The 56,893-nt window shown below is 40.1% G+C and carries 66 protein-coding genes (2 of these 66 only partly in view); 30 read left to right on the top strand and 36 right to left on the bottom strand.

All coding sequences use genetic code 11. The annotated features are described in order from the left end of the window. The 3 genes in view from AACM45_RS00515 to AACM45_RS00505 are tightly spaced (at most 3 nt apart) and all read left to right on the top strand, a layout consistent with a single transcriptional unit that may run on beyond the window. On the top strand, nt 1-312 hold the 3' portion of the coding sequence (locus tag AACM45_RS00515) for an FMN-binding negative transcriptional regulator (protein WP_339140101.1). 306 nt of this gene lie to the left of the window's left edge; the window shows 312 of its 618 coding nt (coding positions 307-618); the start codon falls outside the window, past its left edge; the stop codon is at nt 310-312. 3 nt (nt 313-315) lie between these two features. After that, entirely contained in the window at nt 316-705 is a 390-nt protein-coding gene (locus AACM45_RS00510) for a hypothetical protein (RefSeq protein WP_339140100.1), read from the top strand. Beyond that, complete coding sequence (locus AACM45_RS00505; RefSeq protein WP_339140099.1) at nt 702-1,163, top strand: GNAT family N-acetyltransferase; 462 nt, start codon at nt 702-704, stop codon at nt 1,161-1,163. Before AACM45_RS00510 ends, AACM45_RS00505 begins: the two co-directional genes overlap by 4 nt. Nucleotides 1,164-1,170: 7 nt before the next feature. Here AACM45_RS00505 and AACM45_RS00500 read toward each other — a convergent pair whose 3' ends face one another. Next, nucleotides 1,171-2,400 (bottom strand): hypothetical protein, encoded by a 1,230-nt coding sequence (locus AACM45_RS00500; protein WP_339140098.1) that lies wholly within the window; start codon nt 2,398-2,400, stop codon nt 1,171-1,173. A gap of 141 nt (nt 2,401-2,541) precedes the next feature. Between AACM45_RS00500 and AACM45_RS00495 the strand changes: the two genes are divergently transcribed. Further along, the gene (locus AACM45_RS00495) at nt 2,542-2,961 is read left to right on the top strand and encodes a DUF2141 domain-containing protein (RefSeq protein ID WP_339140097.1); all 420 of its coding nucleotides are present in this window, start codon (nt 2,542-2,544) and stop codon (nt 2,959-2,961) included. Nucleotides 2,962-3,034: 73 nt separating this feature from the next. Here AACM45_RS00495 and AACM45_RS00490 read toward each other — a convergent pair whose 3' ends face one another. After that, nucleotides 3,035-3,514, bottom strand: coding sequence for a Dps family protein (locus tag AACM45_RS00490; RefSeq protein ID WP_339140096.1), 480 nt, complete (start codon nt 3,512-3,514; stop codon nt 3,035-3,037). Between the two features lie 106 nt (nt 3,515-3,620). Here AACM45_RS00490 and AACM45_RS00485 point away from each other — a divergent pair, with 106 nt between their 5' ends. Beyond that, nucleotides 3,621-4,562, top strand: a complete 942-nt coding sequence (locus AACM45_RS00485; RefSeq protein WP_339140095.1) for a LysR substrate-binding domain-containing protein — start codon at nt 3,621-3,623, stop codon at nt 4,560-4,562. A gap of 25 nt (nt 4,563-4,587) precedes the next feature. On the opposite strand, the gene AACM45_RS00480 is transcribed toward AACM45_RS00485, so the two are convergent. Beyond that, a complete protein-coding gene (locus AACM45_RS00480) occupies nt 4,588-4,785 on the bottom strand; it encodes a hypothetical protein (RefSeq protein ID WP_339140094.1) in 198 nt (65 codons plus the stop codon). Between the two features lie 94 nt (nt 4,786-4,879). Here AACM45_RS00480 and AACM45_RS00475 point away from each other — a divergent pair, with 94 nt between their 5' ends. After that, nucleotides 4,880-6,202 (top strand): D-alanyl-D-alanine carboxypeptidase, encoded by a 1,323-nt coding sequence (locus AACM45_RS00475; protein ID WP_339140093.1) that lies wholly within the window; start codon nt 4,880-4,882, stop codon nt 6,200-6,202. On the opposite strand, the gene AACM45_RS00470 is transcribed toward AACM45_RS00475, so the two are convergent. The 8 genes from AACM45_RS00470 to AACM45_RS00435 form a co-directional block, all read right to left on the bottom strand. Beyond that, nucleotides 6,177-6,698, bottom strand: coding sequence for a peptide-methionine (S)-S-oxide reductase (locus AACM45_RS00470; protein WP_339140092.1), 522 nt, complete (start codon nt 6,696-6,698; stop codon nt 6,177-6,179). The two genes, AACM45_RS00475 and AACM45_RS00470, sit on opposite strands and share 26 nt — an antisense overlap. A gap of 21 nt (nt 6,699-6,719) precedes the next feature. After that, nucleotides 6,720-7,304, bottom strand: coding sequence for an NUDIX domain-containing protein (locus AACM45_RS00465; protein WP_339140091.1), 585 nt, complete (start codon nt 7,302-7,304; stop codon nt 6,720-6,722). A 66-nt stretch (nt 7,305-7,370) separates the two neighbouring features. Then, a complete protein-coding gene (locus AACM45_RS00460) occupies nt 7,371-7,961 on the bottom strand; it encodes a gluconate 2-dehydrogenase subunit 3 family protein (protein ID WP_339140090.1) in 591 nt (196 codons plus the stop codon). A 3-nt stretch (nt 7,962-7,964) separates the two neighbouring features. Then, a complete protein-coding gene (locus AACM45_RS00455; protein WP_339140089.1) occupies nt 7,965-9,665 on the bottom strand; it encodes a GMC family oxidoreductase in 1,701 nt (566 codons plus the stop codon). Between the two features lie 92 nt (nt 9,666-9,757). Continuing rightward, nucleotides 9,758-10,411 carry a DUF2461 domain-containing protein gene (locus tag AACM45_RS00450; RefSeq protein ID WP_339140088.1) on the bottom strand — a complete coding sequence of 218 codons (654 nt, stop codon included), beginning with the start codon at nt 10,409-10,411 and terminating at the stop codon, nt 9,758-9,760. A gap of 152 nt (nt 10,412-10,563) precedes the next feature. After that, nucleotides 10,564-11,361, bottom strand: coding sequence for a TIGR00266 family protein (locus tag AACM45_RS00445; protein WP_339140087.1), 798 nt, complete (start codon nt 11,359-11,361; stop codon nt 10,564-10,566). Nucleotides 11,362-11,427: 66 nt separating this feature from the next. Continuing rightward, a complete protein-coding gene (locus AACM45_RS00440) occupies nt 11,428-12,060 on the bottom strand; it encodes an FKBP-type peptidyl-prolyl cis-trans isomerase (protein ID WP_339140086.1) in 633 nt (210 codons plus the stop codon). Nucleotides 12,061-12,076: 16 nt separating this feature from the next. Further along, complete coding sequence (locus AACM45_RS00435) at nt 12,077-12,529, bottom strand: DUF4442 domain-containing protein (protein WP_339140085.1); 453 nt, start codon at nt 12,527-12,529, stop codon at nt 12,077-12,079. Nucleotides 12,530-12,699: 170 nt separating this feature from the next. Between AACM45_RS00435 and AACM45_RS00430 the strand changes: the two genes are divergently transcribed. The 5 genes from AACM45_RS00430 (at nt 12,700) to AACM45_RS00410 (ending at nt 16,979) form a co-directional block, all read left to right on the top strand. Further along, on the top strand, nt 12,700-13,182 hold the full coding sequence (locus AACM45_RS00430; RefSeq protein WP_339140084.1) for a DUF4870 domain-containing protein: 483 nt from the start codon (nt 12,700-12,702) through the stop codon (nt 13,180-13,182). A 188-nt stretch (nt 13,183-13,370) separates the two neighbouring features. After that, complete coding sequence (locus tag AACM45_RS00425) at nt 13,371-13,700, top strand: PadR family transcriptional regulator (protein ID WP_339140083.1); 330 nt, start codon at nt 13,371-13,373, stop codon at nt 13,698-13,700. Nucleotides 13,701-13,711: 11 nt separating this feature from the next. After that, on the top strand, nt 13,712-15,502 hold the full coding sequence (locus tag AACM45_RS00420; protein WP_339140082.1) for a PspC domain-containing protein: 1,791 nt from the start codon (nt 13,712-13,714) through the stop codon (nt 15,500-15,502). A gap of 132 nt (nt 15,503-15,634) precedes the next feature. Further along, on the top strand, nt 15,635-16,357 hold the full coding sequence (locus AACM45_RS00415) for a head GIN domain-containing protein (RefSeq protein ID WP_339140081.1): 723 nt from the start codon (nt 15,635-15,637) through the stop codon (nt 16,355-16,357). 172 nt (nt 16,358-16,529) lie between these two features. Continuing rightward, nucleotides 16,530-16,979, top strand: a complete 450-nt coding sequence (locus AACM45_RS00410; RefSeq protein WP_339140080.1) for a hypothetical protein — start codon at nt 16,530-16,532, stop codon at nt 16,977-16,979. 87 nt (nt 16,980-17,066) lie between these two features. Here AACM45_RS00410 and trxB read toward each other — a convergent pair whose 3' ends face one another. The 6 genes from trxB to AACM45_RS00380 all read right to left on the bottom strand — a co-directional run bounded on the left by trxB (nt 17,067) and on the right by AACM45_RS00380 (nt 23,290). Further along, on the bottom strand, nt 17,067-18,044 hold the full coding sequence (trxB, locus tag AACM45_RS00405; RefSeq protein WP_339140079.1) for a thioredoxin-disulfide reductase: 978 nt from the start codon (nt 18,042-18,044) through the stop codon (nt 17,067-17,069). Between the two features lie 93 nt (nt 18,045-18,137). Next, the gene (locus tag AACM45_RS00400; protein WP_339140078.1) at nt 18,138-19,193 is read right to left on the bottom strand and encodes an aldose epimerase family protein; all 1,056 of its coding nucleotides are present in this window, start codon (nt 19,191-19,193) and stop codon (nt 18,138-18,140) included. Between the two features lie 582 nt (nt 19,194-19,775). Continuing rightward, nucleotides 19,776-20,228, bottom strand: coding sequence for a PA2169 family four-helix-bundle protein (locus AACM45_RS00395; RefSeq protein WP_339140077.1), 453 nt, complete (start codon nt 20,226-20,228; stop codon nt 19,776-19,778). A 524-nt stretch (nt 20,229-20,752) separates the two neighbouring features. After that, a complete protein-coding gene (locus AACM45_RS00390) occupies nt 20,753-21,184 on the bottom strand; it encodes a PA2169 family four-helix-bundle protein (protein ID WP_339140076.1) in 432 nt (143 codons plus the stop codon). 193 nt (nt 21,185-21,377) lie between these two features. Further along, complete coding sequence (locus AACM45_RS00385; protein WP_339140075.1) at nt 21,378-22,658, bottom strand: DUF2254 domain-containing protein; 1,281 nt, start codon at nt 22,656-22,658, stop codon at nt 21,378-21,380. Nucleotides 22,659-22,843: 185 nt separating this feature from the next. Further along, nucleotides 22,844-23,290, bottom strand: coding sequence for a PepSY-like domain-containing protein (locus AACM45_RS00380; RefSeq protein ID WP_339140074.1), 447 nt, complete (start codon nt 23,288-23,290; stop codon nt 22,844-22,846). Nucleotides 23,291-23,449: 159 nt separating this feature from the next. Here AACM45_RS00380 and AACM45_RS00375 point away from each other — a divergent pair, with 159 nt between their 5' ends. Next, nucleotides 23,450-23,617 (top strand): lmo0937 family membrane protein, encoded by a 168-nt coding sequence (locus AACM45_RS00375; protein ID WP_339140073.1) that lies wholly within the window; start codon nt 23,450-23,452, stop codon nt 23,615-23,617. Nucleotides 23,618-23,668: 51 nt separating this feature from the next. Here AACM45_RS00375 and AACM45_RS00370 read toward each other — a convergent pair whose 3' ends face one another. The 4 genes from AACM45_RS00370 to AACM45_RS00355 form a co-directional block, all read right to left on the bottom strand. Next, nucleotides 23,669-24,214, bottom strand: coding sequence for a lipid-binding SYLF domain-containing protein (locus AACM45_RS00370; protein WP_339140072.1), 546 nt, complete (start codon nt 24,212-24,214; stop codon nt 23,669-23,671). A gap of 123 nt (nt 24,215-24,337) precedes the next feature. Continuing rightward, nucleotides 24,338-25,549: a Pycsar system effector family protein gene (locus AACM45_RS00365; protein WP_339140071.1), complete on the bottom strand. Its 1,212-nt coding sequence runs from the start codon at nt 25,547-25,549 to the stop codon at nt 24,338-24,340. An 84-nt stretch (nt 25,550-25,633) separates the two neighbouring features. Further along, complete coding sequence (locus AACM45_RS00360) at nt 25,634-29,359, bottom strand: ShlB/FhaC/HecB family hemolysin secretion/activation protein (protein ID WP_339140070.1); 3,726 nt, start codon at nt 29,357-29,359, stop codon at nt 25,634-25,636. A gap of 62 nt (nt 29,360-29,421) precedes the next feature. Next, entirely contained in the window at nt 29,422-29,586 is a 165-nt protein-coding gene (locus tag AACM45_RS00355) for a hypothetical protein (RefSeq protein ID WP_339140069.1), read from the bottom strand. Nucleotides 29,587-29,757: 171 nt separating this feature from the next. Here AACM45_RS00355 and AACM45_RS00350 point away from each other — a divergent pair, with 171 nt between their 5' ends. The 3 genes from AACM45_RS00350 to AACM45_RS00340 are packed head-to-tail and all read left to right on the top strand — an operon-like array spanning nt 29,758 to nt 30,642. Beyond that, nucleotides 29,758-30,096 (top strand): YtxH domain-containing protein, encoded by a 339-nt coding sequence (locus AACM45_RS00350; protein ID WP_339140068.1) that lies wholly within the window; start codon nt 29,758-29,760, stop codon nt 30,094-30,096. Next, a complete protein-coding gene (locus AACM45_RS00345) occupies nt 30,093-30,440 on the top strand; it encodes a hypothetical protein (protein ID WP_339140067.1) in 348 nt (115 codons plus the stop codon). Before AACM45_RS00350 ends, AACM45_RS00345 begins: the two co-directional genes overlap by 4 nt. Continuing rightward, on the top strand, nt 30,430-30,642 hold the full coding sequence (locus AACM45_RS00340; protein ID WP_339140066.1) for a DUF6327 family protein: 213 nt from the start codon (nt 30,430-30,432) through the stop codon (nt 30,640-30,642). Before AACM45_RS00345 ends, AACM45_RS00340 begins: the two co-directional genes overlap by 11 nt. A 2-nt stretch (nt 30,643-30,644) precedes the next feature. On the opposite strand, the gene AACM45_RS00335 is transcribed toward AACM45_RS00340, so the two are convergent. The 4 genes from AACM45_RS00335 to AACM45_RS00320 form a co-directional block, all read right to left on the bottom strand. Beyond that, a complete protein-coding gene (locus AACM45_RS00335; RefSeq protein WP_339140065.1) occupies nt 30,645-31,682 on the bottom strand; it encodes a helix-turn-helix domain-containing protein in 1,038 nt (345 codons plus the stop codon). A gap of 134 nt (nt 31,683-31,816) precedes the next feature. After that, nucleotides 31,817-32,287, bottom strand: coding sequence for a hypothetical protein (locus AACM45_RS00330; protein ID WP_339140064.1), 471 nt, complete (start codon nt 32,285-32,287; stop codon nt 31,817-31,819). 318 nt (nt 32,288-32,605) lie between these two features. Then, nucleotides 32,606-33,205, bottom strand: a complete 600-nt coding sequence (locus AACM45_RS00325) for a DUF2652 domain-containing protein (protein WP_339140063.1) — start codon at nt 33,203-33,205, stop codon at nt 32,606-32,608. Continuing rightward, on the bottom strand, nt 33,206-33,913 hold the full coding sequence (locus AACM45_RS00320; RefSeq protein WP_339140062.1) for a flavodoxin family protein: 708 nt from the start codon (nt 33,911-33,913) through the stop codon (nt 33,206-33,208). A gap of 171 nt (nt 33,914-34,084) precedes the next feature. On the opposite strand from AACM45_RS00320, the gene AACM45_RS00315 reads away from it, so the two are divergent. From AACM45_RS00315 to AACM45_RS00305, 3 genes are all read left to right on the top strand, one after another. Beyond that, nucleotides 34,085-34,663 (top strand): hypothetical protein, encoded by a 579-nt coding sequence (locus tag AACM45_RS00315; RefSeq protein ID WP_339140061.1) that lies wholly within the window; start codon nt 34,085-34,087, stop codon nt 34,661-34,663. 96 nt (nt 34,664-34,759) lie between these two features. Beyond that, a complete protein-coding gene (locus AACM45_RS00310; protein ID WP_339140060.1) occupies nt 34,760-35,638 on the top strand; it encodes a mechanosensitive ion channel family protein in 879 nt (292 codons plus the stop codon). A gap of 24 nt (nt 35,639-35,662) precedes the next feature. Beyond that, the gene (locus tag AACM45_RS00305; RefSeq protein ID WP_339140059.1) at nt 35,663-37,033 is read left to right on the top strand and encodes a TrkH family potassium uptake protein; all 1,371 of its coding nucleotides are present in this window, start codon (nt 35,663-35,665) and stop codon (nt 37,031-37,033) included. 13 nt (nt 37,034-37,046) lie between these two features. On the opposite strand, the gene AACM45_RS00300 is transcribed toward AACM45_RS00305, so the two are convergent. Next, on the bottom strand, nt 37,047-37,262 hold the full coding sequence (locus tag AACM45_RS00300; RefSeq protein WP_339140058.1) for a hypervirulence associated TUDOR domain-containing protein: 216 nt from the start codon (nt 37,260-37,262) through the stop codon (nt 37,047-37,049). Between the two features lie 203 nt (nt 37,263-37,465). Here AACM45_RS00300 and AACM45_RS00295 point away from each other — a divergent pair, with 203 nt between their 5' ends. Then, on the top strand, nt 37,466-37,750 hold the full coding sequence (locus tag AACM45_RS00295; protein ID WP_339140057.1) for a hypothetical protein: 285 nt from the start codon (nt 37,466-37,468) through the stop codon (nt 37,748-37,750). 11 nt (nt 37,751-37,761) lie between these two features. On the opposite strand, the gene AACM45_RS00290 is transcribed toward AACM45_RS00295, so the two are convergent. Then, nucleotides 37,762-38,784, bottom strand: coding sequence for a helix-turn-helix transcriptional regulator (locus tag AACM45_RS00290; RefSeq protein WP_339140056.1), 1,023 nt, complete (start codon nt 38,782-38,784; stop codon nt 37,762-37,764). Nucleotides 38,785-39,014: 230 nt separating this feature from the next. On the opposite strand from AACM45_RS00290, the gene AACM45_RS00285 reads away from it, so the two are divergent. Next, nucleotides 39,015-39,731, top strand: a complete 717-nt coding sequence (locus AACM45_RS00285; protein WP_339140055.1) for an SOS response-associated peptidase family protein — start codon at nt 39,015-39,017, stop codon at nt 39,729-39,731. Here the strand turns inward: AACM45_RS00285 and AACM45_RS00280 are convergent. After that, the gene (locus AACM45_RS00280; protein WP_339140054.1) at nt 39,721-40,749 is read right to left on the bottom strand and encodes a helix-turn-helix domain-containing protein; all 1,029 of its coding nucleotides are present in this window, start codon (nt 40,747-40,749) and stop codon (nt 39,721-39,723) included. The two genes, AACM45_RS00285 and AACM45_RS00280, sit on opposite strands and share 11 nt — an antisense overlap. Nucleotides 40,750-40,893: 144 nt before the next feature. Then, nucleotides 40,894-41,937 (bottom strand): helix-turn-helix domain-containing protein, encoded by a 1,044-nt coding sequence (locus AACM45_RS00275; protein ID WP_339140053.1) that lies wholly within the window; start codon nt 41,935-41,937, stop codon nt 40,894-40,896. 159 nt (nt 41,938-42,096) lie between these two features. On the opposite strand from AACM45_RS00275, the gene AACM45_RS00270 reads away from it, so the two are divergent. Together AACM45_RS00270 and AACM45_RS00265 are read left to right on the top strand one after the other, a co-directional pair. Then, entirely contained in the window at nt 42,097-42,258 is a 162-nt protein-coding gene (locus AACM45_RS00270; protein ID WP_339140052.1) for a DUF1328 domain-containing protein, read from the top strand. A gap of 25 nt (nt 42,259-42,283) precedes the next feature. After that, complete coding sequence (locus AACM45_RS00265) at nt 42,284-42,481, top strand: hypothetical protein (RefSeq protein WP_339140051.1); 198 nt, start codon at nt 42,284-42,286, stop codon at nt 42,479-42,481. A gap of 380 nt (nt 42,482-42,861) precedes the next feature. On the opposite strand, the gene AACM45_RS00260 is transcribed toward AACM45_RS00265, so the two are convergent. From AACM45_RS00260 to AACM45_RS00250, 3 genes are read right to left on the bottom strand one after another with little or no spacing between them, the layout of a single operon-like run. Beyond that, entirely contained in the window at nt 42,862-43,947 is a 1,086-nt protein-coding gene (locus tag AACM45_RS00260) for a DUF748 domain-containing protein (protein WP_339140050.1), read from the bottom strand. A gap of 4 nt (nt 43,948-43,951) precedes the next feature. Continuing rightward, nucleotides 43,952-45,469, bottom strand: coding sequence for a DUF748 domain-containing protein (locus AACM45_RS00255; RefSeq protein ID WP_339140049.1), 1,518 nt, complete (start codon nt 45,467-45,469; stop codon nt 43,952-43,954). 1 nt (nt 45,470) lies between these two features. Continuing rightward, nucleotides 45,471-45,878 carry an arsenate reductase family protein gene (locus AACM45_RS00250; protein ID WP_339140048.1) on the bottom strand — a complete coding sequence of 136 codons (408 nt, stop codon included), beginning with the start codon at nt 45,876-45,878 and terminating at the stop codon, nt 45,471-45,473. Between the two features lie 141 nt (nt 45,879-46,019). Here AACM45_RS00250 and cls point away from each other — a divergent pair, with 141 nt between their 5' ends. The 3 genes from cls to AACM45_RS00235 all read left to right on the top strand — a co-directional run bounded on the left by cls (nt 46,020) and on the right by AACM45_RS00235 (nt 48,674). Continuing rightward, nucleotides 46,020-47,438, top strand: coding sequence for a cardiolipin synthase (cls, locus tag AACM45_RS00245; RefSeq protein WP_339140047.1), 1,419 nt, complete (start codon nt 46,020-46,022; stop codon nt 47,436-47,438). A 92-nt stretch (nt 47,439-47,530) separates the two neighbouring features. Next, a complete protein-coding gene (locus AACM45_RS00240) occupies nt 47,531-47,995 on the top strand; it encodes a hypothetical protein (RefSeq protein ID WP_339140046.1) in 465 nt (154 codons plus the stop codon). Between the two features lie 73 nt (nt 47,996-48,068). Continuing rightward, nucleotides 48,069-48,674: a hypothetical protein gene (locus tag AACM45_RS00235; protein ID WP_339140045.1), complete on the top strand. Its 606-nt coding sequence runs from the start codon at nt 48,069-48,071 to the stop codon at nt 48,672-48,674. Here AACM45_RS00235 and AACM45_RS00230 read toward each other — a convergent pair. From AACM45_RS00230 to AACM45_RS00215, 4 genes are all read right to left on the bottom strand, one after another. Next, the gene (locus AACM45_RS00230) at nt 48,671-50,194 is read right to left on the bottom strand and encodes a GH3 family domain-containing protein (RefSeq protein WP_339140044.1); all 1,524 of its coding nucleotides are present in this window, start codon (nt 50,192-50,194) and stop codon (nt 48,671-48,673) included. The two genes, AACM45_RS00235 and AACM45_RS00230, sit on opposite strands and share 4 nt — an antisense overlap. A gap of 65 nt (nt 50,195-50,259) precedes the next feature. Next, nucleotides 50,260-50,823 carry a type 1 glutamine amidotransferase domain-containing protein gene (locus AACM45_RS00225; protein WP_339140043.1) on the bottom strand — a complete coding sequence of 188 codons (564 nt, stop codon included), beginning with the start codon at nt 50,821-50,823 and terminating at the stop codon, nt 50,260-50,262. A 262-nt stretch (nt 50,824-51,085) separates the two neighbouring features. Then, the gene (locus AACM45_RS00220) at nt 51,086-51,907 is read right to left on the bottom strand and encodes a formate/nitrite transporter family protein (protein ID WP_339140041.1); all 822 of its coding nucleotides are present in this window, start codon (nt 51,905-51,907) and stop codon (nt 51,086-51,088) included. Between the two features lie 27 nt (nt 51,908-51,934). Continuing rightward, on the bottom strand, nt 51,935-52,828 hold the full coding sequence (locus AACM45_RS00215; protein ID WP_339140040.1) for a YihY/virulence factor BrkB family protein: 894 nt from the start codon (nt 52,826-52,828) through the stop codon (nt 51,935-51,937). A gap of 176 nt (nt 52,829-53,004) precedes the next feature. On the opposite strand from AACM45_RS00215, the gene AACM45_RS00210 reads away from it, so the two are divergent. From AACM45_RS00210 to AACM45_RS00190, 5 genes are all read left to right on the top strand, one after another. Next, on the top strand, nt 53,005-53,142 hold the full coding sequence (locus tag AACM45_RS00210; RefSeq protein WP_339140039.1) for a hypothetical protein: 138 nt from the start codon (nt 53,005-53,007) through the stop codon (nt 53,140-53,142). Between the two features lie 27 nt (nt 53,143-53,169). Continuing rightward, nucleotides 53,170-54,177 carry an App1 family protein gene (locus AACM45_RS00205; protein WP_339140037.1) on the top strand — a complete coding sequence of 336 codons (1,008 nt, stop codon included), beginning with the start codon at nt 53,170-53,172 and terminating at the stop codon, nt 54,175-54,177. 51 nt (nt 54,178-54,228) lie between these two features. Then, nucleotides 54,229-55,980 (top strand): FAD/NAD(P)-binding protein, encoded by a 1,752-nt coding sequence (locus AACM45_RS00200; protein ID WP_339140035.1) that lies wholly within the window; start codon nt 54,229-54,231, stop codon nt 55,978-55,980. Between the two features lie 185 nt (nt 55,981-56,165). After that, nucleotides 56,166-56,780, top strand: coding sequence for a nitroreductase family protein (locus AACM45_RS00195; protein ID WP_445227716.1), 615 nt, complete (start codon nt 56,166-56,168; stop codon nt 56,778-56,780). Between the two features lie 52 nt (nt 56,781-56,832). Continuing rightward, a protein-coding gene (locus AACM45_RS00190) for a YqaE/Pmp3 family membrane protein (protein ID WP_339140032.1) crosses the window boundary here: on the top strand, nt 56,833-56,893 show its start. 92 nt of this gene lie beyond the right edge of the window; only the first 61 of its 153 coding nucleotides appear in the window; it begins with the start codon at nt 56,833-56,835; the stop codon falls past the right edge of the window.

Raw genomic sequence — 56,893 nt, 5'->3', positions numbered from 1 at the left:
GTTCATGTTTACGGCAAATTGACCATTCTTGATGAGGAAGCCACTCTAAAGGCCATGCATCGATTGGTCAATAATTATGAACAAGACTCAAAAAACCCCATTTCTTTAGGTGAAATGTCAGCAAAAACGCTGAGGCAGGTTAAGGGAGTGGTAGGTTTTAAAATTGAAATTACCGATATACAAGCCGCTTATAAATTATCACAAACAAGACCAGATGACCATGCTTCCATCATTAAAGAATTAAATCAACGCGATGTAACATCCAAGGCAATAGCCATACAAATAGATAAGCAATCAAAACTAAAAAAGTGAATTATGTTACACAATAAATTTTGGCAAGCGTTTTTTGCCCTCGCTCCGCTACTTATTGGGATTCTTTCCATCGGATTTTACATCTTCTTTGTATTCAATTTGGTTTCTGATATTGAGGCTGCGGAAGCCATGGGTTCAGAACCTACGGCAACCATGATTTTAGGAAATATCGCTTGGTTCTTCGGGTTTATTGCACTGATGGTACTTATATCATTGAGCAGCTTGGTATTCTATATCGTACACGCGGTTCAAAATCCAAATCTTCAGGGAAGTAACCTGATCATCGTTTGGATTTTATTGTTCATTTTTATCGGTGGCGTCGGTCAACTGGTCTACTGGATCGTTGAGATTGTTGGAAAGCCGAAGCCGCTTAATCCCAAAGAGTTCAGGTGATTGAAATCGTACCCTTTGAAAACCGTTATGGTAAGGCATTCAAAGAACTCAACCAATGGTGGATTGAAAAGTACTTTGTTATGGAATCACAAGATCATAAGGCCTTAGACCATCCGCAAGAATATATTATTGATAATGGCGGTCATATTCTTGTCGCCTTAAGTGATGATAAACCCGTAGGTGTTTGCGCCCTTATAAAAAGTCAACACGAAGGTTATGATTACGAGCTAGCAAAAATGGGGGTTTCACAAAACTCGCATGGCAAGGGCATTGGTTATCAACTAGGTCTGGCCATAATAGCCAAGGCAAAGGCTTGTGGGGCCAAAAAAATCCATTTAGAAAGTAATACGAAATTAAAACCGGCCATCAATCTATACTATAAGCTTGGTTTTAAAAAAGTTGAGGGACTAACTTCCCCATATTCCCGTTGCAATATTCAAATGGAACTGCTGTTGTAAATACTATCTATTGTTTTAAGGGCACAAAGTGACTCGTTCCGATAATAAAATGTAGGTCATCTTTGGGATATAACCCAAAAAAGAATGATTCTTCTACCCCATTGTTATAGGTAAAGATTATAGTATGCCCATCAATCTTATAAGTGCCTGAGGAACTGCTTTTTGAAAATACGGGCTTCCATGCCGTGTTTCCACCTTTTATGGTCTTCCATGCGAACCTACCTTGTTCATCGAAAACTACCGTACTCGCATTGATTACCGTGGCACCTCCAAAACCGTCAATAGTATTGAATTTGCCAGACAATTTAAATCCTTCGGTACCAAATCTAACTTTGAACCACTTTTTCCAATCATATGTTTTATGCTTTCTGGGATCGTACACATATAAGACGTTATCCTTTTTTTTCCAAGTGCGCCATTTTTTTGGTTTTTCACGTTTTGATTTGGAAATATTGAAACTATAAAGCGGTTTAGATGGGTTGGTAAACAGCTCGCCATTTCTGTACAGCACATGTACTTCATTATCCACATAAACACCATTTAATCCATATTTGGTTGCCGTTCGCAGTATGATATCCGAAACAACGTAGTCGTCGTTTTTCTTATTCGGCATTGTACTTGGCCCGGGGGATACCATTTTTGGTTTTGAACCCGTTGGTTTATCTTTTTCAATATTTGTCTTGTCAATTGCTGCCGCACTTTTGTGGAAACCTTTAAACTCTTCTAACATTGTCTTTGCAGTTTCTTGAATTTCGGGACTATTCTTTTTGGCCAACTCAAAAATGGTACCGACCCAAACCGCTTTGACGATCAAAGGGTCATATTTTTTTTGTAATGCCGCGCTACTTTCATTGACATCTATTTTTTGATTTGTATAATCTGCCCTAACCTGTTGGTAAATGGTTTTAATCTCTGCTTCTGGGTACGACTCCCCTGCTATTACCTCTTCTAAAATAATTAGATAAAACGTAGCGACCGTAGGCAATTCATAAGACTCCCAGCCCCGTTGTCTCGCTGCTTTCTCAAAAAGTTTAAAACACTCATTGGAATTAAAGACCAAACTGGACAAAAAGCGGTGTTTTTTGGGAGTTTTCAATTTTAACCCTTGCCAAAGGTCTTTACGAATCGTATTGCGCAAAGATTCATTTGGGTGGTACATCGTTTGTCCCAAGGCATTGTGCAAAAAGAAAAAGAAAAGAATAGGGGAAACTTTTTTAAGCAATCCAAAAGATTTCATAAACAAAGTTTTTTAAAAGGTAGTAAAAATGGTTCCATATTACAATTCAGTATTTAAAACTTACAATTGGGTATATCCCTTTTTATTTCGCATGGATACCGTCACATCTTTGAAGTATCGTTAACAACAAAAAAAGACAACATGAAAACTTTAGCATTGATCTTAGGAGTACTTTTTATCTCGGTAAACACAACACTGCAAGCACAAGACGGGGTAACCGTAAATGTGACCATTGAAAATGTTTTAAATGACAACGGAAGTGTTTTGGCCTCCCTGCACAGCGATGAAACGTTTTTAAAGGGGGCTGGAGTCATCGACTTGACCGAACAAGCAAAGAAAGGTGTCGTAACCTTTACATTCGAAAACGTAGAACCAGGCACCTATGCCGTGATGGTATTACACGACGAAAACGATAATCAACGTATGGATTTTGAAACCAACGGTATGCCCAAAGAAAGTTATGGCATGACCGGAAATTCAATGGTAATGGGGCCTCCAACATTTGCGGATGCTAAATTTGAAGTTTCCGACAAAGACATGGATTTCACCATTCGCTTCTAAAAACAGTATAGTCAATCAATCCATCAAAAAAAAAGCCCCTTTTCGAGGGGCTTTTTTGATATGCATCCAAAGCTTAAATTTCTTCGGCCAGCCATGCCTTCATCATCCAAACGGTCTTCTCTTGCTCCGTTATAAAATCACTCATCATCGCATTGGTACCTTCATCGTTTGCCTCATCTGAAGCATCGAGGATCTTTCTTTCAATAACCAAGAGTTCGGTCAGTGAATTCACAATTAAGCGAATCGCGTCAACATCTTGGGTGATGTTCTTACCTATCGGTACTTTTGAAAAATTGACAAAATCATCGAAAGTATGGTACGGAACGCCCCCTAGGGTCAATATACGTTCCGCTATTTCATCAACTTTGAGATTGGCATCATTATACAGTTCCTCAAACTTGGTATGAAGATCAAAAAAGCGTTTTCCCTTAATGTTCCAATGAATTCCCCTTAAATTCAAATAATACTGCTGAAAGTTGGCCAATAATTGGTTCAAATCATTCGCCAATGCCGTTGATTTCTCTTGGTTTAATCCTATACTATTTAGTTTCATATCGTATCGTTTTTATAATTCCTTATAAAGATATTAAATCAATCAACCTATTCTAAATAGTTTTTATCGATGGTTTTTATATCTTTATAACTCCAAATGATAGCAAATGACAATCACCCAACTTCAATATGTTTTGGCCGTCGCGGAATATCAAAATTTTACGCTGGCGGCAGAAAAGAGCTTCGTCACGCAACCGACTTTGAGCATGCAGGTACAAAAGCTTGAAGACGAACTCGATGTATTGATCTTTGACCGAAGTAAAAAGCCCATAGCCATTACGGAGGTCGGTAAAAAAATCGTGGCCCAAGCTAAGAACATCGTAGCTGAGGCAGGTCGCATTAAAGACATTGTCGATCAAGATAAGGGATTTATCGGGGGAGATTTTACCCTAGGAATCATTCCCACCATCATGCCCACGTTACTACCTATGTTCTTATCCTCCTTTATCAAAAAATACCCTAAGGTCAATCTTATTATTAAAGAACAAGCCACGAATACCCTTATTAAAAATATTCAAGATGGCCATCTAGATGCGGCTATTGCGGCCACCCCATTAGAGGTGGAGTTTATAAAAGAACGCCCCCTTTATTACGAACCTTTTGTTGGGTACGTGCCCGATAACCACCGCCTGGCGACACTAAAGAAAATTTCGACCAGTGATTTAGACATCTCTGATATCTTGTTATTACAAGACGGGCATTGCTTCAGGGATGGGGTCATCAACCTCTGTAAATCACCAAAGAACAGCGATGATGAACAGTTCAAGATTGAAAGTGGAAGTTTTGAGACCTTGGTGAACTTATCGAACGAAGGATTGGGAATGACCTTGCTACCTTATTTAAATACATTGGAGCTGGATGATTTCAAAAAGAAAAACCTGCGGTATTTTTCAAAACCTTCCCCTGCAAGGGAGATTAGTTTGATTTACCATAAAAGTGAATTGAAAATACAAATAACGGAAGCCTTGAAAGAAGTAATCTCTTCGGTAGTAAGGGGAGCTATTGCGTTTCAAGACGTTCAGATTATAAGTCCCATTGCTAAAAACTAGGGCCAACTAAACGATAGCCTGCCATTCATGTTTTCAAATACAACAAACAGGGCTGTAACTCGGGCTTATCTATGATAAAATAGGTCACCCAAATTTTGAGTTCCTCAATTTCAAGGGGAAGCAGTCTACTCACCGCTTTTTTAACTTCTTTGACGAATAATATAGGGTCAAAACTAACTTTTTTGAGTATCGTTTTAGTATACTCTAACATAGCTCTAGCCATATTCAAAATTATTTAAGGTTAAAAGTTGCTTTCTAAAATTACCCATAAAAGATATATCTTGAGAAACGGTAGGCGTTAAAAATAAGATAATTTGATGTTAAACTTCACAGTACAAAGGGTTCAAGTAACTATAAAACAATCGGTTACACCATTTAAAATTGTTTTTTGCGTTTTAAGCATCTTTTGCGCAAGCTGTATTGCCCCAAAACGCAATCAAACAGAAAAGAACATACGAACGAAACTACAACATGAATCCTATGGCAATCAGTTCACAGGCATTCTGGTAGTGGATAGTGAAACAAATGATACCTTGATCGCCCAAAACAGCGCTAGGTATTTCTTACCGGCCAGCAATGTAAAATTATTTACCCTCTATACCGGTTTAAAACTACTGCCAGAGCAAATACCGACTCTGGGGTATTTTTACGAAAACGATACCCTTCATATTGAGGGTACCGGTGATCCCAGCTGGTTGCATCCCTATTTTAATGATCGCACCGCGGTCTCCTTTATCAAAGGATATGAAAACATTGTCTTGTACTTAACCAATTTTCAAGATGGCAAATTTGGGCCTGGCTGGGCTTGGGAAGATTATGAATACTATTTTTCACCAGAACGAGGTGCATTGCCATTGTATGGAAATGTGGTAAACGCACTTAAAAATGATTCATTGGTAATTTTACCTAAACACTTTAAAGCTGCTTTCAAGATTGCCGAAAATAAAAATCTAAGGCAACAACATACCAATGAATTTGCGCTATCAAGCACTTTTAATGACACTATTGAAATCCCTTTCATAACCGACAATCGTCTCACTCAAATATTATTGCAAAAAGAGACGGGTCGTCAGTTGACAGTGGGGGCGCAATTTCCGAAAGGTAAAAAACAAATCCTCTATGGCTTACCAACCGATTCGATTTACAGAAGGATGCTATACGAAAGTGATAATTTTCTTGCGGAACAATTGATGATCACAGCCTCTTCAATGCTTTCTGATACCTTACGTTTTAATACAGCTCGAGATGCCATGTTGAAAGTCCATCTTTCCAACTTAAGGCAACAACCCAGATGGGTTGATGGCTCCGGACTTTCGCGATACAATCTGTTTACGCCAGAATCAATGGTTCAAGTGCTTTCAAAGCTATTGGCCGAAATACCGGAAAAAAGACTTTATCACCTCTTGCCCACATGGGATGCCGACGGAACTATTAAAGAGGCCGATGAATCCGCAGAAAGTGATTTCATACATGCAAAATCAGGGGGTATGGGCAATACCTATAATCTGAGTGGTTACCTTACCACAAAATCTGGTAAGGTTCTGGTATTCAGTTTTATGAATAATCATTTTAGAATATCCAGTAGCGAGGTCCGCCAGAACATGTACGGTATACTCAAATCGCTCCATGATTCGTATTAGCGCTATCCCTTTCCACTAGATTGGAGAATCGCCTCATCAACATGGCGAGTTTTGGCGAAATATACCTTTTGCAAAATGGTTTTTCAGGATTGGAATAATAATAATTATGAAACTGACCCTCAGAATGTTTGAAAGCTCCAAAGAAGTGTGTCTTGGTCACCAATTCTTGTTCAAAATCATGCTGCAAATCATCTAAGATTACCTTCGCATTCTTAAAAGTGCCTTTATCAAAGGCATAAACGGCAGAACGGTATTTGTTCCTCATAGCATGTTCGGAAGTACTATTATGCGTATACAGATGAATCGCTACTAAATCTTTCAACCTTATCTGTGAAGGGTCAAAATGAACAACTACCGCTTCTGAAAAAGAGTTTTTGTTTGCAGCAGGTGCTATAAAGCCTTGCTCAACTTTGTCAACACCTTTTAAGGATTGAAAAACGGCTTCGGTACACCAATGGCATCCACCACCAAAACCAATTTTACCAGTCGCTTTCATGAGGTGTTGGTCGCAAAAAGATTATCCTACTAACGCATTGATCTGTGCCCATTGCAACAACATAATGGTTTTTGCATCCTTGATTTTTCCGTCAGCCATTAGTTGTAAGGCTTTTTCGAAAGGCATTTCAAGTACTTCGATATTCTCGGTCTCATCGATTGCCCCTCCCCCATCACTTACTTTCATATCTTGACGATACGCCCCTATAAAAAAATAGAGGATTTCAGTGACCGAACCCGGAGACATATACGATTCAAAAATCTTTTCAACCTTATCGATTTTGTAGCCGGTTTCTTCTTCGACCTCCATTTTAATGGTTTCCTCTGCATTGCCTTTCTCCAATATGCCCGCACAGGCCTCTATCATCATTCCACTTTCATTACCGTTAATGTAGGTCGGCATTCGAAACTGTCTTGTTAAGACCACGGTTTGTTTTTCTTTGTTGTACAAAAGAATTACGGCACCATTGCCCCTATCGTAGGCTTCACGATGCTGCGTTTCCCAAGTACCGTCTTCACGTTGGTATTCGTAAGAGAATTTATGCAAGGTGTACCAATTATCGGATAATAGGGTCTTCTCAATTTTTTTGATTTTTCCGTTTTTCAAAGTCTATCTATTTTTTCGTAAAATGATGCTACAAATTCAATCTCGTCAAGAAATACTCAAAAGGGTTCAAAGGCTCCATCGATTTCCAACCTCTGAAACAGGTACGCAACCCTCAAAATTACCGGGAATAGGGTCATAGCTAAGTACCTTTTCACCAATTTCCTCAGCAGTGGTATAGGCCCAGATGGCCATTGATTTCAAAGAACGGTAAAAGCCTATGGGTTCTTGTTCACCAACGGTTTTACCCCAAATACCAGGGTTGATCTTTCCGGAATTTTTTTCAGCAGCTTCAAGGACTTTGGTTTTTTGGGCATCGTTAAGATGGACAAATATATCCCAAAACTTGGATTTACATTCGGTATTGAAATCTGAAATTTCTTTTTGCATATTTTCTTGGCCCTTATCATCATAGGTTCTGGCAATAACTTTATCAATGAACATATCGACTTTAACATCCAATGCACCGGGAGTATCCGTCCGGGGCAACATGATATCAACGATACTACTGATTGTTTTAGCCTCTACTTCCGAAAAAAACTCAGGCTTCCATGTCAATCTGGTTTCCTTTTTGCACGATTGAAGAATGGAAAGTATCGAAGAGGATGCCAAAGCTCCTGCCAATACACCTGTTGTTCTAAGTGCACTTCTTCTATCCATAACCTAGATATTTCGTTTTTTTAATTCAGATACGGCGTGATTCGCAGCCCTAGCAGTGAGTGCCATATAGGTGAGGGAAGGATTTACACAAGACGATGAGGTCATACAGGCACCGTCGGTCACAAAAACGTTTTTAACGGTATGTACCTGATTGAATTTGTTCAAGATTGAGGTTTTTGGGTCATGCCCCATTCGTGCGGTACCCATTTCATGCACACCCCATCCTGGCGAATGTTCGTTATCAAAGCCCATGACATTCTTTAAACCGGCGGTTTTCAACATCTCAACCGCATCTTCTTGTATTTGTTTGTTCGCGGCCCTTTCATTGGCCTTGAACTCAGCATCAATAGATAGTGTTGGTTGTCCCCATTTGTCCAACACCCCATGATTAAGGATCACTTGATTCTCATGATAAGGCAAACACTCGGCGAAACCGGTTATAAAAAATTGCCAAGGCCCGGGTTTTAATAGATTATCCTTGAAATTTGAGCCGAATTCCTCGCTATTGGCGGCATTTCCGCCGCGGTAACCACCACCTTGGTAGCCGAACCCCCTTAAAAATTTATCGTTCTTGGTTGCCTCGTTGATATTCCAATACCTAGGAATATAAATTCCATTAGGTCGTCTTCCCTTGTAATAAGCATCATCAAACCCTTCTACCGTTCCTATTGCGCCAACCCTGTAGGTATGATCCATCAAGTTATGGCCCAATTCACCACTATCATTCCCTAATCCGTTCTCAAACCGATTGGAAGTGGAATTCAAAAGTATTTGGGTAGTACTTAAGGTTGAGGCATTACAGAATATGATGCGTGCGTGATATTCAATATCCGTGTTGGTTTCTGAATCAATAATCCTCACCCCAGTGGCTTTGCCCTTAGCATCGTCATAAATTATCGATTGTACGATCGAATAGGGTCGTATGGTCAAGTTGCCGGTGGCATTGGCAGCGGGTAAGGTTACCGCATTGCTACTGAAATAGGCTCCGTATGGGCATCCCCTACTGCATCGATTGCGGTACTGGCATTTTCCCCGCCCATTTAAGGGCTCGGTAAGATGTGCCACCCTACCAATAATCAGGTTTCTACCGGGATAATTGGTTTCTATTCGCTGCTTCACGTGCTTTTCAACACAATTAAGCTCCATAGGGGGAAGAAAATGACTATCTGGCAATTGCGGTAAGCCAAGGGCCTCGCCACTAATACCCGCAAACTTTTCTACATAAGTGTACCACGGTTCAATATCATTATAGCGTATGGGCCAGTCTACCCCATGGCCATCTTTGGCATTGGCCTCAAAATCGAGGTCACTCCAGCGATAGGTCTGTTTGCCCCAAAGTAATGACCTACCCCCCATTTGATGGCCACGCAACCATAAAAAGGGTTTGGTTTCGGTATAAGGGTTGGCTTCATCGTCGGCCCAAAAGTGTTCGGTATCAGTGCCGATCCAACCAGAACGAATCGCCTTGTAGTGTTTTTTCTTTTGTTCAGGTGTTAAGCTACCCCGTAACTCAGTATCCCAAGGGTCGAGGTTCATCGTCGGATAGTCCACCACATGTTCAACCATACGACCCCGCTCCAACACCAAGGTGTTTAAACCGTTTTCACAAAGTTCCTTGGCCGCCCAACCACCACTGATACCTGAGCCTATTACGATGGCATCATAGGTGTTCGCTTTTTTGGCATCAATGTTAAAATTACCCATAGGTACTGTACTTACCCAAATATAATGATTAAAGCGACAGTTAAGGAAAAGATAAAAGTGTAGCGTGCGACCGATAATCCTTCAAACCCATTCTAAACGGTAACCGCCTTATTCAGATACCGTCTAAATGGTAACATCTCTTGATAGGCTTCAATCAGCCTTTCTTCGAAACCGCCATCTAAAACCACTTTGGAAGAGAAATCGGTGGCCACCGCAAAGGTCTTATGACGAAGTAAATCGATATGCGGATGGTCATTTGGGAATCCTTTTGGGGCATTGGTCAACTTCTCATCTTCATAAAGACCGCCGAACAAGGTTTTGAAAGATTTTTTGTTTAAAATCTTCTTTAATTCCTCGCCATCATAATCTATGGCGTCTCGAATACTCCGCAAACGTTTTGGGTCTGGTCGCCATAACCCACCGGCAAACATCGCGCGTTCAATACCTATTTCAACGTAAAAATCCCCAGTATTGGGCCTCTTGTCAAAACCAGCGCCAAAATGGTCTTTGTAAATGGGTTTATTCGGGTGGAACATCAAATTATTGTTGATCCTATTGATACCCTTTTTACCTGGAGTGTCATAGTACTCCTCATCCATGGCCATCAACTTAGCGTTCACGCGGTCCAGCCATGCGATATAATCATCTCGAACTTCTTTATACCATTTGCGATTGGCATCCATCCATTCTTTGTTGTTGTTCTTTTGAAGCTTTTTTAGAAAGGTAATCAGGTTCTGGAAGTCCATATTGCGAGCTTGATTAACGAAGTTAATCAAAGTGAAGCAATCTGTTGAAACGGACTAAAGACCTTTTGGTTTTAATCATTTTTTGAAATACATTCAACAGATTGTTTCACTTTTTCTGGCGTTCCGCAAGAAACGCTCGCAATTTCGTGTTCCTAGAACCCCCTATCGCCACCAATAACATCCCCTAATGTGCCTAAAATACTGCCTTCACCTTTATCTTTTCCGCCACGTGGTATAGCGGCCAAGACCCGGCCTGCCAGTCTACTGAAGGGTAAGGACTGAATGTAAACCGTACCGGGGCCGCGAAGAGTTGCAAAGAAAAGTCCTTCGCCCCCGAAAACGGTATTCTTGATTCCGCCAACGAACTCAATATTGTAATCTACAGTATGCGAAAAGCCGACAATACAGCCCGTATCTACTTTGAGTACTTCACCTGCGGCCAATTCTTTTTTGGCCATAGTGCCCCCAGCATGTACAAAGGCCATACCATCACCCTCCAATTTTTGCATGATAAAACCTTCTCCGCCAAAAAGGCCCCGACCCAGTCTTTTCGAAAATTCGATACCTACCGATACGCCTTTTGCCGCGCATAAAAAGGCATCTTTTTGACAAATGAATTTTCCACCTTTTTCAGAGAGGTCAATAGGAAGTATCTTACCAGGATAGGGAGATGCAAAGCTAACCTGCTTCTTACCTTGGCCCACATTTAAAAAAGCGGTCATAAATAGGCTCTCACCGGTCAATAGACGTTTTCCAGCGGAGAAAAGTTTGCCCAGAACCCCGGTATCTTGATTGGAGCCGTCTCCAAAAATGGTATCCATCTTAATGTCGGTATCCATCATCATAAAACTGCCGGCTTCGGCCACTACGGCCTCTTGGGGATCGAGTTCAATCTCGACATATTGCATTTCTTCCCCATAAATTTCATAATCGATTTCGTGTGCGTTCATATTCTTTTTTAGTTTTTTGTTGACATTTATTAGTTGGCGGTCATGCCGTTTTGTTACAACGGCAAACTACTTTACCGTTAAATCTAGGTAATAGATCAAAGTAGAATTAGGTGGAATATTGGCATAAGGAATAGCTCCGTAGCCAAGTTCAGGAGGAATCTTGAGGTAACCCTTTTCCCCAATCCTGAACTTTTTCAGTCCTTCATAAAAACTAGATAAAAATCCATCCCCACCTATTTCCAACGCTAATGCCTTACCGGTTAGGTAAGAATTATCAAATTGGCTGCCATCCAAGAAATAACCAATATAATGAAGTTTTACGTTGTCACCATCTTGATAAACTTCACCAGATGAGGCGTGTTCAATAGCATAAAACAATCCGAAAAAATCAGTTTCCCGCCATTGAATATGGTTCAAATCCTTTTTTTGTTGTTTCTTCAAGAGGGGAATTTGACTTTGAAACGTGGTATCCCCTTTTTCATCTAAAGCATAGAAATCATTAAGAGCACCAGAAGAATCATAAAATGCCTCGAACTGTAATCCCCCATTTTTATGATAATATTTGAGTACTGCTAAACTATTACTCGCATCAAATACCGAATCACCTCTTTTGATTCCGTCCTCATAAAAAGTCTTTGTGCTTTGGGACATCAAAAAAAGTGGGGCCAAAAGGATCACAATGAACAAAGGTATATTCATACCACATTTTATACTATTATTTCAACCTAACCGTCCACTCAAAATTAAAGGTACTTACCACTACGCCATCTTTGTTCACCCCAACCGATTTCATCCAAAATTTCTGGCCTTCACCGGTTGCAATCGTTTTTTGGATGGCATCGGTGATCAAGTGTCCATCTTCACAGGTAAAAGTGATCTTACCTGTTGCCTTTTTAGAGAAATTGGCATTGTTGTTTTGTACCAACATCGATATTTTACGACCACTATGGCGTATTTGATCGATGACCATGGCCCCCGTACTTAACTCAGCAGCCATACCCTGAACTGCCCAAAACATACTTTTGAACGGGTTCTGATTGATCCATCGATGGGTAACCGTGGTAACCGCTTTTTTATCGTCCATATATTTTAAGCGCACCCCACACCACCATGCCGACGGTAGTTTAAAAAAGGTGAAGGTGTTGAATTTACTAGTACTAGTAGCCATATATCAAGTTTATTTTTGATAAAAATACCTAAAATAAGTGCGACTTCAATATGTTAATTAAATGTTAATATTAAGTACTATGTGTTGCATAGTACCATCTTTTGGATATATATTTGTATCGTAAGCTAATAGGTAAACTAATTGGTTTAAAGAATCATCAATCAAAAATCATGACAGAATCATTGACCAAACACGAACGAAATTTATCCGCAATAATCCATGCGTCCACATTCTCAAAGTATTTTATTCCCTTTGGTAATTTCATATTTCCATTGATCTTATGGACCGCCAATAAAAAGGAATATGAATTTGTGGATTATAACGGAAAACAGGCATTGAACTTTCAAATCAGCATGTTGCTTTATTCGATTGTCGTAGGTCTAATCAGTATTCCATTTTTTATCGGGTTTTTACCCGACATTTTAGATGGCAACTTTTTCGGTATGCACCGATTAAGCGATTTTAACAATTTAAACATTCATATAAGCAGTGACGACTTCCGGCTTGGTCGTTGGTTATGGCCCGCTGGTATTACCGGTGTGCTACAAGCTGGACTCGTCATTGTGAATGTTGTGTACACCATTTTGGCAACTATAAGAACCAATGAAGGGCAAACCTTCAAATATCCATTCACCATCAAATTCATCAAATAGATAGGGGTTTATTCATCAACCGGTACTGAGCGTAGTCGAAGTATCAAATCAAAAACGAACAAAAAAGACATCAATCAAAATCAATTAAACATCAATCAACCAAAAAGCGTTTCCGTGCCCGCTTCTCATCAAAGCGGGACGGCACGGAAACAAAAAACGAACAGTTAATTAATACGAATCCTATAATTATGAATATAGAAAATACAAAAGCACAAATGCGCAAAGGGGTTCTAGAGTACTGCATACTTTCCATTTTAAAGGACAGTGATAAATATGCATCTGAAATTCTAGGGGCTTTAAAAGACGCTAAGATGCTGGTGGTCGAGGGTACGATCTACCCTCTGTTGACCAGACTGAAAAATGCTGGGTTGCTCAACTATCGTTGGGAAGAATCCACCTCTGGCCCACCACGTAAATACTATGCGCTCACTGAAACGGGGCAATTGTTCTTAAACGAACTCAATGGCACCTGGGACGAGCTTAGAAATGCAGTAAATCTGGTAACCAACAACAAATAAGACATCAAAAAATGAACAAGACAGTAAATATAAATTTGGCAAACTCACTATTTCATATAGATGATACTGCCTACGATAAGCTTAGACGCTATCTAGAGTCGGTCAAGCGGTCATTCTCAGGTACTGCCGGAAGCGATGAGATCATTGCCGATATCGAAGCGAGAATTGCAGAACTCTTTCTGGAGAAGATGGAAAATGAGCGGCAGGTAATCACCCAAAAAGAAGTTGACGAGGTCATCACTATCATGGGCCAGCCCGAAGACTATATGATCGATGAGGACATTTTTGAAGATGAGCCTATTGCCTCAAATAAAAAATCAGGCCCAACTTCAAGGGTTAAAAAACTATACCGCGATATTGAGAACAAATACATCGGGGGGGTCTGTTCTGGATTGGAGCACTACCTAGGTTTTGATGCCCTTTGGATCCGCCTCATATTTATTCTCTTAGGCCTGTTTACTGGTTTCGGTATCGTGGCCTACATCTTACTTTGGATTTTGGTTCCCGAGGCCGTAACAACTTCGCAAAAGTTGGACATGACGGGAAAGCCCATCAACATCAGCAATATAGAACGCAAAGTTAAAGAGGGGTTTGATGATGTTGCCGACAAGGTTAAAAACGTCGACTACGATAAAGTGGGTGACAAGGTCAAAAGCAGCTCCAAGACCTTTTTTGATACCATAGGGGATATCATTATGTTCTTCTTCAAGATATTCGGAAAGTTTATTGGAATAATACTCATCATTACAGGTGCAACGGCACTTATAGCTTTGTTCGTAGGCCTGTTCACTGTAGGCGTCATCGATATGGTCCATTTTCCGGGAGTGGATTTTTATGATATTATCAATACTACGGGAGCTCCTGTCTGGGTAGTGTCATTATTGTGCTTTTTTGCCGTTGGTATTCCCTTTTTCTTCTTGTTGTACTTAGGATTGAAAATTCTGGTCAATAATTTGAAATCCATCGGTAACATCGCTAGATATTCCCTATTAGGGCTTTGGCTGATGTCTATTGGGATTTTAATCGCACTCGGTATACGACAGGCAGCCGCACATGCCTTTACGGGTACTACCACGATAAATGAGGAAATTTATGTGGAAAATGTCACCGATACCTTGAACGTGCGCATGCAATCAACCGAAAGTATCGACTATGATAATCGATTTACTTTTGACGACCTTCAGATGGTCTATGATGATAATGGCAACGCCCTTTTATACTCAGAAGATATTCGCTTCGATATCAAAAAATCCACTGATAGCCTTGTTCGCTTGAAAATACGTAAAGATGCTGATGGAAGTTCGTTTCAAGAAGCTAGGGAAAGGTCTTCTGAAATTACGTACAACTATGCTTATGTAGATGGTGAATTGGTATTGGATGACTATTTGACCACTTCCACTGAAAACAAAATGCGAGACCAAGAAGTTCGCACCACGCTCTACATACCCGAAGGCATGCATATCACATTTGATGAAAATGTCAACGGAAATATTGGAAGAAGCACCAAAAATGATCGTGATTATTACCGCAGTGATATCATTGATTATCTATGGGTCATGGGCGAGGACGGGGAATTGAAGTGTCAAAATTGCCCCGATGATCTTTATAGCGATGATGACGGCAATGGAAAAATCATTATCAACGAAGATGGGATCGATATCAACATCCGTGACAGAAATGAAAACGGAAAAATTATTATCAATGAAGATGGTATCGATATCGATGTCAAAGACAATGGGGAATCCTTTAAAATGAAGGTCGATGAAAATGGGGTCGAGATAAAGGCTGAAGATGATTATTAAAATTACAACCCAGTCCATTGTTTTGACGATTCAGCAAATCAGATTGGTATAAAAGCTTAACGAATAACAACTTTGTACAACAATCAATTACTAATAAACCCCTGAACGTGTTCAGGACAAAAAACGAAAAAAATGACAACTTTAGTACGAATGGCAGTAGCCGCATTATTAGCCCTTTTCATGTCATCATGTGCCTTTGACATCAATTTTGGTGATGGAAAAAGAGGGAATGGACAGGTTGCTGAGGAATCTCGGAGTATTAGCGATGATTTCACCGCAGTTTACGCTTCTGAAGGTATTGACGTATTTGTCACCCAAGGAGACGATTTTAAGATTTTAGTGGAAGCAGATGAGAATATCATTGATCTTATCGGCACCGATATCAAAGACGGCCGTTTAAAAATACATGCCATTGAGAATATCGGCAGGGCCACTAAAAATGTATATGTAACCTTACCAAGGGTAACCGCATTAAAAAGCTCAAGTGGGGCTGATTTAATCGCACAAAATGTAATCAAGGCCGACAAGATTGAACTGGATGCCAGTAGTGGTTCAGATATCGAGGTAGAACTGGTCGCCAATGAAGTAATGGCCGATGCGAGCAGCGGGGCTGATATCAAGGTATCGGGCAAAACGGAGACCTTATATGCAGATGCAAGCAGCGGTTCTGACATTAAAGCGAGGACACTCACGGCAAAACGCTGTAATGCAGACGCCAGTAGTGGTGCTGATATTTCGGTCAATGTTTCTGAGGCATTGACCGCAGATGCCAGTAGTGGGGCCGATATTTCATATACTGGCGAAGCGAGTGTAACGAAAAAGAAGTCCGTTTCGGGCAGTGTGCATAAATACTAGTACGATACCATCAACCAAATGACCTAATACCCCAAAACCTATTTTTGGGGTATTTTTTATTTTTCTATCATAATAGTGACATATTCATATTTTATTGGTTAAATAATTATGTATTTAACATTTTTTCGTACCTTAAATGAAGATTTTTTTCCTCACACAAAAACATTCAACCATGAAAAAATTAGTCACTACCGTTTTGTTGATGGTCGTAGTGCTGGTCGCAGCAATACTCATCTCATCCAAACCAGATAATTACCACTCTATAGAGGGTACTTGGGAACTTGTAAGCTTTCACAATTATGATGATGGTGTCAATATTAGTAGTACGGAACCAAAGGCAAAAGGATACCGTCAGGTAAAAATGTATTACAATGGTAAAGTCATGTGGTCAAGATATGTGCCTAATGAACCCAACGGACGTTTCGGTTACGGTTCGTATTACCTCACTGATCGTGAACTACACGAAACCATTATTTTTGGGGATTCGGAAATGATGAAAGCCTTGGATACGCTTACAGAATTCATTTTCGAGTTGGATTTGAAAAATGACACCTATAGTCAAATCAGTTTGGACGAAGACGGAAACCGTACATTCTCTGAAAATTACAAGCGAATAGATTGATTGGCTATCAACAACCGACCAAAATGAAAACGTCATTCCCTTACTGATTTCAGAGGAATGACGTTTTTTCTTTTAACTACAGGGCTACTAATCCCAACGTGCCGTAGCTTCAACGGCAGAACCAACAGAGGCTAGATACCTTTCGGCATCCAAGGCGGCCATACAACCAGTTCCTGCAGCGGTTATCGCTTGACGGTATTCCTTATCTTGAACATCTCCACTAGCAAATACGCCAGGCTTGCTGGTTTGGGTCGATTTTCCCTCGGTAACGATATAGCCCGTATCGTCCATCGCTAATTGCCCCTTGAAAATATCCGTATTGGGTTTGTGACCAATGGCAATAAACAATCCTGTAATGACTATATCCTCTTTCTCGCCCGTTTTGTTGTTTATCATTCGAAGGCCTTCAACCACTTGCTCGCCCAATACCTCATCCACTTCGGTATTGTAACGCACCTCGATATTGGGCAGACTGTTCACTCGGTGCTGCATGGCTTTTGAAGCCCTCATATGATCTTTACGAACCAACATGGTCACTTTACTACAGATGTTTGCCAAATAAGAAGCTTCTTCGGCCGCAGTGTCCCCTGCCCCGACAATGGCCACTTCTTGACCTTTGTAAAAGAATCCGTCACAAACGGCACATGCCGAAACACCCCCACCACGCAAACGTTGTTCACTTGGTAAATTCAAATATTTCGCAGTGGCCCCTGTTGAGATTATAATACTTTCGGCCTCAATGGTTTTGTCGCCGTCAACGGTGACTTTGTGTATACCCCCGACCTCATCGCTTAAATCCACCGCCGTGACCATTCCGACCCGTACTTCCGTTCCAAATCGTTCTGCTTGCTGTTGCAGCTGCACCATCATGGTAGGCCCATCTATACCTTCTGGATAGCCCGGAAAGTTATCCACCTCAGTAGTGGTGGTCAATTGACCACCAGGCTCCATACCTGTATAAAGTACCGGTTTCAAATCTGCCCTTGAGGCATATATAGCCGCCGTATATCCTGCCGGACCGGAGCCAATAATCAATGTTTTTAGTCGTTCAACTTGTTCTGACATAATTAAACCTCTTCTATATTGTGTAAGTACAAAAGTAGCTTTTTTGACCTAAAACTTACATCTTCATATAAGAGCTTATGAACAAATAACTAACTAAATCGTATTGAATTTATAGACACAGATCGATTCGTATTTTTCGTCTGGTTGTAAAACGGTGCTGGGGAAATTGGACTGGTTCGGAGAATTGGGGAAATGCTGTGTTTCTAGGCAAAAAGCTTCCCCATTACGATATGCTTTCCCGCCTTTCCCTAGAATGGAAGACGATATGGAACTACCACTGTAGAATTGAATGCCCGGTTCATTGGTGAAAACCTCCATGGTCCTTCCACTATCAGGTTCTATTACCTTTGCGGCCACAATCAGCCCATCTTCGCTCTTTACTTGTTGATCCAGCACGAAATTATGGTCATATCCACCGCCGAATTTCAATTGCTCATGGTATTGGCCTAAGTCTTTCCCTATCCGTTTTGGTTCGGTGAAATCGAATGGGGTAGCAACTACACTTTCCAAAATTCCTGTGGGAATCATATTCGCATTAATAGGAGTATAAAAATCGGCATTGATTATGAGAAGATGCTCATTGATACTACCCATTTTAGCCCCCCTTAAATTAAAATAGGAATGGTGGGTAAGATTGATAACGGTTTTCTGATCCGTCTGGGCGGTATATTGAATCCTCAACTCATTGGTATCGGTCAATATATAGTTCACTTGCACTATGACGTTACCCGGATAACCTTCTTCCATGTGGCGCGACATTCTTGAAAAGTTAAGTTCGTTGCTCGAAATTTTGTCAACCTTCCACACCACACTTTCAAAACCCTGTTTTCCCCCATGCATATGGTTACCGCCGTAGTTGGTGGCCAATTCATATTCCCTGTCATCCAACGTGAACCTGCCGCCTGCAATTCTGTTGGCATACCTACCAATTACCGCCCCGTAATATTTTTGATTGGTTTTTAAATAATCTTCTAAAGTTGAATACCCCAGTACGACATCATCAAAAACACCATGCCCATCAGGTACCATTAAAGAGACGAGGCGTTGCCCATAATTGGTAAATTTGGCAGTGAGGCCATGCATGTTCGCAATAGTAAAAAGACCTACCTTTTGGCCTCCAATTGTGGTTTCAAAGTCCTTTTTATACACTTCTGGAGTACTTCTTGGATTTCAAAATTAATCGAAAAAAGAATAGTCTATTAATAAAATCCATTAAAGACCCAATCCTGGTAAGTAGCTTTGATTTTAAGGTCTTTGAAAATTTGGTATTGGTAAACAAGCGTTTTTTAAGAAATCGATGAATTCAAAATTTCATAAACCTATATTCGGGTAAATATCCAACATACGAAAACAAGACAAGTGCCGAAACTAGAAAAAATCAGCAACAATCGATAGGTTCTTTCGAGACTCCCCTTCTTTCATCGTAGGAAAATCATAAAATTGTTGAAATCGCCATGGTTGAAACCGTGGATGAGGTTTAAAGATGGTCATGAAAGCTAAAAGAAAAATCAAGGACCAATAACCTTATAAATCTGGAGTTGACCTTGTCTTTTCGTGGTCGGGGATTCTCTTCATCTTGAATTTAGAAGAAGATGTCAATAAGTGACTGATTTTTATTAAAATATAGGAGTATTGCCAGTCTACGAATCAGTGCATGATTCATTGTATTGGTAATAGAAAACAAAAACCCTTTTTTCAAAGGTTTTTTTTCATCAGGTATGGTATGGGGTTTTACCTGTGGTCTTCCAAAATTTCTGAAGTTTCCATATCATTTTGAATAGCATCTCGTTGTTCCCTTATAATTTCCTTCAATCTGTGGGGAACATGGGTCTCTGCCAACACATCGTTGTATTCATCAATAGCAGATTTGTCGCCCCGAACCGCTTCTTCAAGCATGGCTTCATCGTTGTCTCCTGAGAAAAATGCCTTTACATCCATCCAAGCACGATGCGCGGCTCCAGCCGTACTTCCATCGATTTCCTTATCTCCGAGGTCAAGATCTTGAGCTGCATTTCTCAATGTTTTGAGAAAGATTTTTCGTTCCTCGGCTTTTTTGCTAAAATAACTTTGAATACCTGCAGCATTTGCATTTTCAGCCGCTTTTTCAAAACCTATAACGGCATCTTCATTTTTTGTCACGAGGTCTTTTAACCTATCCTCGATTTTCTTAACATCATTATTCATTTTTATGTGGTTTTACGGTAACTATTGATTTCATGCCTACCGGTTGACATATTAAAACGCTAATTTATCCCAAGGAATAACACTAGCTTAATCGCTAACATGTAAACTTTGACCGTATTGAATTCAGCTTTGCGATTACATATGGCGTAAAGGGTAAAAGTCATGTTCTGTAGAGATATGTAGTGAATAAAACTGATGTTCATCCTTCGCTGCTATTGACTGCACATCGCTCTTCAATGTATCTGAAAAGATTATAGGCATTTCATAAACAATAGCCCAAACATCCAAATAATTATTCCCACGTATCAAGTCCTTCTAAACCTTACTATAATACAAATCGCTGACTTTCACTACAGCCGATTAAAGGTTCGAAATTTTCAGCTAGTTGATTCGTATCACAAGAAGAGGCTGATTCATTAGGTTTTTTACAATTAGTCACTCTGGGTATATGACAACATAACGAGTAAATGACAAAAAGGTGAACTGAGGTATTGGGCAACCTAAAATTACTACAGTTCGTTCACCTATATGTTGAAAGAACTCGAAATTCCCTCAGCTATTTCGTCACGATGCCCCTCTAGAATCGTACGGTTGAAACCCGTTACGGAAGTGTGTTTCAAAACTTCTTCATATTCCTCTAAAACGGTTTGCTCTGCTTTTCTACATTCTTCCAACACTGCTGCCTTGCTGTTCCCCTTAAAAAATAAGAGGGTATCCGACCAAATCTTAGCCGCTTTTTGCGACAGTTGTCCCATTTTAAGTGGTGTTTCGTTCAACCGAACGATAATATCAGTCAATTCGTTGACCATGCTGGCCTTCTCAGCCGCTTTAACTACGAAGAATGATTTTAATGTCGAATCTTCTACATGTTCAATACCCGTCTTGTATGTTTTTTCTGCATGATAGTGTACACCCAATAATTCATTTAATAAATCTGCCACTTGTGAATAACTCATAATCATATATTTAATTAAATAGAAATATCCGAAATTAAACACCCCCATATTGACGCTAAAGCTTGTTTGATTGATGCGGACCGTTTTTAGCTTGGTAAAATTTAAACTTAATCTAATATTGAATGTGGTTTTGTTGAATTAAACCGCATAGCATTGAAATTGACATTAGAACAGCATCTTTGAAACAAGTCCCTTATTCAAATTTTGCCAAGAGTTGATTTCTATCTGAACTGTTGACTATATGATACTCAATATCTTTCCGTAAGCTATTTATTTCCAATTTGACGACCCTACTATTTTCATTACAAAGATTTGGGCACTTAGCAATTAACCGTAAGGCGTCAATCAACTCATACAACACCAAACTATCTTGCTTTGCGTAAAAACGAATGGGCTGTATAATGGTGCGCATCAACTCTTTTGCTGGAATATTGTTTTTAATCAAAACACACTGCCCTTTATCCAATGCCTGCGCGGTTTTTTGGGGAAACCGTAAAAATTTTCGGAGTAGCCCACCTAGTTTTTCGATAGTATCAATTGCCGTACCTGGATCGTTGATACCTGGTGACATAGCTTTAACGGCGATTTCCATAAGTTTGATCATGCCGCCTATTCCGTAATCGTTTTCATAACGATTGGAAGAGATGTCCATACATAACATCAAATTCTTGATTTCTTCTTTAGTAAGGTCTTTTTGAATGCGGAGTATAGGTTTTCCCTTCCAGACATGCATGTTGGGATAGGGAATTATCTCAATTTGATTATTTTGTGCTTTTATGGAATCTTTTATAATTCTGGTGTCAATGCCTCGAACATATCCTGACCTATCACTTCGAAGTACCTTCCATTCAGAAGTTTCCGTATGTCCAGTGCTAATTTGTAAGATATTGGATTGTTTTAACTCCCGTTCCGCAAAATCATTACACTTGCTGAAAATTCTGTCAATGATGTTATGAATTTGTATGGCCCCTGAAATATTATGGATAAAATACACGAACAGTGCGATACAAATCACACTTAAAATAGCTGCAAGCATGGTTGAAAGACCTATGGTATCGGTATCCATACCGAGTGCACCTAGTGAGGTCAAAATTATGATGCAATAAAGCAATGTACCTACATATATACCTAGTATGATTTGATGTTCACTGTTCGAAATCAAACCCGGAAGGAGTCTTGGCGAAAAATTGGATGAAGCTTGTCCTAAAACTACCATGACCATTGAAAAGCTGAAGACCGTTAGCGAGATTACCCCTCCAATCAAGACCGATAATATGGACCGTGCCGTTTCGTAATCTTGTATGAAAAGATAGGGGACATTCTTCTTTATGGAGTGAACTATCTCCCAATTGTCTAGCGAAAGTGCTATAAGGGCAAGTATTCCATAAAATAGGGAAATGAGGACAGGGTAAAAGGCAATGCTTCTAATTACCTGACGATACATTCTAGTGATAAATTTGATAATTTTTTTCATAGTCATTTATGTCGGGTAGTACACGTTTGCAATCCGTCCTTTTTATCGCTGATAAAAAGGAAGGCTTCTAGCACCTTTCCCTATTAAACCATAAATAGGACTACCTACGATTCTTAAAAAAGATGATTTTTTTGATTTACATCCCCTTTTTTGAGTTGTTAGGGCTTGTGCTACATAACCTAACCTTAAAAAGCCTTGATTTTTTTGACGAAAACCTTAAACTCCACATCGAATTTCTTACCATCCCTTTTAAGTTCGACATCATAAAATAATCCTTTTTTGAAATGTCGCACACGTTCTATTTCCACAATTTTACAATCCTTGTAATCTTGTTCTAACCGCTCCCGTATAGTGAAGGGTAACTCTTTTTCTGATATACTGGTCTCCGTTTCAATCCAAGTACCGTCAGGGTTATAGTCTGCTCTATATTTTATCCCATCAATCTTGAAATTTGATTCGTAATTGCCATTTTTATCTATATGCCAATCGGGGTCGTTCTCATTCGGATACATTTTCTCGAAAGTCTCTTTGACTTCTTTTGGTGTCTGTCCATTCAAATTAAACGAAAGTAACAAGCTTAAAAAAATCGGGGCCAAAATAAGGGTTATGTTCATATTCCTATTTGTTTTCATAACGGTATTGATTGAAAATATATTCGTGGGGTGTCATTTACGGAACACCTGGCATTATACCTTGAAACTTTTGATTGGACTAAAAAAAAATCGTTTAAAGCACTGATCCAATCGCACTAAACGATAGTTTGCCCAATGGTAATCAATTAAATTATACGTATGAGAAGTTTACTTTGGCTTGTGGCCGTTATTTGTATCGTTGTATGGCTCTTGGGCCTTTTGGGGATAATTCCTGGACTATCGACCGGAGGGTTGATTCACGTACTGCTTGTAATTGCAGTTATCGTAGTACTTTATAATATCATATCAGGGAAAAAACCTTTATGACCTTTTAGAAAATAAAAAGGGTATGTTACCATACCCTTTTTATTATATGATTTATTTCATATCCGATTCAAATCCGTCATAAGAGAATTTTTGTCCGCCAACGGATGCATTTGCCATTAAACCTGCCTTTGGCAGCGCAAAGACGGCCACGCCATTCTTGTATTTCGCATTTACGGCTACTCCTGATTTTACGGCCACCGCAGAGGCTTCGGCTCCAAAGGAAAAATTTCCTTCCTTAAAATCTTTCAAATCATCCTCAGTCTCGAAAAAGATGACTTCGATAATTGATTGTCCACCCGCCTGCAAGCCTATATTGAGTTTTTTCAATCCCGCTTTACCAATGGCATTGCCATTTTCATATACGATTCCATTACCAGAGGCCCCTCCGATAATCAATCCGCCTTTACCCACGTTCGGAAAGATGACATATCCGGCCGCATTATCGAAAAATGTTTGTAAATCGGAATCAGCTTGAAGCAATTCGCTTTTTGCCTCTTGGGCATCTGCCCTTAATTCATTCAATTTCTCCGTTTGGGCATTCACTGTTGTTCCTGCTATTGCAATCAGCACCATTGCAAGGTTTCTAAGTTTTTTCATGTTCTTTGTTTTATATGTTACTCTGGGCTTATTCCCAACTCTTACACGAAGATACCTGTAAGTATGTGCCAACATTATTTCGAACAAGACAAACTTTGACGCATTCCATAATTCCGTTTATGGTCAAGGACTTATAATCTCTTCAACAGCTAAAGTCCTATCAGGGCCAAAAAATTTAAGGGATACGGAGAACACGATAACGGATACGATCATGCCAATCATAAATACAGTATACGTCCATCGTAACAGCCTATATTTTCGCTCCAATACAATACCCAGATAATAGAGGTCTTTGGTCAACGATTTGTAAATGTAGTCGCGGTCTTTCAGTAATTCGGTCATTGCCCACTCATAACGGTCTAATTTCATCTTATGGAAGTTACCAAAGAACAACAGGTTTACCTTTTTGTCCTGTACATCTTCCTTAGTGAACTCACCACTGGTCACATTAGGTCTGGTGGCCATTATGGACATTATCATCGATACGATACAGAACAGTATGAATATGAATGTGGGATAAATGAGGTAGGTGTTCGACGGATTGTCCAATTTCGGAATCAGGTTCGCCAATGCCAATGAGATGATTATGGCGTTCACAGATAATAATATATTTGCTTTGGTGTCAGCGATATCGCTTAGTTTTATGTGGTTTCTTAAGGTAACGCGGTACAGGGTCTGTACGCCCCTATCCACAATCTTATCCTTGAATTTGGCCTTGATCTTCTCTTTATAAACCGTTTTTTTGTTCTTCTTTTTTGCCTTTACCAATTTCTTAAGGTTCTTTTGTTTTGGTTTGGTCCAATTCGCTATCGCATAATCAGTGTAGTAGCGATGTTTACTTCTGAACAATACCAATTGATTTTTTCGCCATTCCGATAACGGGATATCCTCTCCCTTTAAAAATTGAAATTCTTCACGCCATAGTTCATTAAGCATGGTATAATCCTTATCATGCAGAAAGGCATATTGAAGGTCATATAAATATTCTTCCAAAAGGGAATCAGGCTTTGCGTCATTGGCCGTAAAAACCAACAGCCGTTCCAAGGTTTTAACATCTTTTTCAGGGTATGATTTTGGTTTCAAAAACAATTGCAATTGTTGAATTGAAGAGTATACGTCCAATCCATTTTTCAATAAATGGGTATCCTTAAAAAGGAGTGTCAGATATAATAGTTCTTGTTTCTTTTCGCTCAGGTCAGTATTTTCAAACAGTGTTTTGGCATGACCAAGTAGCCGGTCTTTAAAATTCCAATTTCGAAATACGAGATTATCCTCTTGTGATGCTTCGTATAATTCCCTAATGTGCTCCTTGGCTTCTTTAATTAAATCGTTCATTTTAATATTTTTAAATTCATCGGATATTGTTAACCTAACGATTGGCGGTTCGGGCCTTTCAATTTTTAAGGGAACTTTTCAACCCTAAAATGAGAGGCCAAAACCTACTTGTACCAAATTGTTCTCTACGGAATTGAAATATCCTATATTAAAAGTCAATGCTTGAAGGCTACTTATCCAAAAACCGCCCCCTTGCGAAGTATGCCAAATATTGGATACATCGTTCTCTTGCCAGACCCGACCATAGTCAAAACCACCATATATGCCCACGGTAACCGGTGAGACTGCGGTAATATAGCGTTTTAAACGAAGTTTGAGGTCAGTACTTTGGTAGAACGAGGTACGCCCTGAAAAACGCTCATCCCTAAACCCCCTTAGGCCATTATCCCCGCCAATGGACGGTGCGTGGTAAAAAAATATATCACCTTCGGCAATATTCGTATGCACCTTTGCAGTACTACTAAGAACCAAATGGCCCGAACGTATCAGTTTATGGTCAAAACCCAATCGTAACGAGGCATACCCAAACCTATTTTCACTAAGGTCGGTATTTTGTTTATAACCTGCTTTCAAGCCCATATAAATGGCCTTGGTAGGAAAATCGTTGGCATTCGTTCTATCATAGTCCGCTGATAGCTCTCCCCCAACAAAGGTTTGATTCTCAAAGATCTCGGTATCAAAATTTGAAGGGTTAAAAAGGCGTTGTTCGTTTTCGTTTACCCGAAACGACTCCACCGTTCCCTTAATTCTAAGACTATAATAGGCAAGACCTACGCTGGCCTTAAGCTGTCGTAGGCGGGCCCTGTAAAAATCACGGTCGAGTACATCTTCATTGTTTACGGTTTCATTACCAATGCCAAAGAAATTTTTAGCGTAGCGGTCACTGGTATAATACCCCCTTACTTCTAGGTTCCATTTGGGGAAAATATTGGCAAAGGTCCCTTGGTAATCAAGTTCCAAGGCCTCAAATCCGAAATAATAATTGGCCGATAATTGGTGTTTTTGCCTGAACGGATTACCGTTGAGCCCGTTGACAGTATAGGTATCTTTTAACCCTACGAAGAGGCCATCATCCACTCTAAATCCTAGATTGGGAGCAACTAAGTTGGTGTTGGGTTTAAAATACCTCCAATGGTAGGTATTTGTTTTGTAGCTATCACCCAACCGAAGCTTTGCCTTTTCTCCCTTAAATTGGATGTTCTCATGCTCCCAATCAAATACCCTGATGTTCTTCTTGTTCTCAATATCGAATTCCTCATCACCGTAACCCCCAATGATCTTTAATGGTATTGTCTTTTTGGATGTTCCCGATACCTTGAATTCATCATCATCGCCCAGACCATAAATCCAAATTTCCTTTGTGATACCCTTTTCGAATTCACGCTCGTAAAAGACTTTATTCTTTTTATCGGAGAACAACCTTTTGACAATGACGCGGGTATTCCCATTTTCAAGCCTTTCGATTTCGAATAGGTCATCTTTTTCGGTACCCCTCACAGCGACGATCTTGTTCAGATACTTGGCGTATTCCACTGCATATTGGTCTAATTTTTCAAGTCTGGCGATTAAACTGCCTTTAATGGATTCCGCGGTCTCGTCTTGCACGGCGTCGGGAAGGCGTTCAAAAGCCTTTTCTATGGTCTCCATTGATAAATTCCGTTGGATCTCCCTAGCTTCCTCAAGCCATACCCTACTTCCGAATTGGTTTAGCAAGGCCCTGTCCAACTTATTTCCCGAGCCGTTGAGCCATTTGACATTTTTAATATCGCTACCATACGACTGCCACATTCTTGCGTTGGGAACAAACAGCTTAAGAAACGGAATGGCCATACCGTCAAATCTCGGAAAGACGTTGTCCCTGTCACGCGGAACGGGCATGAACTCCTTATCACCATCGTCAGTCTCGTATTCGATCCAGCGCCATTGGTCAAAATGCCTATCCCAATCCCCAATCAACATGTCAAACAACCTGGCCCTGATAAAGTTATGTTGGTCAATAGTGTAAGACTCATCGCCCTTTATTTTTTCGAGCATATCGGTCGTACTCTCAAAATCGGTAACCTTACCTTCTTCATCGATGGTTCTGCGGTATCCTTTATAATTCAATTGTTCATCTGAGGGTCTGCGTTCCACAAAATAAAGTTCATCACCATAATCCTCATTATATTCTTGAAGTCTTTCTTGTTTCGGTATGTAAAAAAGTTCCGTATCTGAATGGTTTACCCCTATGGCCTTTGCCAATTGATTGACCGTTAGCTGCATGTAGGGATGTGCGGTGGTGAAAAAATCGGATATCACATCCTCTGGCCAAGTATCTTGATAATCTTCTTCATTGAAAGCGATACCTGGAAGCTTGAACTTGAGAAATTTCAGGGCGCTCTTTCTGAGGGAACGCATCGCATATTGCTTTCCATTTTCATCTTCTAGCCGCAATGAAAACGATTGATGCCCACCCCCTGCTTTGACCACTTTCAATCCGCCATATAAGGTATCCAATCGCACCACAGGGGCAGAAACGTATTCACCAAAGTATTTTCGATATCGCTCACCCCAAAGCCATTTATAGAATTTGCCTTTATCAAAGGTTTGCACATTGTTCAAGACCCTATCTTCAACAATACCTTGTTTTATTTCTGCAAAATTGTTTTGAACCTTATTTTTCTCGAATCCTGAAAGGATATCCATGTCGACGGTACCCACGTTTTCTTCCGTAAAGAAGGTAACCCTTGAACTGCCGTCATTAAAATAGTCCAGTTTCACAAAGCCCTTAGCGCCGTGTGAAAACTTGCCTTCGTACGACAACGCACCACCTATTGCCGTAAGTCGTTGTTTTGATAATTTTGTGGCACTTTTTGACCCTAGGGAACCACTTACTATCTGATGTATGCCACCCCCACTTAAATACTGCAAACTCTCTTCATGTCCGGACACCAAGGTTATCCTATCCGATTTTTTGGCCAAAGAACTCACGGCAATTCTAAAGTAGTTATAAATTCTAGAGTTGAGATGATTGGGGTCAAAAGAACCGGCATCCATTACCGTCTGTTTTACAGTACCCAAAATTGGTAATGGACTTAGGTGTTGGCCTAAAGTATTCTTGCCTGAATAGATTCCATTGCTAAAAACCGGATGGTGCATGGCGATGACGATGTTTTTACCTTGGCCATCGTTGATATACCCCTCCAGTTCTTCCATAAATCGCCGTCTGGTGGTAATATCGGTACACTTTTTATTGATATCCTTGATTCTTGACCAGTTAGCGACAAACCATTTAGAATCGATTAAAATCAAATCAAGGTCATCGTTGATGACCTTGTGCGTTATGGGACAAGCGTTTTCTGGAAAGAAAAATACCGTGTTTGATTCCTTATCCTTGATAAAATCCTCTACTTGTTCGACCCCATTGGTATCAAACGACTTCCATTCGTTGTTACCTGGTATGAATATGGTCTGACCCTTGAATTGTTCCGTCAACTCCAAATGCTTGTTCAACAATCTTTGGTCCGCATTCCAATTATTCAAAGTAGGGCTGATGTTATCACCGGTAAACAGTAATGTGGTCTCTTTTGGTGATACGGATAGTTGTTCCTTCAGCCTTGCCAACAATGTTGTTGGTATATCACGTTCAGAGTTGCCCAGGCCACCAGCTATGAAAAAGGTATGTACAATGTCTTTATCTTGGCTATTACCCATAGTACCGACATCCTCTTTTTTTTGTTGTTTGAATGTCGCACAGCTGAAGCAGACGAAGGTGAATGTTAAGATAAAGAGCTTGTAAAAATTGATCTTAGTGAAGTTTTGGTACTTCATGGATATTCAATTAAGGGTTATTCGGTTGTTTTGTTAGAAGTAAGTTGGGTAGTAGATAAATATTAAAATGCGATACCACTGATAATCGTAGCGGCCACCAACATTAACAAAGCAATTAAAACAATATAAAAACCCGTGACCGTTTTTTTATTCTTCTGAAAAATGTATTTACGCGTTTCATTATCCTCATCTTTTACAAACTGTGTATTTTCTTCTCCCTGTTTCATTTTTAGACTTTTTGTTCGTGGCAAGGTAGTGTAGGATGCTTTTCGGGAGTGCTTTGAATGCTATTTTGTTTGACGCATTCCATTATCTGATTGCAGTTAACAATTAAATGGATTGCAACAAGGTATGACCATCGTCGCCATTAATTTAGCTCTGAATTTAAAACGATAATTATGAGTGATAGCAGTAACACAATTTTAGGAATTTTAGCCGGAACCGCCATCGGGGCAGTTGCCGGAATTTTATTTGCCCCAGATAAGGGTACCAATACTCGAAGAAAGCTAGTGGAGCAATCAAATCAACTTATAGATGAAGTAAGTGAAAAGTCGTCAGAAATCAAGCAGCAGGTTACTGGGGTTATGGCCGCGAAACAAGAATCACTTGAGAACCAAGTGGATTCCATGTTGACCAACGCCAGTTACAAGGCCGAGGATGTCATTACGACCTTAGAGGCCAAACTTAAGGACCTGAAGGATAAAAATAGAAAAGCGAGAATCAGCAGAACGGCATGAGTAAAAAATTAAGTACCATAACTTCAGAATCCATTGATAACTCCCAAGAATATTTAAAGAATTCTTGGGAGTATTATAAGTTAAAATTGTTTCTTCATACAGCGGAATTCAGTACCACCATAATCAAATATGGCATATTGTCCATTCTCGGATTGATTGCCTTGCTCTTGTTCTCACTAGCCCTTTCCATTTATTTGGGAAACCTTACTGAAAGTATGTCATTGGGCTTTCTTATAGTAGGTGCCATCTACTTGGTTTTTTTACTATTGGTCTTCGTACTGAAGAACCCCCTTGAGACCAAAATCATAAAATCACTATCTAAAAGTATATTACATGATGAGTAAGCCGAAAGCGTATGCCTCAATCACCGAAATCAAAAAAGACTTGAGGATCTTAAAGCTTAAAAAAGATATTAGTTACGAGTTATTAAGTGGTAATAAAGAAGCTATTCAAGAGACCATGCAACCGCTGAATTTACTTAATAAGGTCGTGAGCCCCTTCAAAAAAGTCATTGTTGCGTATCTAATCAAGAAAGTCTTCAGGTAAGACTAGGCAACCCCGGCCAGATTGAGCTTACTCTTTTTAAATTCACTCGGACTAATATTATATTTTTCCTTGAAAATCTTAGAGAAATAACTTCTACTACTAAAGCCGATGGAGTATACGATTTCTGAAATACTCAGTTCAGTATTGGCAATCATATCACGTGCCACATCTAACCGCACGTTGCGTATATATTCGGTTACGGTCTGGCTGTATAGCAACTTAAACCCTTCTTGCAATTTTGCCTGTGTCAAACCCGTTTCCAATGAGAGTGATTCCAAGGTATATAGGGTAGCATAATTCTTTTCAATCGCTTTCGCGCAATTTCGAACAATTTTAAGCTCCCTTCGCAACAGTGTTGTCGGCAATGGTCGGTTCTGCACCTCACGATTGTGCTGTAACATATGCATTGACAATATCTGGTACACCAAACCTTGTATTTGCATGATACGAATCATCCCTTTACCCTTCACCGCACTTAACGCCGCTATTTGGTCCGCTAATTTTAGGTTGTACGTACCGAAATAAGCGAACACCTTTTCATGGTCCGTATCTAAGAATACGCGATACAATTGTTTATTGAGTTCCTCACCCTGATTAAGTCTTTTTCTAACAAAGGGTTTTCTACTTACTTGGATTACATTGATACGAAGCTTTAAGTCTTTTGGAAAGTAGCCATAATTGAACCCACCCTCACGACTGGTGATGATGACCGACTGGTATTGCTCTAAGATTTTTATTTCATCGTCGCTTTGATATCCGAACTTGTGCCCACAATATCCCTCTAGGCAATACGCAAAATGTATGGGATTAAATTGTGAGGCATCCATGACCAAGGTCACCTCATCGTAAAACGTTAAGTCGTACTCCAATAAAGATACCCCCCAATCAAAAGTGATAAATTTAATGTTCCCCTTCGCTTTTTCATTATCGATACTTAGCGTATACTCTCCCCATCGCTCCATAATCTGTCCCCCGAGTTTTTGCTGTATTTGTCGCACCGTTCCCTCGGTATCCTTAGCGTCTACCTTAATTGTGATCATAGTTATTGCCGTATTTAGTTGAATGGTAAAACAATGCTATAAAAGTAGTAAATTGTTCAATTAAGATATCGACTTTATTAAACAAAAAAAGTCCTCTAAAGCTAGAGGACCTTAATCTTGCTTCCGGACCAGTTTTATTTGGCCATAAATTCTTCAACGATAAAGAAATCTTCGTCTGATGTATCGACCTTATAGGTTCCTTCATTGAATACATAGCGCACCACTTTATCATCAACGGTCACTTCAAAACCCTCCCCTATGGGAGCGACTTTAAAGGTGTCGGTCACCTGCCTGTCGTAACGCAATACTATGAACTGGTCGTTCAGCTTTTCATTGTCACTTTTTAAATGGATTAATTTAGTGACCTTTGCCAAGGCCGAAGTTCTATCTTGATCGACTTTACCTTTATCTTCATTATCCCATTTCATTTCATAATTACGATTTTCATATACCATTACTTCAACGGGATGGCTCGTACCTTCTACCGTTACTTCGGTCATCATCGCGGTAGTGGTACGCATCGCACCATTATTACTCATTTGGGCGACACCTACCATGGTACCCATCATTGCTACCAAAAACGTCAATTGCTTTAATTTTCTCATGTTCTATTTTTAGATTATTGAATTAAAATATCTGTTTATCAAATACTTAACAAAAGTAATTTTTGATATTTCAATTGTTTTGCTCACATCATTTAAAAATTGACTGTTTTAGACGACCAAACTACCATCAGCTAAAGACCGACGGGTTTGGGTTTCGCCTAAAGGCGACTAAAGAATTATTACCTACCGCCGATCGCTTTACGCCTTACATAATTTTCTGAATGCGCATAGTGTATGGCACAGAGCGGAAGGAAAAATTGTAAGGAAACCCCTAAGGTCTTCGCCTAAAGGCAAGGGATTTTCCTCCAGAATAACACATCAAACCAGTGGCGTAAGTGGTGTGTAATGATAGTTGAGCTCACCCAAATGATTGTAGTGCGTGCTCCCTTGCTGCAAACCCGCCCAATCGAATTCCGCGTTCAGGGCCTTGTATTGATATTGCCGTACCAATGCATCACTTATCAACAAATACTCGTCTAATTCAATATCGTTCTTGAGTAGCCTATGGGCCACGATCAGATCTTCACCTAATAATTTAATTCGATTGCCTACCTGGGCCGAAGCGATTTCGTCCCCATAGTGTAGTACGATTTTCAGACCCAACACCTTGGGGATTTGAAAGGCGCTTTTGTGGGAAGCGTATTCTAGCCGAAGTTCTTCCAATCGCTTATAAAATTCAACATAGAACTTTTTGCATTGGTCTATTAAATCCTCGATATTGGGTAGGTTGCCTTGCTTGTAAAATAACACGGCGTCACCTTCTATCTCAGAAACTTTTAGGTTTATGGTGTTCGAATAGATTACCTTGTTCAATAATGAAGGGATGACCTTTGACGATAGCTCAAAATCGACCTTACTCATAAATTCGGTAAATCCGCTTATATCGGGGATACATATTAAAGTGGGTTCTGCTTTCATTTATCTGTATTCTGGATTTTCAAAATTCCATCGCGTTCCATCATCCCAGTCATCCCTGGAATTTCCGTAACGTGGCAAACCATTGTTATTTTTTAGTAGTTTGGCTAGGTGCATTAGATTATAGGTCATAAAGGTCGTGTTTCGATTGGTAAATTCGTTGTTTTTAGCACCCGAAGATTCGTCTAAATAACTTGGCCCGGGCCCTACTTCGCCAATCCATCCACAATCTGCTTGTGGCGGAATGCTAAAACCTAAGTGTTGCAGGGCATATAACAACCCCATGGCGCAGTGTTTGATTCCATCCTCATTACCCGTAATGATACATCCCCCTACTTTGCCGTAGTACACATATTGCCCTTTGGCGTTGGTTTCTGCACTCATGCCGTATAACCTTTCGATCAACCTACTGGCAATTGAAGAACGTTCCCCCAACCAGATAGGGGTACCGATTACTAATATATCGGCTCCCTTGATTTTTTTGTAGAGGTTTGGCCAGTCGTCTTCGTCATAACCTTCTTTTGTCATATCGGGCACAAGGCCAGGTGGCACCTGGTAATCGACCATTCGCAGATAGTCGACGAATACGTTCTCTTTTCTCATGATATCCATTGACAACTCCATTAATCCTTCGGTATGGCTATCCTTAGCACTTTTTTTGAGCGTACAATTGATAAAGAGTGCTTTTAATCCTGAAAATTCAACTTTCACGTTCTCTTTGTTTAATCGTCGAAAATACTTTAAATCGCCGCTACATATTGACTTTAAAGCAGTAATAGCTAACGCATCTACAAATTCTTTTTTGAGACAATGATTGAATGAATCAAGCACCGATAGCGCTCAGATTGCCCATAGTTTTGTGACAACTTAAAATTTAAACATATGAGAAAAGTACTTAGTATAATTTGTGTAATTGGATTATTGATGTCATGTAATATTGAAAAGAAAAAGGATGGTGAACTACCTACTGTTGATGTGGATATTGATGCGGAGGCCGGTGAATTACCTGATTATGAAGTCGCTTGGGCCGATGTCAATGTGGGCACCACGACCAAGACGGTCGAAATTCCGAAATTGGTCATCGTGATGGAAGAAGAAGAGGTCGAAGTGCCCTTTATCGATGTAAATATGCCTGATGACAAATGGGGTGAAAAAGAGGAACAGACCATTATGGTCGAAGCCGAAGTAGCCGATTTCGAGCACGATATCAATATTGAAGAAATTTGGGCAAAAGAGAACAACCTTTATGTGGTAGCCTCTTTAGAAAAATTGGAAACCTCCCTTGAGGATAAAAAAATGAGGATATCGGATCAGGTCACCCTGAACGCCCCTGAACTCAATGTAAAATACTATATCGTAGGGGAACGACCCGAACGTGTCTTCAATACCAAATACAAGTATATGAACAGTATGGAAGAACTTAAGGATAAAGTCGATGACTATACTGTAATCTATCAGTAGTCATTGATTATTTTGGTTGGTTGATTGGTAAATGGCCCCTACTCCTTAGGGGTCATTTTTTTGATGGGAATGATAACGCTATAAATTTTAATTCACATGGAAAATAAATTTGAAAAAGCCTTAAATGGCATGTGGGATAAGCTGGATGGGTGGTTCAATACCTTTGTGGCCAATTTACCCAACATTATCTTGGCAATAGTAGTTTTCATTATTGCTGTTTTTGTATCACGTTATATTAAAAAGTTGACTTACAAGTTGGCAAGCCGAAGTAGCCTACAAGACAGTATGAAGCAACTGTTGGCACAAATAGTTGCAACGGCAACCATACTATTGGGCCTTTTTTTGGTCTTGGGTATATTGAACCTCGGTAAAGCCCTGAACACCATTTTGGCCGGTGCCGGTGTTGCCGGTCTGGCAGTAGGTCTTGCACTGCAAGGGGCGTTGGCAAACACCTATTCGGGAATCATACTTTCTTATGTAAAACAACTGAAATTCGGCGATTGGGTCGAAACCAACAATTTCGAGGGCGAGGTCATCGATATCGATTTGAGGGTCGTGACCATAAAACAGATTGACAACAACCTGGTCTACATTCCCAATAAAATGGTCGTTGAAAACCCTATAAAAAACTATTCAAAGACCGCGCAGTCTAGGGTAATCTTAGAATGTGGGGTAGCTTATGATTCTGATTTGGAAATGGTACGCAACCTCGTTAAAAAGACGATTGTCGAGAATTTTAAGGCTGTTGAGAAAAAGGACGATATTCTTTTTCTGTACCGCGAGTTTGGCGATAGTTCCATTAATTTCGAGACTCGATTTTGGATCAATTCCACTTCGGCATTGGAAGTAGCCAAGGCAAAAACCGAGGCGATGATTCAAATTAAGGCTAAATTTGATGAGCATGGTATTGAGATTCCCTTTCCAATTCGTACGTTGCACATTCCTAAGCCCCTGTCGGTAGCAAAAGAGGTGTAGTTTTCGGTAAAAATAAAATGAACAATGGCCATACGGGTAGTACAATACTTTAAAAGTTTAAGTCGAAGGTATCTAAAATTAAAATTGGGCCTAAGCCCGCAACAGAATCTTTTCTATGGTTTTTTAACCTATATCGTAGCTGGATTTTTATTGCTTTTACTGCCATGGGCACAAGCCCGACCTATATCGGTTATCGACAATCTTTTTATTGCCACATCGGCCGTTTCGACAACTGGCCTCGTCACCGTGGGTATTTCTGAATCGTACACCGGTTTCGGGCAGTTCGTTATCATGTGCCTTTTTCAACTGGGCGGTATCGGTTATCTCACCTTTACGACCTTCATGCTCTTATCGACGACCCGAAGGTTGACCCATTGGCATAAAAAAATATTGACCTCAGAGTTCACTTTGCCGGTAACCATAAAAATTTCAGACTTTTTAAGATCTGTCATCATCTTCACGGTCATTATGGAGGCCATCGGAACCGTACTTTTTTATATTGCATTTAGCAAAGAGGGATACAACACAGGTGACGCCCTTTGGAATGCGCTGTTTCACAGTATCAGCGCTTTTTGTACGGCTGGTTTTAGCCTTCTCCCCAATGGTTTCGAACCGTTTTCAGATAATACCTTGGTGAACAGTATCATCTCTATCTTGGCTATTGCCGGTTCCCTTGGGTTCATTGTGGTCACTGATCTTGCGTTCAAGATCAAATCGAAGAGCCACCGGCTAAGCTTTACGACAAAAATCGTCGGTATCGGTTTTATCCTATTACTCGGTATTGGCTCTGTTTTTTTGTTCCTCACAGAACCCTCAATTCAGTCTTTAAAAGATAAGGAACGGTTTCTGGCCTCTTTTTTCCAGACCATGAGTGCGATGACCACGGTAGGATTCAACACTATGGATTATGGTACGTTTGTATTACCGGTACTACTTATGGTTATTTTCTTGATGTACATAGGGGCATCTCCCTCGGGTACTGCCGGGGGTATGAAAATCACCACTTTAACGGCTATGTTGGCCATAGTGGGCAGCAGATTAAGGGGAAAGAAAAGAATCGCCTTTTTGGGCAAGCGTATTCCGTTTGAACGCCTGTATATTGCCACTTCATCTTTTATTTTTTACACCTCTATCATAGGGCTTGGTACTTTTTTGATGACGCTAAGTGAGCATTTTGAATTTGAGCGTATTCTATTCGAAGTGGCCTCAGCTTTGGGTACGGTTGGCTTAAGTACGGGAATTACAGGGGAATTGTCACTATTCGGAAAAGTGGTGATTACCGTTCTAATGTTCATTGGTCGTCTTGGGGTTCTCACTTTTGGTTTAGCTATTTTAGCGCAAAAACCAAAGAATACCGACCAAGATTTCATCGTTGAAGAAGATTTGGCCGTTTAATAGGGGTAATGGCTTATTCATCTTGACGTTCTACTTCACTTTCGAGTTTTAAAACCTCAGAACCATCTTCTTGAACAATGAACAGTGCTTTATTATCGCTACTGCCATTTCTTACTACCTCGTTGCCCTCGATTTGTTTGGTCACCTTGGTTGTGTACGTTTCATCCACTTTACCAACGGCATGTCCATCACCCCATTTCCATTTGACCCTTGTTCCTTTTCTTATCATGATTTGTTGTTAAAAACCCCCTTAACAACTAGCAGAACCGTAAGGGGGTTGAAATTTGAGGAAACTATTAACCAACTATATTGTTCGCAATATGCAATGATTTTCCCTTTTCAATGTGCTCCATCGAGAAAACTATGTTCTTTATTCCCTATTTACGATTTCGTGATTACGTTAATTTTTTTCTGAAATGAAACAACGAAGGTTTGCATACGGATTTAGATTTGTCAGAAAACAATATGGGGTTATCAGTTTTTATTTTAGGAATTTCAATTGGTTTTGCAAGTGCCATTCTCTATGTAATTTTGACCAAACCCAAGTTCATCGAATTAGACGTTGACGAAAAAGACCTCTTAGAGCGGTCAGATACTTCATTTTCCAATGAATTCATTGATATTCCGGCAACCAAAGTCGTTGCCATAAGAAAATCAAATAATAGCAGAAAAGTGCGAAGAACACCTAAACCTTCAAAGCCCAAGATCTTCCAATAACGTAAAAGGTGTTAGACAATCGAAGTTTGATTGGTTTTAGACTTGAATGATTTGGGATTGCAACCGTATTTCTCCTTAAAGATCTTACAAAAATAACTTCGACTGGTAAGGCCTATGGAGTATACGATCTCAGATATGTTCATGTCGGTTTCCCTCATTAAGACCTGCGCTTTTTCCAACCGAACGTTACGAATAAAGTCTGAGACGGTTCTTTGGTATAAAAACTTAAAACCTTCTTGCAGCTTTGCCGCTGACAGCCCTGATTGTAAAGTTAAGGCTTGAACCGTGATTTGCTTTTCCAAGTTTTCTTGAATGTATTCGGCCGTGTCCATGATTACTTTCAACTCCCGCTTTATAAGCTTTGTCGGATTGATCTTTCCGCTGATTTCACGCTTGTATTGTTCAATATGACTAGCCAATATCAAAATACAGATTCCCTCGAAATACAAGAGTTCTGATAAGGTATCGACATTTTTGACCTTTTCCAGTTTTTTGATGTAATCCGCAATATCGAAATTCAATTTCCCGAGATGTACCAAATTATGGGTATGGTTCAATTCATCTAGAAAGGTTTTAAGGCGTTCGGCGATATACGTCGGATTTTTGGCATGTTTTTCAAAATAGGTCTCAATGTCGACCCGAAGCACATTAAGGGTGATATCAGATTGGCCTTTTAAAACAATGCCTCCGGCAAAATTGTCCGATATTTTCACGATTGCTGTTTGCAGTTCGTTCAACCTCACAAAATGATTGTTCCGTTGTGCCGCATAATAACAATCGCCTTTCATGCAGTATAGAAAATACACCGAATTGTCGTTTTTCGTGACCAACGGAATATACGTATCCTCAGTGACGTTCAACTCAAACTCCAACATAAAGAGACCATCATCAAAGTTGACACATTTTACTTCACCATGTCCACTTGTAGACCCAATATGTAAAGAGAAGGTCTCGTTAGCCTTTACGATTTCCCCTTTTAAGTTAAACGAAAGCCGCTCCAATTCCTCATATGCCCTTCTTCTTCTTGTTTCCATATTGTATTCCTTTAGGCCAACCATTTGGCGGATAACCTTCTTCAATTCAAAATTAGCCGATTCGATACGCTTCCTTTAACGGAATCAGGTAAATGTTTAACGAATTTTTGCGAATAGGTTTGAAAGGGGGCAAAAGACTAAACAAATGATTTTTAATGTGTTACTAAAAATATTTTTTGAGTCAACCAGCAGCTCCAAAAAATGGTTACTTGCATTGAGAATTTAAGCGTATGTTTTTTAGACTTTCAAATGCAGCGGATTTAGAACAGGTAGAAGCAATGTCTGGACTACCCTTTAAACACCCAAACCTTTATCGCCCGAGGATGCTCATCGACGGACTTTTAGAGAGTAGTATTTCCATCATCACCATGAATGACCCAACAGTGATAGATTTTGCGATATGGGGATTAATGCCCAACGGATACAAAGAAGATTGGTTGACGTTTCAAAATTCATTCAACAGCTTAAATTTTTCTTTAGATCAGATAAGGGATAGCATTTGGATACATGACCCCTTGAAAAAACAAAGGTCCTTGATCATTGTATCTGGATTTTTCACCTATTTAATGAAAAAGGGACAACTATATCCCTATTACATATCGCTTCAAAACGAACAACCCTTTTATTTAGGGAGTATTTATAGCACGCTTGAAGACGGTTTTTTAAGTACGGGCCTGCTCACCACGAATACCGATAATTTTATTAAAACCTATAATAATTTAAGCAAATCAAAACCTTTGATCTTACCCGAGAGTTTGGCCCAGACATGGCTTGACCCCGCTAGCGGAATCGAGACCATAAAAAATATAATCCAGAATCCACCGAAGTTAAAACTACGTGCAAACCCCATTGCAAGTGAATTCTTCAAAAAGAATATCCTATATGATTCCCTATTGAATCCGGTCCACTATGAAGGCCTTCCTGAAGGAACCAATTTTACAGACTAGGTTTTCTCTTCAATTTTGAGCGATACTCGGTGGGTAATATGCCATAATGTTCTGAAAATATTTTTGAAAAATAGCTTCTACTACGAATACCTACCTTATAAACGATCTCAGATACCGTTAATTCAGAATTTTTAAGTAAATCCCTTGATATTTCAAGCCTGAGCTTTTTAATGTATTCGTTAACGGTTTTGTTGTAGAGCATTTTAAACCCTACCTGTAGTTTTTTTCCGCTAAGTCCAGATTCCTTTGAAAGTATCGGTATGGTCAAGGCCTCTGAAATATTATCCACAATAAAATCCGCGAGTTTGTGTATCTTTTTGATATCCGCTATCGTTAACGAATCCGGTAACGTGGTATCATTCTGAAACTTATGGTGTTCCAGTATTTGCATCGCCAATATGATGTTCAATTTTCCCTCAATGCCCAAAGTACGTACCATTCCATTTTCCTCGGAGGCATGCATCTCTTTTACCTTATCGGCTATGGCCAAATTATAGTTGCCAAAATGCCTGTAGGGCACATCGTATTCATCTTCTTTGAAGACCGAAAACAAAACCTCGTTAAGGTATTTTAGGTTGTTATGCTTCTTCTTTGCATATTGCCCCTTGACGATTTGGATGAAATTGACTTTGACATTCACCTTTTTAGGAAAAATAAATGTCTTTTTCGACTGTTGTTTCGGCGCGATGATAATATTTCGGTAACGTTCTAAAAATACCTCCTCTGAGTTCACGTCTTGTTGGTACCGCAGCGTTCCGTTTGAAATAAAAATAAACTCCACGGGTATCTCATCACCGGTATGATGGATCAACTTTACGTCTTCCTTAAAATTGACATCGTAATCGAACAACGAAACACCCCAATCAAATGAAATGCTTCTAATGGTACCTTCCCCTAAGTGGTTTGAGAATGTTAATGTCTGTTCACCCCATTTCTCTGTCAAAGTACCTTTTAAATATACATTTAGCTGACTCAGTAAATCTTCTGCGTTTTGGTTTTCTATTCGTATCTCTTGCATATTTCTTATACACTTATAACGGTGCAAAGAAATCGGAAAAGTCATTTTTTGTTTAACAGATTTGAAATTGAAACTAACAAAATCGGGTCATTACCCTAGTTATTTTGTTAATTGAATGCTAAAAGTTAGGTTATGAAAAATGCACTATGCCGAAATATTGGAATTTCGGTGTTTTTGGAGGTAGTGCTTTGGTGAAATACCAAATTGTTCTTTGAACAATTTCGAGAAATAGCTTCTTGAGTTGATACCGACCTGATAGGTAATCTCGGTAATATTCAAATTCGAAGACTCCAATAATTCCTTCGCCCGTTCCATACGAACCTCTTTTATGTATTGGTTCACCGATTTTTTATAAAGTTGCTTAAACCCTTCCTGTAAGGTGTTTTGATTAAGGCCGACCCTTTTTGCCAACGAAATGATACTGCCAAGTTGGTCCATCTCATCCTTAATGATCGTGCTCGCCTCTTCAATACGCTCCACCGTCTGCTGTCTTAATATCTTACGTGCCTTGGGGTCTTTGGCATCATCGACATACTGTATCAAGAAATGGGTGAGTATCTCATAAATCTTGCCCTCGAGAAAGACAAAACGCATAAATTCCGTCAATGAGGTAGTCGTGAACTCTTCAATGAATTTAGCGATATCCAAGCTGTAATACCCTTGGGCATAAAACTGGTTGATACCATTGACATCCCTGAATATATGCTCTAGGGTGGGATGCATGTTGCTCAAAAAATCAGTGATCTTTTCTTCGAATAACTTTCTATTGATGATGATTGCAAAAAAACAGGTGGATTGATTGGGTAACAAAGCAATCTGCTGCCGATTTTTTGCACCCTCAGAACTCATGACACTTTCTAAATGGGCTACTTTATTCTTACCGATTTCATGGCCCGATATGATAATTTCCTCTTCTCGATTGAACAAGATCAACAAAGGTTGTACCACAGCTTTTTCGAACTCAAAATTGATTTGATTTTTTAAGGTACAATCAATTTCATAAACAGCGATACCATGGTCAAAATCATAGGCCTTGAAATAACCGTGGCCAATTTCGTCGGTTAGGTTAACGGAGTACTCCCTATTGTCTTCGGTCAGATTCAAGTTCAAACCTTCTGCCACCACGGTCAAAAACCCAAGGGCATCATAATCGGTGATGTTGACTTTTTGTATCACTTCTGATTGCATATTTGGATTAAAGATAGTGTCATTTCTTAAGTTAAAAGCGATTTTATATGAAAAGCGTTAAGATAACATTCTTTTACGGCAAGAAAGCGGCCATTAAAACATGACATTTGTAATGTACTGATTAAGAGATAATCAGACGTGAACCTAAAAATATATATTATGTTACGTTGGACAGTTACTTTCGTTATATTGGCGTTGATAGCCGCATTGTTCGGATTTGGTGGAATAGCAGCAGGTGCTGCCGGAATCGCTAAAATCTTATTTTTCATATTTATCGTATTGTTCGTAATCTCATTGATTACCGGAAGAAGAAAAGTATAACCCAGAAAACCATAAAAACACAAAAATGAAAAAGTCAATAGTATTATTTACCATTATGATGTTCTCCCTCATGACCTTGGTCAATTGTCGGGAGACCAAAGAAGAAAAAGCTGAAGATGTCATAGAGGAAGTTGAGGATGGCTTGGAAGAGGCAGGTGATGAAGTAGAAGATGCCGCCGACGATGTGAAGGATGAAGTTGAAGACGCGACAGACGATAACTAAACTTCAAAAAATCATAAAAAAACTCTGGTCTTAGCCAGAGTTTTTTTTATTAAATCGTTCCACTTTTTGAATTGAAGCGGACCTGCTTCACCGGCAGACAGCGATTAGCTATCAGTTACCTATTCAAAGCCTTTTTTGAGTTGCGCGCGCCTGCCGGAAGGGCAAGTAGCAGCACTACGGAATGGAAAAAGACGAGAGGTGCGCGAAAAAGGGTAATTTTTTAGCCAATTGAAAAAGTTTAAATGAGTTTTATAATAACAGAAGAAAGAAACATAAAAGTGAAACTTAAAAAAGGGGTTCGGTTCGGTCAATTCTTATTCTTCCTTTTGTTAACGATGTTCGTTATCGTTCTCATAGGTCTTTACCGTTCTTACTTTTAGCTATTGATTTTCTTTACTATCAATGGCATCCTCAAAATCAATATTTTCATCCAATTTACTATCAAAGGCCTTTACCCATCCGTTTTTAATGGTATTGAAAATCGTAGGCCAAACCTTTCCCTGAACATTGTTCAAATCCCCTTCTAAGGGTACGTTCGTCGCCAATGTATTATTGCCCTTATTTTTAAGGATAAATTTGAAAAAGCCCACAAAACCTTCCCACAATACACTTAAAAAACCATCACCTTCACCTATTAATTTGGCATCTTTTAAAAGCGGTTTCACGTAGCCGGTAAGATACCCATCGGCAATGGCGACCTCACTATAGAGATTAAAGTCTCCACTATCGAAATCTACCTTCGCATAATGTTTGGTAAAATCATTCAAGGCGACTGCCGACGCATCTTCTAGGGAAAAACTAATATCCATATCGGGAATCTTCTTTACAAGGTCCATTTTTCCGTTCAATTTGACCTTGCCTTGTCCTATAGATGTCGCCGTGGCGTCGATATCTGATGGTAGTTTGAGTTCTTTCTGTACTACATTGCGAAGGTTGGTCGCATTCAGGTGTAAATCATTAAAATGTAAATCTATATTGGGATCTGCATTCAGTTGTACAAAAGCTGCTTTACCATCTGTGATTACGAGTTTATTGATGGCAATGGGGACGATATCGGTCAAGGCCTTGGTCCAATCGTCGAATTCTGGATCGGTACCCGCTTTTTGTTGGTCTTCAAAAACATAAATGAACTCTGGCGAGGTCAAGAATAGTTCACTCACTATCTTTCCTTTAAAAAGTGATTTCCATTCGATGGATATATCCGCTTTCGGAATGGATAAAAACGGTACTTCACTCAGGGCCTCTACCCTATTCAATGTCAATGAATCTATAACATAAGCCCCTCGAATGAGGGCTATATCAATATCTTTGATACTCCCATGATACCCAGGTATATCGGCCAATACCCCATTGATATAGTTTTTCGCCAATAAGGGCAAAAACAATCTGAACATTACCAATAGTGCAATCAGTGTAAGGGGTATGATATATCTTTTCCGTCTATAAACTTTCTTTTTCAACCTCATAGCATTATTCTTTTTTTCCGTTACCGGTTACCGTGTTAAGCATTCCATCCATCAAGCAAGACCAGAGATAATTTATGAAAGATTTTGTGCCGTCAGGTTCAACCTCAATAGTACCATAGCGGTACCCATCAGTGTTTTTAGAGCCATCATTGAGAATGAGGTTGCCTAAAAAGGAAAGCACCTTATTGATCTTCAAAAAATCTTTTTTTAATATTTGAATCTTAAAATTTTTGTATTTCATCTTTACGTCACCACGTGCACGGGTTGAATTTCCATCAACGGTAAAATACATTCGGTCTACATAACCTTGTGCCATGGTGCCCGTGCTTGTCCTTAAAAACGGATTGACCGATGCCGCATTCAAGCTAGTCACACTTCCTTCCAACAAAAATGTTTCGCGAACATTCAAGGGGTGAAGTTGAAAAGTGATATCAAGGGCGGCTTCTCCCATTATTTGTGTTGAAAGTTCCACATCGGTTTGGCTATCCTTAAAATTATGCAGGTTATTGAATTTGCCCGATATATTTTGAAACACTAGGTTTTCAGGTTTTATGCCCATTTTAACCTTTTCCGCATAATTCAGCCTTCCGTTTCTTACTACTACCGTAGTGACATCAAGCCTGAAGGGCAGGTCGCGTAATGATGCGCCATAATACCGTTTTCTTCGGGTATCGTCAGGCAATAGCTTGTCCCTGTAAATGGCCAAATCAAAATCGGAAAGTAATACGCGACGCGACGATAGGGATGTCAATCCGTCGGCAATTTGAAAGTCGATATGTTCCATTTCAAGAACATCCAGTTTGAAATCAGTATGGTCTCTTTCGGTCTTGAGAATCTTTGACAATCGCGCCTTATCAAATTCCGTGGACAAACTCAGGTCCAGGGCCGATATACCATTGTTCTTAAATGACAAGCGACGTATTCGCAACACATCGAATTCATTGACTTTAGCGTGAAGATGTGTGAATTCTGCCCTATCGATCAAACTACTATGAAAATAAAAGGGTGTACTTCGGTCTGTGGTAATCGCGTTTAACCGAACTTGGGAAATCGCACTGCCAAAAAGGGTATCTTTTTTTTGCTCGTCGAAAAGAGTTATTGCCCCTCCTTCTAACTCAATATCACCTATCTCAATGCTAGTTTTCTGCAATTTGTTCCGTACCCTAACCGTATCCGTTTTTGTTATCTTTACATTTGGTTTCACACACTTTATGGAACCAACAGCAATGGAATTTTGGTATACAATACGGTACCAATCAACATCATGGAGTATCGCTTTTTCCATTTCAAGGGTCACCTCGCTTGCACCGGAATTGGAAACCAAATCGATTTCCCTTAAAATCCAGTCACTTCCAAAGAATGAGATGTCGACACCACCGATTTTTCCCTCAATATGGCTTAGTTCAGCGATTTCGGTGTTGAGATATCTCTTTATTCGATGGGGCACGTAAAATTGAAAGAAAAGAAAAACGGTCACGAGCAGGCTTGCCCCGATACCCATAAATATATATTTCTTCTGCAAACTATTCCCTGTTGGTATTTGAGCTATCTGCGGTATCGGCCAAGTATTCAATCACCGACTTAGGGCTTTCGAACAGTTGGTATTCGTCACCCTTAGAAAGAATAACGCCCCTAATTATTTCTGGGTTATGCTTCAAGATCTTAAGCCAATCGTTGGCCGAAAAATCCGCATCGGCTGGTTTGGTATCCAACTTATTCAATTCATTATCATCAATCAGCTGTTCAGGCCTTTTGTTCAAACCATCTAAAATGGTCTCCCATTGAAGTTCGCTCAGGCGCTCTACTGCCGTGTCGATGGCCAACATATCAGCGTTGGAAGATGTTAAATAGGTCAATGCTTCCCTATCGTTCAATGACTTGGAATTATAGTAAAGTTTTATCAAATTTTTATCCGTCGCTATTACGCCCATACTATTTTTTCCATAAAACTAATCGTAAAATGCTCTTCACCTTGACTCATAAGCGATTAATGGTATCGGTAATGCTGTAACTCCATATTTTTAGCCGTTTTACTTGATTAAGTTGCCTATTTTTGAATTATAGCTGTTATTTTGAATACCACTTTATACATTTTATACATCGTATTGACCTTTTGGGCCATAATAGTAATTATCTATTATGGCCGCAGACCTACCAAGTCGATAAGTTGGGTATTTGCCGTAATCACCTTGCCTTTCGCGGGTCCATTATTATATTACTTATTTGGGGTCAATCGAAGAAAGTTCAAATTTTTTTCGTCAAAACAATTGGCCAAGCGAAAAAAGTTCAAAGAACTATTCTCAAAGGGAAATAGTGCGTACATCACGGCTTTTGACCACACCGGTAAAGAAGGTAAAATCGCAAAGCTCATTCAGAACAATTCGGGTTTTAGTCCGTATTCAGAAAATGACATTGCACCCCTTCATGATGGCAAACAAACATTTGACACCCTGTTTCACGAGCTAGGGAAAGCTGAAAAATTCATTCACGTTCAATATTATTTATTTGAACAAGGGGAGATCTTGCAACGCATGCTACAGCTGTTTGAGCAGAAAATCAAGCAGGGTGTTAAGGTTAGGATCATTTATGATTCTTTCGGTAGCTATGCCATTAGAGGAGGAATAAAGAAAAAATTCCAAAAGATAGGTGCATCGATATATCCGATAATGCCCATACGATTCGGCAACCTTCTCTTTTCATTGAATTTCAGAAACCATCGAAAAATAGTGGTCATCGACGGTAAGGTAGCCTTTACCGGAGGTTTGAATATCACCGATAAATATGTGAAGGACACCGGGGCATTGGGCCAATGGAAAGATGTTCACCTGAAACTTCAGGGACCCATAGTTCAGAGCCTGCATCGTGTATTCTTAAAAGACTATTCATTTGCAAGTCAGGATGAATTGGACATTTCTGAATTTGAAATCGAATCAACACCTAAAGGTTCAGTCAGTGCCCAAGTGGTGTCTGGGGGGCCAGATTCTGAGCAGCCCATCATCATGCAACAATATATTGCCATGATGAACAATGCGCAAAAAAGCGTTTGTATCACGAATCCGTACTTTTTACCAGGTGAGGCATTTTTGCAATCCCTCAAGATAGTAGCGTTACAGGGTATAGCAGTCACCCTTCTTCTACCCGAGGAGTCCGACTCCAAAGCAGCCATGTATGCCATGTTCTCTCAATTCGAAGAACTTTTGGATGTTGGCGTACATATCTTCTTGAGGCCTGATTTTTCGCATGGTAAGGTTTTACTTATCGATGAGGACATCGTCTCAATCGGTTCCGGTAATTTCGATAACCGAAGTTTTGAACACAATTATGAGACTAATGTCATAATTTATGATAAATCGATTGCCAAAGGTATTGGCGACGAATTTTACCGTATTTGCAGAAACTCCCGCAAATTGGATTTAACGCATTTTAAAAAAAGACCGCGATGGAAAAAATTTATGGAAAGGGTCTTTAAATTCTTCAAGCCCCTGTTATAATCCACATAAAAATTGTGTTTGTGGTAAATACTGAATGGAATGGGCTAAGGCAGTGTTTCGGGATAGTTAGCTTTGCCTAAAATTTAAATATCATGAAAAATACGGTTTTTTATTTCTTGTTGTTTATTACCGCATCGTTAAGTGCGCAAAGTATTTCAAAAAATGCCTTGGGTATTAGAATCGGTGATAATGATGGTTTCGGTGGTGAAATATCTTATCAGCGGTATTTGAAGGAAAACAATAGATTGGAGTTTGATCTGGGATTTAGGGATTCAGACAATGTTGAGGCTTTCAAATTAGTCGGTCTTTATCAATGGGTAATGCCCATAGACGGCGGATTCCATTGGTATGTAGGTGCCGGTGGAGGTTTGGGCTCGTTCGATGCCGGTGAAAATGATGGGACATTCGCCCTAGTCGCAGGAGACGTCGGTATCGAATATAATTTCGACATTCCGTTACTTATATCCTTGGATATTCGTCCTGAACTTGGGTTTAACGATGATTTTTCAGATGACCTAGATTTAGACATAGCCCTCGGGTTGAGATATCAATTCTAAGACCAATACAAAAAGGGCAAAACGTATTTTGCCCTTTTTTATGAAGACAAGTAATTTGAAAAAGAAACTGTTTATGATTATTACCACGATTTTGCTTATTGGTTTGGCGTATTTCATTTTCAACAAACCCAAGACCGTGGTGCCAAAAATCATAGAAAAGCAAGTGGAAACGGCTTTGGCTTTCTACCCCGAACTTCATTCAACCCCAATAGAATTCAAATTCAAAAAAAACATCAATAAATCGGTAATGTTGGCACAACCCACATTGGGTAGTATTTTTAGGAAAAAAGAAAAACGGGGCTATAAGATATTGATCAGCGAAAAATTCAAGATTACGGGAAAAGAATTTAAAACCACCGAAGTACCCGACGATATTATGATAGGTTGGCTTGGCCATGAACTGGGGCACGTGATGGACTACCAAGAACGGAGCGGATTAAATCTGATTAATTTTGGCATCCGTTATGTACTGTTGAAAGAACACGTTAAAAATGCAGAACGGGCTGCAGATTCTTTCGCGGTGAGAATGGGTATGGCAGAGTACATCATTAAAACAAAGCGCTTTATATTGGACCATGCCGATATCGATGAAGCCTATAAAAACAGGATCAGGGAATTTTATCTTTCCCCTGAGGAAATTATGGAAATGGTCAAAAAAAGGAATTCTATGAACGATTAATTCGTGTTTTGCCCCGCAACGAAGGCTTCCCATTCCTCGAATTTTTCCTCACCCATAACCCGCTCCATTTTAACCTGTCCTCCTTTTTTCTTATTGGCCCCGTTCCATTCTGAAAATACATTAGGGTGTACAAAATGCACCTTTACACCTTCCAAAGCCTTGCTACGGGCAACTTTATAATTCTTATTGGCATCCTTCAAATGGGCATCCAACGCTTCTGCCGCCTTTTCAGGATCGGCATCACCCTCAGCACCTAAATACCAGGTATGGTAAAAACCATCGTCGTACCGCTTGGCACATAAGGTGTATTCCGGTATTTTGAGTCCCAATGATTGCTCTAAGTTCTTTACTGCATCATTCATCTTGTTTACTGATAGTTGTGAACCTACCGTGTTCAAAAAGAATTTGGTACGCCCGGTTATTTTTATCTCGGCCTTTGACACATCGGTGAACTCAATGGTATCACCGATCAAATAACGCCATGCGCCTGAGACGGTAGAAATTATAAGCACGTAATCCACGTCGGTCTCCACTTCGCCCAAGGTCAGTGAAGGCGCATCTTGACTTAACGATCCGTCCGGTTTGATATATTCTGGCTCAAAAGGCACAAATTCAAAATAAATACCATTATCGGTCACTAATTTCATTGCGGTGGTCCCTGGCCTACTCTGAAAGGCAATAAAGCCTTCAGAAGCGAGATAGGTATCTATGATTTGCACCGGTTTGCCCAAAAGTGCCTTAAAGCTTTTCTCGTAGGGATCGAAGGCAACCCCGCCAGAAGTATAAACACGTAGGTTTGGCCATATTTCGTGTATATGATCGACACCGTGGTAATCAATAACTTCTTTAAGCATTAGTTCCATCCAAGACGGAATGCCGCTTAAAGCACCGATATCCCAGTTTTTGGCATTTTTGGCAATATGTCGCACACGTTCATCCCAATCATCGATCTTGGCAATTTCCTCACCAGGTTTATAATAGCCTTTGAACCAGAATGGAATATTACTGGCACTGATACCACTGATTTCGCCTTCTTGATGGCCGTCCCTAACATCTAAATCCGTTGAACTACCCAACATCATAATCTCTTTCTCAAAAAAATCGGGTGGAAGGTCAAAATTACTCAAAGCCATAACCTGTTGTATGCCTGCGTTTCGTATGGAGGAAATCATGGCATCGGTCACTGGAATCCGTTTGCTTTTTTTGCCCGTGGTCCCCGAACTCAATGCAAAATAATCTGGATTTCCTGGCCAGGTAATATCGCGCTCCCCATCGACTACCTTGTGCCACCATTCATTGGCAATGGTATTGTAATCGTAGTAAGGCACGGCATCAGAAAATGCCTGCTGAACATTTTCTTCTTTCAATATCGTTTCGAATCCAAATTTTTTACCGAATGCAGTTGATGACGCATGGGCGAGCAAATCTTTTAAAACTTCTTTCTGCTCTTCTACCGGGTTGCTATCGGTTGATAATTTGTCCGTGATATCGATGAACCCTTTAATAATATTACCGATCATTGCCGTAGTTATACTTTTTTAAAAAGATGGGTGTTGTACACACCCATCTTTTGTTCGCAATCCATTTATGCATTTACGACTTGTGCGTCATGTTTTCCTTCACATAGTTCTTCGATGACCTTATCGATAAACTGCGGTAAATCTTCGGGTTTTCTGCTTGTCGTCAGACCGTTATCCACCACAACGGGCTTATCGAACCAATTGGCGCCTGCGTTGATGACGTCATCTTTAATGCTGTGGTACGACGTCACATCCCTGTTCGCTATGACCCCGGCACTGATCAGCAACCAAGGAGCGTGGCAAATTGCCGCTACGGGTTTACTTTGCTTGAAAAAATCCCTTATAAAGTCTAAGGCAGGTTCATGGCTTCGTAATAAATCAGGGTTGGCAACACCACCTGGTAGTATCAAGGTATGGTAATCATCGGCTTTCACGTCTTCCAATGTTCGATCTACGGTAATTGATTTTCCCCAATTGTCACCATCCCAACTTTTTATTTCCCCTTCTTTACTAGAAATAATATGCACTGTGGCCCCTTCGGCTTTTAGTGCTTTTAAAGGTTCAAATAATTCTGATTTCTCAAATCCGTCGGTAGCCAGAATAGCTACATTTTTGTCTTGTAGTTTCATAGTCATATTTTTAATTCAGCTGTAAAATTAACTGGGGAAGACAAACCCCCTTTACTCGAATCAACTGATCTTTGACTTAAATGACAAAAGACCCCAAAGAGGGGCCTTTTTACTTGTATGATAGTATTGGGGTAGACAAGCCTTTAGGGTATGCCGTCTTGCCAAACCGGAAACGTGGTCGGTCATTCCCAATGATGAACGGAGTAAAATTAAAATTAGCCCCATTTTTACAATTGCTCAATTAGAAAAAATAAGTGCTCTATCAGTTCTCATTCGCCTTGTACGTTCGATACTTGAGGAACGCCACGAAAAACACCCCTCCAAAAGTATTGCCCAATAACATTGCAATCAACGTAATCAAATAGTCCATAAAATTGATGGAACCGGTCAACATTCCGGTAAAAATTTCAATATTTCCGACGATACTATGGTGAAATCCCCCAAGGCCTATAATCAAGGTGATGATATAGACCACCATTATTTGCCCGACTGCATGCTTGATCGAAGAGAGGGACCAAGACAATAGGCCCATCAACCACCCTGCAAGTATTGCACTGCCGAAAATAGTAAGTATAGGATAACCTGCCACATGGGTAGCAATGGCCTCAATACCCCCTAAGGTAATGACATGTAAAGACTGCCCTATGGCCAACAGCATTATACCGATGATAAAACCACCCAAAATATTTCCGGCAATAACGATGGCCCAAAGTTTCATCAACTCTTGAAAAGAACGCCGGCCCCCGATTACGGGCAAGGCCAACAATGAGGTCTGCTCGGTGAATAGAATCGATTTTCCGACAATGACCAGAATAAAACCTAAAGGATACACGAAAGCAGCGGTATAAGGAATCCAATCTTCATCAATAACCCCCTTGAATTGGCTGTAACAAATGGCCACTAACAAAAAACTGAACCCAATCTCCATACCTGCACTAAGTGCACTTAGAAAAGTGGCCATGGACTGTTTCTGATAAACTTCCAACCCTTCGCACAGTTGGTCGATCAAAATTTCATCATGACCGCCCATATCACCTTCTAGATTCGATTTTTTATCCGATTCGTCCTTTTCTTTTTTATCCATGATATACTTTTTTTATAAATAAGATTTTCATTTAGGGCTTAGGCTGTTTGAGCGGTTTCCATTAGACCCATATTTCTTGGCATACACATTGGTAAACTGTGCACCAAAGAACAAAATGAGACAGGCGTAAGAGACCCAAAGTAGAATAAGTACGATAGTTCCTGCGGCACCATAGGTGGAACCTGGTTCTACTTTGCCAAAATAGAATCCGATCATCGTTTTACCGATTAAAAACAAAATCCCCGTGATAATGGCACCCAGACGAACGGTTTTCCATGGTACTTTGATATCGGGCATGTACTTGAACATTAGGGCGAACAAAACGGTCACGATTCCAAAAGAAACCACGGTATCCATAAATAGGGTGATATAGACCACCAAATCGGGTAAAATCTGCCGTAAGTAGTCGCGCAATGCTGATACTGCCGCAGTGATAAAAAAACTTATCAATAACAGAAACCCTATGGCGAGTATAAACGCAAAACTTTTGGCCCTATCTATGACCAGTTTAAGAATGTTGGACTTTTGATTTTGCTGAAGGTTCCATATTTCATTTATGGACAATTGTAAATGGTAAAATACCCCAGTAGCACCATATATGAGGGTAGCAATCCCTAAAACCGTCGCAATACCACTCTTATTGCTGTCCCTAGTCTCGGCAATGATGTTCTGGATCGATTGCGCCGTATCACTACCTAAGGCATTCGCAATCTCTTCGGTCAACGCCCCTTGAACTATGTCAGCCCCCCATATCAAGCCTACAAGATTTACAATGATCACCAGAAGGCCCGGTAGGGACAAAACGGCGTAATAGGCCACGACGGCACTTAATCGAAAAGGCTCTTTACTAATCCAAGATTGGTAGGTAGTCACTAATAGCCCCCATAAATGGCCCCATCTAAAGTGTTCTTGTTTTTGCATACCATCAAAACTCGATAAAATCCCGAACTACTATTCGAAACCCTTAATTTAAGTACTAAATGTTAGCAAAGGGAACAAAAAGGCCTTAAAAAAGTGAATACGTTAAGAATTAATTGTTGTGCGCACATTAACCGTTTATCGTAGTGCTAATTTCGATATCCAGATACCGATTAAAAATGAAGAATTTAATAAGGGCGGTCTTAGCAGGTTGGGGTGCAAAAAAACTCGGTGGTGGTAAATGTGGATGTATTGGAACCCTATTCGTATTTCTATTGTTATACTGGCTACTCGGTTTTGTATTCAACGTCATCTAAACCGATAGCCCCTGAAATAAAATAATAATGATTACCTATTTATCAAAATTACTTGATAACGAAGACCCTGTAATTATAATGCCATTTAAAGGATATGCCAATGCTGAAAGACTTTATGGCCAAGCTAGGGTTCTTGAAGACGAGGGCATTGCGAACGTAGAGGCCGAAGGTGTCATCGGTAATCTGCACCGATCTTTCAAACGGTTTGAAACCGATGAGATTCACGGGGCAAAAGTACATGTATCCTGGCCAGGAGGGGAAACCACATTAATATCCGATAAGGAAGGATATGTATATTTGGACGTGGCCTACGATCCCTCTTTATGTGATGCATCAGCTGCGTCAATTCCCCTAACCTATTCCCTGATTGAAAGAGGTGAAATATCATTCACCATAACCTCATCAGCCATACGACCGTTGGCATCAGCCCAATTTGGGGTCATTAGTGATATGGATGAAACGGTATTGCACACTGGGCTAGACTCTTTTCTTAGATGGAAGGTCATCGTAAGTACCATGTTCTCCGATAGCACTGCAAGAATGCCATTGGAAGGGGTACGGGATTTTTACGTGAAGCTCGCCAAAGGCTTTTCAGGAAAAGGGCAAAACCCTTTTTTTTATTTATCAAACAGCCCATGGAACCTGTACGACTATCTACAGGCCTTTTTAGAAGGTAAAAACTTTCCCCAGGGACCATTGTTGTTACGTGATATTGGATTGGAAAACAAAAGAAAGGACTCATTTCTTGAAGGCAACAAATTCATTAAAATAAGCCACATCTTACAAACCTACCCAAAGTTGCCATTTTTACTTATTGGTGATGGGGAGGATTTGGATCCCGAAATTTATTTGGAAATCGCCAAAAGATTCCCAAATCAAGTGGCTACCATCTACATTCGGTCGGTTTCAGATAAAAGAAAGATCAAACGTATAACGAGGTTGATAGCCAACTTTGAAAACGTCGATATCAAGTTGATCTCGCATACCAATGAGGCGATTTTGCATGCCATTGAAAAGGGATATATCAAACCATAATGAATTGGTTGATATGCAATGCCCTTTATAGAAACTCAGTTACGTTGAAACATGAAAAATGAAGTAGCCAAAACCATAGGTATTATAGGTGTCGGGCCCAGGGGGCTTTCTGCCATGGAGTCTTTGTGCCTAGAGGCGTCAAGGCAGAACCAAACAGTTCAAATACTGGCTTTTGAACCTTTTAAATATCCTGGAGCGGGGCCGGTCTATGATTTAAGACAGCCGAAGACCAACTGGTTGAATGTTACCACAAGGGCGCTGGACATACCCGCACGGGAAGCGATTTCTTTTCATCACTTTCATATCCCCTATTTTCCAACATTTCAAGAATGGAGTGGTTTTAATGCAACAAACGTGGATGAGGATGCCATTGATGCGTTCCCATTGCGCTCTAAGTTGGGGGAATACCTATATGACCGTTACCTAAGTATTGTCGCGATATTAAAGCCTTTGGGTTTGTACAGGCTCATAGAAACGAAAGTGACCGCAGTAACCTTTACCAATGAAGCGGTCACGATAACAGATTCCAATAATGCTAGGCATACGGTTGGTGAAGCAGTGCTTTGCATAGGGCACCAACCCACGTATCACGATCAACAAATGACATCTTGGATAGCCCAATCAAATGATCATGTCGCCCTGCATTTGTTCAAAAAGCCTTATCCCGTGAAAATGTTTCAGGCCAAATTAGGCAACCCCTACAGGCCATCAGTCGGTATTCGTGGTTTCGGTCTGGCAATGATCGATGTTTGTCGGGCCCTAAGCGAAGGGCTTGGCGGCACGTTCAGGGTCGTCGATCACAGCACACAAAAAATGGTATACGAACCCAATGGTAAAGAACCCGAATTCATCGTTCCCTTTTCCCTTGATGGATTGCCAATGGCACCTAAACCCCTGAACAAGGAAATTGATGCCCACTACGTCGTCACAGACGGGGAACTTGAAAACTATGTGGCCTTTATCAAGGCAAGGTTCAATAGCCACAATACCATAGATTCACCAAAGTTTCTTATTGAAGCGATAAGCCCAATAATCGCAACTAAATTTATGCAACTAAATAAGCGCACCTTACCACACAAGTTATCAAGTCAAGCCCTTGAGACCATTATAGAGGCTTGGTTACTTGATGATGATTTTGAACATGACTTGATACTCTCAAAACGATTGCCCGTTAAGACCTTACTTCAAAAATTTGTCGCCATGGCAACGCATACCACAAAGCTAAGTTTAGACTATGTCATAGGGCACGTTTGGCGCCATTGCCAACCCACTATGTACAGTATACTGTCATTCGCCCCATTGAAAGATAGGGTCGTTGCTGAAATCATTGCATTGGATGAGCGTTTGAAAAGATATTCTTATGGCCCGCCCGTGAGTAGCCTTCAGCAACTTCTGGCACTGGCCGACGCAAAGTTATTGATCCTTGATGTTGTAAACAATCCTGAAATCATCGTAACGGGTACCGGTTGGGAGCTTTCAAAGGAGAATAAAACAATCAAGGTAGAAGCCATGATCAATTCGGTATTGGATACCCCAAAGCTTAATAGGGTAAAAAGTGAACTAGTGGAACAGCTGCGTCAAGAACCAAGTGTTCGCCCCTTATATACCGACTTGGCAATAGCAACCGAAAAAGACGGAACCTTGATTTCCCGATCACCGCATAGTGCACTACCGATCGCCGTACTTGGCAGACTGGCAAAGGGTACCTTAGTGGGTGTTGATGCCATTGCCGAGTGCTTTGGTGTACGGTCACAATACTGGGCAAAAGGGGTTTTTAATCGATTGGATAATGTCACCATGTAACAATTTTTTTTGAAACGCATTTAAACGTCAACAATAGCCGTCAGTCGTATTTTCTACCTAATAACTGATATTCAACATTCCCTAAGGATAAAAGTTATGTTATAGCATCAACTTTTAAATCATTTCAGCAACTGGAAGAACCCAATTTCAAGCATCTTGGGGTAAACTATAAAACTACGATGACCTTGGAGACAATTATAAAAAAAGAAGCTAAGACGGACTACAAATTAGTATCGCACATTGAAAACCGGTGGAGCCCTAGAACATTTTCAGACATCCCGATTTCCAGTAATGATATTAAGATCTTATTGGAGGCAGGTAGATGGGCGGCAAGCTCATTTAATTTACAACCCTGGATGATTTTTTGGGGCACCAAGGGGAGCAAGGCTTATGATATGCTATTCGATTGTATGAACGATTTCAATCAATCATGGGCCAAAAGCGCACCATTATTAGTGGCAACGGCCTACAATACCAAAAAGCCTGACGGCAAGGATAATTTTCATGCCCTTCATGATCTGGGGCTGTTCATGGGTAATATGGGTATTCAAGCACAGAGTATGGGCATAGGCCTGCACCATATGGCGGGATTTGATTTTGAAAAAGCAAAAAGGGATCTTCAACTGCCCGACGAATACCACGTTGCGACCATGGTAGCTTTAGGTTTTTACGGAGGAACCATGGACAACCTCAACGATGAGCTAAAAGAACAAGAATTGAATCCAAATAGGGAAAGAAAACCCATAGCTGAATTCGCTTTCAATGGAGCTTATGTAGACAGGGCCCAACTCGATACCTAATACTGTCAGAGTATGTTATAAAATCATTACTAATCCTTCTAAAAATCGAAATATGTCAATTGTAACCATCATTTTAAACATTCTATTACCGCCATTGGGCGTGTTTTTAAAGC

The organism is Croceitalea sp. MTPC5 (assembly GCF_036985505.1).
GTDB lineage: Bacteria > Bacteroidota > Bacteroidia > Flavobacteriales > Flavobacteriaceae > Croceitalea.
The sequence above is the reverse complement of the archived record's forward strand: the minus strand, read 5'-3'. Positions and strand labels throughout refer to the sequence as shown.

Coding starts and splice junctions, on each gene's coding strand:
- AACM45_RS00365 (WP_339140071.1), bottom strand. CDS start 25,549: ATGAACGATTTAATTAAAGAAGCCAAGGAGCACATTAGGGAATTATAC.
- AACM45_RS00355 (WP_339140069.1), bottom strand. CDS start 29,586: ATGAAACAGGGAGAAGAAAATACACAGTTTGTAAAAGATGAGGATAAT.
- AACM45_RS00470 (WP_339140092.1), bottom strand. CDS start 6,698: ATGAAAGCGACTGGTAAAATTGGTTTTGGTGGTGGATGCCATTGGTGT.
- AACM45_RS00485 (WP_339140095.1), top strand. CDS start 3,621: ATGACAATCACCCAACTTCAATATGTTTTGGCCGTCGCGGAATATCAA.
- AACM45_RS00440 (WP_339140086.1), bottom strand. CDS start 12,060: ATGAATATACCTTTGTTCATTGTGATCCTTTTGGCCCCACTTTTTTTG.
- AACM45_RS00420 (WP_339140082.1), top strand. CDS start 13,712: ATGAACAAGACAGTAAATATAAATTTGGCAAACTCACTATTTCATATA.
- AACM45_RS00205 (WP_339140037.1), top strand. CDS start 53,170: ATGATTACCTATTTATCAAAATTACTTGATAACGAAGACCCTGTAATT.
- AACM45_RS00220 (WP_339140041.1), bottom strand. CDS start 51,907: ATGGATAAAAAAGAAAAGGACGAATCGGATAAAAAATCGAATCTAGAA.
- trxB (WP_339140079.1), bottom strand. CDS start 18,044: ATGTCAGAACAAGTTGAACGACTAAAAACATTGATTATTGGCTCCGGT.
- AACM45_RS00200 (WP_339140035.1), top strand. CDS start 54,229: ATGAAAAATGAAGTAGCCAAAACCATAGGTATTATAGGTGTCGGGCCC.
- AACM45_RS00225 (WP_339140043.1), bottom strand. CDS start 50,823: ATGAAACTACAAGACAAAAATGTAGCTATTCTGGCTACCGACGGATTT.
- AACM45_RS00265 (WP_339140051.1), top strand. CDS start 42,284: ATGAAAAAGTCAATAGTATTATTTACCATTATGATGTTCTCCCTCATG.
- AACM45_RS00230 (WP_339140044.1), bottom strand. CDS start 50,194: ATGATCGGTAATATTATTAAAGGGTTCATCGATATCACGGACAAATTA.
- AACM45_RS00435 (WP_339140085.1), bottom strand. CDS start 12,529: ATGGCTACTAGTACTAGTAAATTCAACACCTTCACCTTTTTTAAACTA.
- AACM45_RS00315 (WP_339140061.1), top strand. CDS start 34,085: ATGAGAAAAGTACTTAGTATAATTTGTGTAATTGGATTATTGATGTCA.
- AACM45_RS00215 (WP_339140040.1), bottom strand. CDS start 52,828: ATGCAAAAACAAGAACACTTTAGATGGGGCCATTTATGGGGGCTATTA.
- AACM45_RS00395 (WP_339140077.1), bottom strand. CDS start 20,228: ATGAATAATGATGTTAAGAAAATCGAGGATAGGTTAAAAGACCTCGTG.
- AACM45_RS00495 (WP_339140097.1), top strand. CDS start 2,542: ATGAAAACTTTAGCATTGATCTTAGGAGTACTTTTTATCTCGGTAAAC.
- AACM45_RS00270 (WP_339140052.1), top strand. CDS start 42,097: ATGTTACGTTGGACAGTTACTTTCGTTATATTGGCGTTGATAGCCGCA.
- AACM45_RS00345 (WP_339140067.1), top strand. CDS start 30,093: ATGAGTAAAAAATTAAGTACCATAACTTCAGAATCCATTGATAACTCC.
- AACM45_RS00340 (WP_339140066.1), top strand. CDS start 30,430: ATGATGAGTAAGCCGAAAGCGTATGCCTCAATCACCGAAATCAAAAAA.
- AACM45_RS00305 (WP_339140059.1), top strand. CDS start 35,663: ATGGCCATACGGGTAGTACAATACTTTAAAAGTTTAAGTCGAAGGTAT.
- AACM45_RS00445 (WP_339140087.1), bottom strand. CDS start 11,361: ATGAACGCACACGAAATCGATTATGAAATTTATGGGGAAGAAATGCAA.
- AACM45_RS00385 (WP_339140075.1), bottom strand. CDS start 22,658: ATGAAAAAAATTATCAAATTTATCACTAGAATGTATCGTCAGGTAATT.
- AACM45_RS00325 (WP_339140063.1), bottom strand. CDS start 33,205: ATGAAAGCAGAACCCACTTTAATATGTATCCCCGATATAAGCGGATTT.
- AACM45_RS00490 (WP_339140096.1), bottom strand. CDS start 3,514: ATGAAACTAAATAGTATAGGATTAAACCAAGAGAAATCAACGGCATTG.
- AACM45_RS00310 (WP_339140060.1), top strand. CDS start 34,760: ATGGAAAATAAATTTGAAAAAGCCTTAAATGGCATGTGGGATAAGCTG.
- AACM45_RS00455 (WP_339140089.1), bottom strand. CDS start 9,665: ATGGGTAATTTTAACATTGATGCCAAAAAAGCGAACACCTATGATGCC.
- AACM45_RS00480 (WP_339140094.1), bottom strand. CDS start 4,785: ATGGCTAGAGCTATGTTAGAGTATACTAAAACGATACTCAAAAAAGTT.
- AACM45_RS00500 (WP_339140098.1), bottom strand. CDS start 2,400: ATGAAATCTTTTGGATTGCTTAAAAAAGTTTCCCCTATTCTTTTCTTT.
- AACM45_RS00425 (WP_339140083.1), top strand. CDS start 13,371: ATGAATATAGAAAATACAAAAGCACAAATGCGCAAAGGGGTTCTAGAG.
- AACM45_RS00240 (WP_339140046.1), top strand. CDS start 47,531: ATGAAAAATACGGTTTTTTATTTCTTGTTGTTTATTACCGCATCGTTA.
- AACM45_RS00250 (WP_339140048.1), bottom strand. CDS start 45,878: ATGGGCGTAATAGCGACGGATAAAAATTTGATAAAACTTTACTATAAT.
- AACM45_RS00350 (WP_339140068.1), top strand. CDS start 29,758: ATGAGTGATAGCAGTAACACAATTTTAGGAATTTTAGCCGGAACCGCC.
- AACM45_RS00380 (WP_339140074.1), bottom strand. CDS start 23,290: ATGAAAACAAATAGGAATATGAACATAACCCTTATTTTGGCCCCGATT.
- AACM45_RS00390 (WP_339140076.1), bottom strand. CDS start 21,184: ATGAGTTATTCACAAGTGGCAGATTTATTAAATGAATTATTGGGTGTA.
- AACM45_RS00410 (WP_339140080.1), top strand. CDS start 16,530: ATGAAAAAATTAGTCACTACCGTTTTGTTGATGGTCGTAGTGCTGGTC.
- AACM45_RS00450 (WP_339140088.1), bottom strand. CDS start 10,411: ATGGACTTCCAGAACCTGATTACCTTTCTAAAAAAGCTTCAAAAGAAC.
- AACM45_RS00235 (WP_339140045.1), top strand. CDS start 48,069: ATGATTATTACCACGATTTTGCTTATTGGTTTGGCGTATTTCATTTTC.
- AACM45_RS00330 (WP_339140064.1), bottom strand. CDS start 32,287: ATGAGAAAATTAAAGCAATTGACGTTTTTGGTAGCAATGATGGGTACC.
- AACM45_RS00260 (WP_339140050.1), bottom strand. CDS start 43,947: ATGAGGTTGAAAAAGAAAGTTTATAGACGGAAAAGATATATCATACCC.
- AACM45_RS00280 (WP_339140054.1), bottom strand. CDS start 40,749: ATGCAAGAGATACGAATAGAAAACCAAAACGCAGAAGATTTACTGAGT.
- AACM45_RS00275 (WP_339140053.1), bottom strand. CDS start 41,937: ATGCAATCAGAAGTGATACAAAAAGTCAACATCACCGATTATGATGCC.
- AACM45_RS00460 (WP_339140090.1), bottom strand. CDS start 7,961: ATGGATAGAAGAAGTGCACTTAGAACAACAGGTGTATTGGCAGGAGCT.
- AACM45_RS00210 (WP_339140039.1), top strand. CDS start 53,005: ATGAAGAATTTAATAAGGGCGGTCTTAGCAGGTTGGGGTGCAAAAAAA.
- AACM45_RS00300 (WP_339140058.1), bottom strand. CDS start 37,262: ATGATAAGAAAAGGAACAAGGGTCAAATGGAAATGGGGTGATGGACAT.
- AACM45_RS00335 (WP_339140065.1), bottom strand. CDS start 31,682: ATGATCACAATTAAGGTAGACGCTAAGGATACCGAGGGAACGGTGCGA.
- AACM45_RS00370 (WP_339140072.1), bottom strand. CDS start 24,214: ATGAAAAAACTTAGAAACCTTGCAATGGTGCTGATTGCAATAGCAGGA.
- AACM45_RS00290 (WP_339140056.1), bottom strand. CDS start 38,784: ATGGAAACAAGAAGAAGAAGGGCATATGAGGAATTGGAGCGGCTTTCG.
- AACM45_RS00475 (WP_339140093.1), top strand. CDS start 4,880: ATGTTAAACTTCACAGTACAAAGGGTTCAAGTAACTATAAAACAATCG.
- AACM45_RS00375 (WP_339140073.1), top strand. CDS start 23,450: ATGAGAAGTTTACTTTGGCTTGTGGCCGTTATTTGTATCGTTGTATGG.
- AACM45_RS00360 (WP_339140070.1), bottom strand. CDS start 29,359: ATGAAGTACCAAAACTTCACTAAGATCAATTTTTACAAGCTCTTTATC.
- AACM45_RS00285 (WP_339140055.1), top strand. CDS start 39,015: ATGTTTTTTAGACTTTCAAATGCAGCGGATTTAGAACAGGTAGAAGCA.
- AACM45_RS00510 (WP_339140100.1), top strand. CDS start 316: ATGTTACACAATAAATTTTGGCAAGCGTTTTTTGCCCTCGCTCCGCTA.
- AACM45_RS00415 (WP_339140081.1), top strand. CDS start 15,635: ATGACAACTTTAGTACGAATGGCAGTAGCCGCATTATTAGCCCTTTTC.
- AACM45_RS00430 (WP_339140084.1), top strand. CDS start 12,700: ATGACAGAATCATTGACCAAACACGAACGAAATTTATCCGCAATAATC.